Source organism: Roseivirga ehrenbergii (genome assembly GCF_001593005.1).
In the GTDB taxonomy this organism is placed as follows: domain Bacteria; phylum Bacteroidota; class Bacteroidia; order Cytophagales; family Cyclobacteriaceae; genus Roseivirga; species Roseivirga ehrenbergii.
This window is the reverse complement of the sequence record NZ_LQZQ01000049.1, coordinates 346,029-403,699: the sequence shown is the minus strand read 5'-3', so window position 1 is coordinate 403,699 and position 57,671 is coordinate 346,029. Positions and strand designations below refer to the sequence as shown.

At 39.7% G+C, this 57,671-nt stretch carries 49 protein-coding genes (2 of these 49 cut by a window edge); 29 read left to right on the top strand and 20 right to left on the bottom strand.

All coding sequences use genetic code 11. The features are described 5' to 3' along the window. The 8 genes from MB14_RS16155 to MB14_RS16120 all read right to left on the bottom strand — a co-directional run. Positions 1 to 1,066, bottom strand: the 5' portion of a protein-coding gene (locus MB14_RS16155) for a cytochrome ubiquinol oxidase subunit I (RefSeq protein ID WP_062593415.1). 305 nt of this gene lie to the left of the window's left edge; only the first 1,066 of its 1,371 coding nucleotides appear in the window; its start codon is at positions 1,064 to 1,066; its stop codon lies beyond the left edge, outside the window. A 58-nt stretch (positions 1,067 to 1,124) separates the two neighbouring features. Next, the gene (locus MB14_RS16150; protein ID WP_062593413.1) at positions 1,125 to 1,370 is read right to left on the bottom strand and encodes a hypothetical protein; all 246 of its coding nucleotides are present in this window, start codon (positions 1,368 to 1,370) and stop codon (positions 1,125 to 1,127) included. 14 nt (positions 1,371 to 1,384) lie between these two features. Continuing rightward, complete coding sequence (locus MB14_RS16145; protein ID WP_062593411.1) at positions 1,385 to 2,014, bottom strand: Crp/Fnr family transcriptional regulator; 630 nt, start codon at positions 2,012 to 2,014, stop codon at positions 1,385 to 1,387. Between the two features lie 111 nt (positions 2,015 to 2,125). Further along, the gene (locus tag MB14_RS16140) at positions 2,126 to 2,329 is read right to left on the bottom strand and encodes a YgaP family membrane protein (protein ID WP_053221974.1); all 204 of its coding nucleotides are present in this window, start codon (positions 2,327 to 2,329) and stop codon (positions 2,126 to 2,128) included. A gap of 10 nt (positions 2,330 to 2,339) precedes the next feature. Then, on the bottom strand, positions 2,340 to 2,651 hold the full coding sequence (locus MB14_RS16135; RefSeq protein ID WP_062593409.1) for a hypothetical protein: 312 nt from the start codon (positions 2,649 to 2,651) through the stop codon (positions 2,340 to 2,342). A 10-nt stretch (positions 2,652 to 2,661) separates the two neighbouring features. Further along, positions 2,662 to 5,868, bottom strand: a complete 3,207-nt coding sequence (locus MB14_RS16130) for an efflux RND transporter permease subunit (RefSeq protein ID WP_062593407.1) — start codon at positions 5,866 to 5,868, stop codon at positions 2,662 to 2,664. Positions 5,869 to 5,908: 40 nt separating this feature from the next. Beyond that, on the bottom strand, positions 5,909 to 6,982 hold the full coding sequence (locus MB14_RS16125; protein WP_062593405.1) for an efflux RND transporter periplasmic adaptor subunit: 1,074 nt from the start codon (positions 6,980 to 6,982) through the stop codon (positions 5,909 to 5,911). A 3-nt stretch (positions 6,983 to 6,985) separates the two neighbouring features. Then, positions 6,986 to 8,299, bottom strand: coding sequence for a TolC family protein (locus MB14_RS16120; protein WP_062593404.1), 1,314 nt, complete (start codon positions 8,297 to 8,299; stop codon positions 6,986 to 6,988). Positions 8,300 to 8,442: 143 nt separating this feature from the next. Between MB14_RS16120 and MB14_RS19150 the strand changes: the two genes are divergently transcribed. Both MB14_RS19150 and MB14_RS19145 read left to right on the top strand, forming a co-directional pair. Continuing rightward, the gene (locus MB14_RS19150; protein WP_246032565.1) at positions 8,443 to 8,649 is read left to right on the top strand and encodes a hypothetical protein; all 207 of its coding nucleotides are present in this window, start codon (positions 8,443 to 8,445) and stop codon (positions 8,647 to 8,649) included. Between the two features lie 2 nt (positions 8,650 to 8,651). Then, positions 8,652 to 8,909 (top strand): hypothetical protein, encoded by a 258-nt coding sequence (locus MB14_RS19145; RefSeq protein ID WP_246032564.1) that lies wholly within the window; start codon positions 8,652 to 8,654, stop codon positions 8,907 to 8,909. Between the two features lie 411 nt (positions 8,910 to 9,320). Here MB14_RS19145 and MB14_RS16110 read toward each other — a convergent pair whose 3' ends face one another. Next, on the bottom strand, positions 9,321 to 10,430 hold the full coding sequence (locus MB14_RS16110; protein ID WP_084376116.1) for a serine hydrolase domain-containing protein: 1,110 nt from the start codon (positions 10,428 to 10,430) through the stop codon (positions 9,321 to 9,323). A 3-nt stretch (positions 10,431 to 10,433) separates the two neighbouring features. Beyond that, positions 10,434 to 12,008, bottom strand: coding sequence for an N-acyl-D-amino-acid deacylase family protein (locus MB14_RS16105; protein ID WP_062593399.1), 1,575 nt, complete (start codon positions 12,006 to 12,008; stop codon positions 10,434 to 10,436). A 391-nt stretch (positions 12,009 to 12,399) separates the two neighbouring features. Between MB14_RS16105 and MB14_RS16100 the strand changes: the two genes are divergently transcribed. The 16 genes from MB14_RS16100 (at position 12,400) to MB14_RS16025 (ending at position 30,380) form a co-directional block, all read left to right on the top strand. Then, the gene (locus MB14_RS16100) at positions 12,400 to 12,801 is read left to right on the top strand and encodes a response regulator (protein WP_062593397.1); all 402 of its coding nucleotides are present in this window, start codon (positions 12,400 to 12,402) and stop codon (positions 12,799 to 12,801) included. Between the two features lie 376 nt (positions 12,802 to 13,177). Continuing rightward, positions 13,178 to 13,573 carry a response regulator gene (locus MB14_RS16095; protein WP_062593395.1) on the top strand — a complete coding sequence of 132 codons (396 nt, stop codon included), beginning with the start codon at positions 13,178 to 13,180 and terminating at the stop codon, positions 13,571 to 13,573. A gap of 12 nt (positions 13,574 to 13,585) precedes the next feature. Then, on the top strand, positions 13,586 to 15,637 hold the full coding sequence (locus MB14_RS16090; protein WP_084376115.1) for an LruC domain-containing protein: 2,052 nt from the start codon (positions 13,586 to 13,588) through the stop codon (positions 15,635 to 15,637). 234 nt (positions 15,638 to 15,871) lie between these two features. Then, positions 15,872 to 16,762 carry a hypothetical protein gene (locus tag MB14_RS16085; RefSeq protein WP_062593391.1) on the top strand — a complete coding sequence of 297 codons (891 nt, stop codon included), beginning with the start codon at positions 15,872 to 15,874 and terminating at the stop codon, positions 16,760 to 16,762. A gap of 36 nt (positions 16,763 to 16,798) precedes the next feature. Then, on the top strand, positions 16,799 to 17,170 hold the full coding sequence (locus tag MB14_RS16080; protein WP_062593389.1) for a VOC family protein: 372 nt from the start codon (positions 16,799 to 16,801) through the stop codon (positions 17,168 to 17,170). Between the two features lie 228 nt (positions 17,171 to 17,398). Further along, complete coding sequence (locus MB14_RS16075) at positions 17,399 to 18,160, top strand: sugar transferase (protein ID WP_062593387.1); 762 nt, start codon at positions 17,399 to 17,401, stop codon at positions 18,158 to 18,160. Between the two features lie 3 nt (positions 18,161 to 18,163). Then, positions 18,164 to 19,333 (top strand): acyltransferase family protein, encoded by a 1,170-nt coding sequence (locus tag MB14_RS16070; RefSeq protein WP_062593385.1) that lies wholly within the window; start codon positions 18,164 to 18,166, stop codon positions 19,331 to 19,333. A gap of 5 nt (positions 19,334 to 19,338) precedes the next feature. Then, positions 19,339 to 20,040, top strand: coding sequence for a TolC family protein (locus tag MB14_RS16065; protein ID WP_062593383.1), 702 nt, complete (start codon positions 19,339 to 19,341; stop codon positions 20,038 to 20,040). Positions 20,041 to 20,043: 3 nt separating this feature from the next. Beyond that, a complete protein-coding gene (locus MB14_RS16060) occupies positions 20,044 to 22,080 on the top strand; it encodes a GumC family protein (RefSeq protein ID WP_062593381.1) in 2,037 nt (678 codons plus the stop codon). A gap of 69 nt (positions 22,081 to 22,149) precedes the next feature. Beyond that, the gene (locus MB14_RS16055) at positions 22,150 to 23,277 is read left to right on the top strand and encodes a glycosyltransferase (RefSeq protein ID WP_084376114.1); all 1,128 of its coding nucleotides are present in this window, start codon (positions 22,150 to 22,152) and stop codon (positions 23,275 to 23,277) included. A gap of 177 nt (positions 23,278 to 23,454) precedes the next feature. After that, positions 23,455 to 24,897, top strand: a complete 1,443-nt coding sequence (locus MB14_RS16050; protein WP_062593377.1) for an O-antigen ligase family protein — start codon at positions 23,455 to 23,457, stop codon at positions 24,895 to 24,897. A 1-nt stretch (position 24,898) separates the two neighbouring features. Continuing rightward, complete coding sequence (locus MB14_RS16045; RefSeq protein WP_062593375.1) at positions 24,899 to 26,077, top strand: glycosyltransferase family 2 protein; 1,179 nt, start codon at positions 24,899 to 24,901, stop codon at positions 26,075 to 26,077. A gap of 139 nt (positions 26,078 to 26,216) precedes the next feature. Continuing rightward, complete coding sequence (locus MB14_RS16040) at positions 26,217 to 27,383, top strand: glycosyltransferase family 4 protein (protein WP_062593373.1); 1,167 nt, start codon at positions 26,217 to 26,219, stop codon at positions 27,381 to 27,383. Beyond that, positions 27,383 to 28,639 carry an oligosaccharide flippase family protein gene (locus MB14_RS16035; protein WP_062593371.1) on the top strand — a complete coding sequence of 419 codons (1,257 nt, stop codon included), beginning with the start codon at positions 27,383 to 27,385 and terminating at the stop codon, positions 28,637 to 28,639. Before MB14_RS16040 ends, MB14_RS16035 begins: the two co-directional genes overlap by 1 nt. Positions 28,640 to 28,691: 52 nt before the next feature. Next, positions 28,692 to 29,492, top strand: a complete 801-nt coding sequence (locus tag MB14_RS16030; protein ID WP_062593369.1) for an SAM-dependent methyltransferase — start codon at positions 28,692 to 28,694, stop codon at positions 29,490 to 29,492. A gap of 3 nt (positions 29,493 to 29,495) precedes the next feature. Continuing rightward, positions 29,496 to 30,380, top strand: coding sequence for a glycosyltransferase family 2 protein (locus MB14_RS16025; protein WP_062593367.1), 885 nt, complete (start codon positions 29,496 to 29,498; stop codon positions 30,378 to 30,380). Positions 30,381 to 30,391: 11 nt separating this feature from the next. On the opposite strand, the gene MB14_RS16020 is transcribed toward MB14_RS16025, so the two are convergent. Together MB14_RS16020 and MB14_RS16015 are read right to left on the bottom strand one after the other, a co-directional pair. Further along, entirely contained in the window at positions 30,392 to 31,153 is a 762-nt protein-coding gene (locus tag MB14_RS16020; protein WP_062593365.1) for an ATPase, read from the bottom strand. Positions 31,154 to 31,166: 13 nt separating this feature from the next. Continuing rightward, complete coding sequence (locus MB14_RS16015; protein ID WP_062593363.1) at positions 31,167 to 31,394, bottom strand: hypothetical protein; 228 nt, start codon at positions 31,392 to 31,394, stop codon at positions 31,167 to 31,169. A 185-nt stretch (positions 31,395 to 31,579) separates the two neighbouring features. Between MB14_RS16015 and MB14_RS16010 the strand changes: the two genes are divergently transcribed. After that, positions 31,580 to 32,761 (top strand): glycosyltransferase family 2 protein, encoded by a 1,182-nt coding sequence (locus tag MB14_RS16010; protein WP_062593361.1) that lies wholly within the window; start codon positions 31,580 to 31,582, stop codon positions 32,759 to 32,761. Positions 32,762 to 32,765: 4 nt separating this feature from the next. Here MB14_RS16010 and MB14_RS16005 read toward each other — a convergent pair whose 3' ends face one another. From MB14_RS16005 to MB14_RS15995, 3 genes are read right to left on the bottom strand one after another with little or no spacing between them, the layout of a single operon-like run. Next, positions 32,766 to 33,674, bottom strand: a complete 909-nt coding sequence (locus MB14_RS16005; RefSeq protein ID WP_062593359.1) for a hypothetical protein — start codon at positions 33,672 to 33,674, stop codon at positions 32,766 to 32,768. 28 nt (positions 33,675 to 33,702) lie between these two features. Further along, on the bottom strand, positions 33,703 to 34,431 hold the full coding sequence (locus MB14_RS16000; protein WP_062593358.1) for a LytR/AlgR family response regulator transcription factor: 729 nt from the start codon (positions 34,429 to 34,431) through the stop codon (positions 33,703 to 33,705). A gap of 58 nt (positions 34,432 to 34,489) precedes the next feature. Beyond that, positions 34,490 to 37,711 carry a PAS domain S-box protein gene (locus MB14_RS15995; protein WP_062593356.1) on the bottom strand — a complete coding sequence of 1,074 codons (3,222 nt, stop codon included), beginning with the start codon at positions 37,709 to 37,711 and terminating at the stop codon, positions 34,490 to 34,492. Between the two features lie 195 nt (positions 37,712 to 37,906). Between MB14_RS15995 and MB14_RS15990 the strand changes: the two genes are divergently transcribed. Next, on the top strand, positions 37,907 to 39,820 hold the full coding sequence (locus tag MB14_RS15990; RefSeq protein WP_062593354.1) for a M14 family metallopeptidase: 1,914 nt from the start codon (positions 37,907 to 37,909) through the stop codon (positions 39,818 to 39,820). A gap of 186 nt (positions 39,821 to 40,006) precedes the next feature. Here the strand turns inward: MB14_RS15990 and MB14_RS15985 are convergent, their stop codons facing one another. After that, a complete protein-coding gene (locus tag MB14_RS15985) occupies positions 40,007 to 40,483 on the bottom strand; it encodes a DUF456 domain-containing protein (protein ID WP_062593352.1) in 477 nt (158 codons plus the stop codon). Positions 40,484 to 40,534: 51 nt separating this feature from the next. Between MB14_RS15985 and MB14_RS15980 the strand changes: the two genes are divergently transcribed. Together MB14_RS15980 and MB14_RS15975 are read left to right on the top strand one after the other, a co-directional pair. Then, the gene (locus MB14_RS15980) at positions 40,535 to 41,059 is read left to right on the top strand and encodes a HEAT-like fold family protein (RefSeq protein WP_246032563.1); all 525 of its coding nucleotides are present in this window, start codon (positions 40,535 to 40,537) and stop codon (positions 41,057 to 41,059) included. A 514-nt stretch (positions 41,060 to 41,573) separates the two neighbouring features. Then, a complete protein-coding gene (locus tag MB14_RS15975; protein ID WP_062593348.1) occupies positions 41,574 to 42,395 on the top strand; it encodes a hypothetical protein in 822 nt (273 codons plus the stop codon). 342 nt (positions 42,396 to 42,737) lie between these two features. On the opposite strand, the gene MB14_RS15970 is transcribed toward MB14_RS15975, so the two are convergent. Beyond that, entirely contained in the window at positions 42,738 to 45,824 is a 3,087-nt protein-coding gene (locus tag MB14_RS15970; RefSeq protein ID WP_062593346.1) for a hypothetical protein, read from the bottom strand. A gap of 227 nt (positions 45,825 to 46,051) precedes the next feature. Here MB14_RS15970 and MB14_RS15965 point away from each other — a divergent pair, with 227 nt between their 5' ends. The 4 genes from MB14_RS15965 to MB14_RS15955 all read left to right on the top strand — a co-directional run bounded on the left by MB14_RS15965 (position 46,052) and on the right by MB14_RS15955 (position 49,264). Then, positions 46,052 to 46,558 carry a hypothetical protein gene (locus MB14_RS15965; RefSeq protein WP_132643972.1) on the top strand — a complete coding sequence of 169 codons (507 nt, stop codon included), beginning with the start codon at positions 46,052 to 46,054 and terminating at the stop codon, positions 46,556 to 46,558. Between the two features lie 505 nt (positions 46,559 to 47,063). Further along, positions 47,064 to 47,213 carry a hypothetical protein gene (locus MB14_RS18995; protein ID WP_165899455.1) on the top strand — a complete coding sequence of 50 codons (150 nt, stop codon included), beginning with the start codon at positions 47,064 to 47,066 and terminating at the stop codon, positions 47,211 to 47,213. A 303-nt stretch (positions 47,214 to 47,516) separates the two neighbouring features. Continuing rightward, on the top strand, positions 47,517 to 48,620 hold the full coding sequence (locus MB14_RS15960; RefSeq protein WP_062593341.1) for a hypothetical protein: 1,104 nt from the start codon (positions 47,517 to 47,519) through the stop codon (positions 48,618 to 48,620). Between the two features lie 86 nt (positions 48,621 to 48,706). Continuing rightward, a complete protein-coding gene (locus MB14_RS15955) occupies positions 48,707 to 49,264 on the top strand; it encodes a DUF3347 domain-containing protein (RefSeq protein WP_062593339.1) in 558 nt (185 codons plus the stop codon). A gap of 150 nt (positions 49,265 to 49,414) precedes the next feature. Here MB14_RS15955 and MB14_RS15950 read toward each other — a convergent pair whose 3' ends face one another. Continuing rightward, positions 49,415 to 50,047 carry a hypothetical protein gene (locus tag MB14_RS15950; protein WP_062593337.1) on the bottom strand — a complete coding sequence of 211 codons (633 nt, stop codon included), beginning with the start codon at positions 50,045 to 50,047 and terminating at the stop codon, positions 49,415 to 49,417. Between the two features lie 625 nt (positions 50,048 to 50,672). Then, positions 50,673 to 52,559 carry a YfbK domain-containing protein gene (locus MB14_RS15945; protein ID WP_062593335.1) on the bottom strand — a complete coding sequence of 629 codons (1,887 nt, stop codon included), beginning with the start codon at positions 52,557 to 52,559 and terminating at the stop codon, positions 50,673 to 50,675. 95 nt (positions 52,560 to 52,654) lie between these two features. Between MB14_RS15945 and MB14_RS15940 the strand changes: the two genes are divergently transcribed. Next, on the top strand, positions 52,655 to 53,242 hold the full coding sequence (locus MB14_RS15940) for an RNA polymerase sigma factor (protein WP_062593333.1): 588 nt from the start codon (positions 52,655 to 52,657) through the stop codon (positions 53,240 to 53,242). Beyond that, entirely contained in the window at positions 53,226 to 54,515 is a 1,290-nt protein-coding gene (locus MB14_RS15935; RefSeq protein WP_062593331.1) for a TonB family protein, read from the top strand. Before MB14_RS15940 ends, MB14_RS15935 begins: the two co-directional genes overlap by 17 nt. Before the next feature lie 134 nt (positions 54,516 to 54,649). Here the strand turns inward: MB14_RS15935 and MB14_RS15930 are convergent, their stop codons facing one another. Continuing rightward, positions 54,650 to 55,594 carry a hypothetical protein gene (locus MB14_RS15930; RefSeq protein WP_132643970.1) on the bottom strand — a complete coding sequence of 315 codons (945 nt, stop codon included), beginning with the start codon at positions 55,592 to 55,594 and terminating at the stop codon, positions 54,650 to 54,652. Positions 55,595 to 55,774: 180 nt separating this feature from the next. Between MB14_RS15930 and MB14_RS15925 the strand changes: the two genes are divergently transcribed. Then, positions 55,775 to 57,671, top strand: partial view of a WD40/YVTN/BNR-like repeat-containing protein gene (locus MB14_RS15925; RefSeq protein WP_084376113.1) — the 5' portion only. It continues 1,208 nt past the right edge of the window; 1,897 of the gene's 3,105 nt are visible here — the first part of the coding sequence; its start codon is at positions 55,775 to 55,777; the stop codon falls past the right edge of the window.

Below are 57,671 nucleotides of genomic sequence, written 5' to 3'. Positions count from 1 at the left end.
ATCGGTATTTAAACAGTTTGCCCTTCCACCAAAGGTATATAGACAGAATACTAAGCCCAATCAACACCATGCCTATAGCAACCATAATATGATAAAATTGAAAAACAGCATTGACTTGTCCGGGAATTTCATCTTCAGGAAAGTAGTCTAACCCCTTAATTTGCGTAGTAAAATCTTGATGGATAAGGAAAGTGAGAAATTTAGGAATCTTCAACCCCGTCACCTCTTTGTTATCGTGATCTACCCAACCAAAAAGGTACATATCACCCACGGCCAAACTATCATAGTGACCTTCGAAAGCAGCAAGCTTAGCGGGCTGATACTCAGCAACTCCATCTGCTGATCGGTGTCCGGTAAACAATTGGGCAAAAGAGGCTACGATGACCACCACCAAGGCTATTTTGAACGCAGGCTTGGCAATTTCTAAATAGCGCCCTTTAAGAATGTAATATGCGTTAACACTTATCACTAAAAAGGCGCCTGCCAGAAAGGCTCCTATTAAAACATGTGAAAGCCGATCGACAGAGGATGGATTAAAAACCATGGCCCAGAAATCGGTGATTTCCGCTTTTTGGTTCATTCCCTCACCTACAATTTTGAAACCAGCGGGGGTCTGTTGCCAGCTGTTGGCCACCACAATCCAAACGGCAGAAAACATAGAGCCGAATGCTACTCCAATGGTTGATACGAAATGCACCCAAGGTTTTACACGGTTCCAACCAAAAAGGAGAATACCCAAAAAACCAGATTCTAATGCAAAGGCAAAAAGTCCTTCGGCAGCAAGTGCACTCCCAAAAATATCGCCTACATAGCGAGAATAAGTAGCCCAATTGGTGCCAAACTCAAACTCCATTACAATTCCGGTAGCTACGCCTATACCAAAAATCAAAGCAAATATTTTTACCCAGAAGCGGGTCATGGTATGGTAAATCTCCTTTTTCGTGCGGAGATACATTCCTTCCATAATTACAAGAATTACCCCTAAGCCAATACTCAGAGGCGGGTAAATGTAATGGAAAGCAATAGTGAAGGCGAACTGTATTCGGGCGAGTATTTCGGTATCCATAAAGCGATTAGTCTAGTGTGATTCTTCCCTATTTATTTAGCGCCAACACTTTATAATGTCAGCTTTTTTTCAAATACTTTAAAAGCACCACAATGAAATATACCCAAGGGGTACCATGCAAAACCAAATCAAAGTAGTCCATGATCTGCATTCCGTTGGCGCCTCCCATTACCCATTTTATTTTGCCCCAAATATGAGGCTCAGGCGTAAAAGGTGCCAAACCAAGGGTAAGCACTAAAACAATGGCCAATTTTAAATTTCCTTTTCCCTTTACCTCCTCTTCTCTCTGCTCACCCTTTTTCATCAATAAAGCTTGATTTACAATATTTCTATGCAGTTTCTATGCAACTCAATTTTACCATCGGCCTCCAAACCTTTCAGCAACCTAGACACCACTACCCTAGAGGTGTTTAACTCATTGGCAATTTGCTGGTGCGTTTTCTGAATTTTGAAAGTGCCCGTGGCCTGCTGTGTATCTAATAAATATTTTAAAAGCCTTTCATCCATGTTATGAAAAACTACACTATCAATAGTGGTAAGTAATTCGTCAAAACGAGTTTGATAAGAGCTGAAAACGAACTTTCTAAAACTCAAATATTTCACCATCCAAGCATCTAAATAGCTATTCGGAATCATCCAAACAATGGAGTCTTCTTCGGCCATTACATGAAAGCCCGTATTTCGGCCCTCCAAGCAACAGGCAATTGACATTGCGCAAGTCTCACCGCCTTCTAAATAGTAAAGAAACACCTCATTTCGTTGTTCGTCTTGACGCATTACCTTAAGCAATCCCTGCAAAACGATCGGCATTTCGCCTCCTCCTTGGTCTGATCCAAAAATCAGCTCTCCAGCTTTTACCTTTTTGAGCCTTCCTGCAGTTCTAATTTCTTCTGCAAGCCTCTCTTCAAGACCAGAATTGGCCAACATCTTATCTAAAAGTTCATTCATATCGTCATTCAATAAATCAGCTATTTGCTGATTTAAAGATAAGGCGAAAACCCCAAAATCGTGAGGCCTAAGACAAATGAATCAACCTGTTATCAATAAAACTTACTGTTTTTAGCAGCAAGTTTTTGCTGAGTCTCTTAAACCAAACTTCTTCAGAATAATGTCCATCAAACACCAATTCGTAAATGATGATTGAAGCAAATTAGCACCTACGAAAGCCGTAAACCACAACCAATTTTGATTCACATAAATTGATAATAGTATGCTGGCTAAAATGAAAGTACCGGCTATTGCATGTTTTACTCTTGTTACCATTGTATTCTTTTTAAATGTTATTCATTCTTTTAATGTCCATTACTGCCACGTGAATTTTCGACTCTGATTCTTGGCTTTCATTCAGGTTTCTGATCTTTAACATGACCTCATCCACAGTAAGTGTTGGCACAAAGGCATAGAATAAAACAGATTGGCGTTCGCCAATGCTTGAAGCAAACCAATTGGCAGATATGGATTCACCTTCTTGGTCTTTATAACCCGTAACATCCATGTAAGAAAAGGTTTTGACTCCCGCTTTTTTTAGTAGGCTTTTGATGTCTTTTTCAAAAGCTCTTGCCGCTGTGATTATTAATAATTCCATGATCGTATGATTACTGGTTTGATGATTTATTCTCCCACTTTTTGCGTTCGGTCATATAGTAAATAAGCGGAACAACAATGAGCGTAAGCAAAGTGGAAACGATTGCCCCTGCCACCAATGAAATGGCCAAGCCCTGAAATATAGGATCGAAAAGGATGATGGATGCACCAATCACTACCGCACCAGTGGTGAGTAGAATCGGTTTGGTACGTACCGCACCGGCATCCACGATGGCTTGTTTTATAGAAGCTCCTTCGTTTAGTCTGATCTCTATAAAGTCAATCAATAGCACTGAGTTTCTTACCATAATTCCAGCCAAAGCGATCATTCCAATGAAAGATGTAGCAGTAAAGAACGCCCCAAGCATCCAATGGCCTAACACTATACCTACCAAAGAAAGCGGTATAGCAATCATCATTACAATTGGTGTTTTGAAGTTCTGGAACCAGCCTACAATCAGCATATAAATAATCACTATCACGACCAAAAAGGCAGTTCCTAAGTCCCTAAAGACCTCCATGGTAATTTGCCATTCTCCGTCCCATTTTACCGTATAGTCTGATTCATCCTCAGGTTGGCCCATGTACATTTCGTTAACAGAGTAGCCTTTCGGCACAGTCAAGTTTTGAATCTGCTCGGTCATGCCTAAAATGGCGTACGCAGGACTTTCCAAATCTCCAGCCATATCGGCCAACACATACACCACGCGCTTCTGGTCTTTGTGATAAATTGTAGGTTGGAGGGTATCTTTTCTTACCGTGACTAAATCGCCAACGGTAACCAAGTCTCCTTGCTGCCCTTTGATTTTAAGCCCCTGTGTATCTTGCAGACTAGATTTATCTTGATCATCTAAGGCAAGTACAATACCCACTGGGTTATTGGCGTCTTGGTCATAGAAATTCGACACAGGATATTCTTGCATGAGGTAAGTGATACTTCCCACCACTTGTTGAGGGACAACACCATGCATCATGGCTTTTTCGCTGTCCACCACTAGCTTGTATTCTGTCTGTCCTTCCTCCACATTCCAATCCATATCCACCACATCTTGTGTATTCAACAGAAGCTCTCTTACTTGAGCAGCCAGCTTGATTTGTTCGTTATAATCAGGCCCATAAATCTCCGTCACTAAGGTTGAAAGTACTGGTGGGCCTGGCGGCACTTCTACGAGTTTCACATTTGCATTATGCTTGGCGGCTATGGCCTGAATATCGGGTCGAAGCATTTTGGTAATGTCATGACTCGACAAGTCACGATCAGCTTTATGCAACAGATTTACTTGGATGTCGGCCATATTGCTTCCTCCACGTAAATCGTAATGCCTCACCAAACCATTAAAAGTGATGGGTGCCGAGCTACCAATGTAGTTCTGGTAACTGACCACTTCAGGCACACCCGATAAGTATTGTGCAATTTCTTGAGTCACTGCCGCAGTACGCTCCAAGGTGGTTCCTTCAGGCATATCTACTACCACCTGAAACTCATTCTTGTTATCGAAAGGCAGCATTTTGACAACTACCGACTGGTTATAGAACAAGTACATTGAACCCAAGAGTAATACCACCGTGGCACTCAAAAGTGTCCATCTTTTCGCTTTACTCTCCAGAAAAGGAAACTCTATAGATTTATAGGCCCTATAAATGAAAGTCGTTTCGTATGCTTTTTCTTCCTTCTCTTCTCCACTTTCTTTTTCACGAAGAAAATGATAGCCTAAATATGGAGTAATGGTTAAGGCGATGAATAAGGACAGAATCATAGCGATTGATGCTCCAATTGGCATTGGACTCATGTACGGCCCCATCATTCCCGACACAAAGGCCATTGGTAAAATGGCAGCAATTACTGTAAATGTGGCCAAAATAGTAGGATTTCCTACTTCATTGATGGCATAAATAGCCGCTTGTTTAAATGGTAATTTCTTCGACTTAAAGTGCCTGTGCATGTTTTCAGCAATGATAATACTATCATCTACCACAATACCCACCACAAAAACCAAGGCGAAAAGCGTGATTCGGTTAAGTGTATAGCCCAGCATGTAATAACTGAAAAGCGTAAGGGCAAAAGTGAGTGGAACAGACAAAAACACGACCAATCCACCTCTCCAGCCCATGGATAGCATTACCAACACCGTGACGGCTATAATGGCTACGCCCAAGTGCAACAGTAGTTCGCCTACTTTGTGCGAAGCTGTTTCTCCGTAGTTCCTAGTAACCGCTACCTCAACATCGCTAGGAATCAAGTTCTTTTTCAAGCCTTCCACCTGACTAAGGATTTTATCCGCCACTTTCATGGCATCGGCACCTTTCACTTTGGCTACAGAGATAGTAACGGCTGGGTATTCTGAAGGAAATGAAGCATATTCTTCATTGGCCTTACCGTACCCAAATGACACATAATTACTGGAAGATGATGGCCCATCTACAATTTTGGCCACCTGACTTAAATAAACGGGTAAGTTTTTATTCACCCCTACTACCAACCGCTCTACCTCTTCTACAGAAGAAAGGAACTTACCCGTTGTAATCAGAAATTCTTGATCGTTTTGAACAAACTTGCCCGACTGGGAACTGCTGTTGCTGGCCTGAAGGATCTGCATAATCCCCAATGGATCTACTCCATTTTCAGCCATCTTATCTTTGTCCAGTACAACTTTAAGCTGTCTGGTTCTTCCACCAATTACCTTGGTTATGGCCACATCATTTACTTTTTCAATCTCAGTGGTTAGCTCCTCAGCCATTTGTCTAAGTTGAAAATCACTGTAGCTTTCACTCCAAAGCGTGATGCCCAACATTGGCACATCATCAATCGACCTTGTTTTCACCAAAGGCTGATAAACGCCTTCGGGGAACATTCCTTTGTTTTTTTCGAGTTCATCGTAGAGTTTCACATAGGAACGTTCTACATCTTCGCCCACAAAGAACTGAACGATGAGCACCGCTTGGCCATTCATCGACATACTGTGGACGTGCTCCACTCCTTTGATATTGGAGATGATTTTCTCTAAAGGCCTCACTACACGGTTTTCAATTTCCGTAGGATTTGCCCCTGGATAGCCAATCATAATATCGGCCATGGGTACGATTATTTGCGGTTCTTCTTCGCGCGGAATAAGAAACGAACTGTATACACCAATGATCATCAACGCCACCATAAGCAACACCGTCAGCTTAGAGTTGATGAATAGATTGGCTATTTTTCCTGAAATTCCTTCTTGCATTTCTGTCTCGTTAAATGGTTTTCAATCGGACTCAAAAGCCTTAAAATGTAACTTTAGCTCCGTTGTACAGCTTGCCTTCATGGCTTAGTATAAAGCGCTCATTTTCTCCAAGTCCAGAAATCACCTCTACTTTATCGTTGTAGGTTCTTCCCAATCTTAACCACCTTAGAATGGCGATTTTGTCATCCGTCACTACATAAACCCCAGTCAATTGTCCTTTCTGGATCAATGCGCTGGTTGGTATCATAATTTGAGAAGGCTCGGTTTCCGTTGAATTTGTAGCGAACTTCACGTTCACGAACATGCCAGAACGTAGTGCTTTGTCAGCTTCTTTGATGGCAATTTTTACCAAGTATTGACCACCCGTATTTTGTGCCGAAGGACTTAGCTCAATGATATTTCCTTCAAACTCCTTTTCAATCGACTTCACATAAACTATCGCTTTTGTGTCTTCAGTAATGCCCGAGATGTCCGATTCAGAAATAGAAGCGACTACTTGATAGTTTTCAGCATCTTCCAAAGCTATAAGTGGCATACCAGGGTTGGCCATCATACCTTCCTTGATAAATGAGTTGACCACAACACCAGAGAAAGGTGCTTTGATATTGGTATAAGCAAATTGTGCCTCCACTCCTTTTTTCATTTGCTCAGCAGCTTCTACATTGGCTTTAGCTACTTCAAATAGCGTAGTCATGTCGTCTAATTCCTTCTGCGAAGCACTCCCCTTTTCGAATAGTGATTTAAAGCGTTGAAAGTCTGTTTCTGCATTCTTTAAACCACTTTTAGCCTGAATGATTGAGGCTTCCACTTGGGCTTTTTGGGCGATTAAATCAGCATTGCTAATGTTAATGAGTGTTTGTCCTTTGCTTACTTTATCTCCCACTTTTACATGAACCTTAGTAACATTACCCATCATTCGGGTGCTTAGGTTTGCATTTTGACCTGCTTCAATTTTTCCGCTGGCAGCTATATAACCTGCCGCTTCAGAAGCATTTACTTGCGCTACTTTTACAGGCACTGAAGGAAGTTCAGTGATTTCTTTTTGATCCGTTGTGCCACAACCTACCGTTAGGAATGTCGCAAATGTTAGAAGTATATATTGGTATGTTTTCATCGTTTATCTAGTTAAAAACCTTAAGTATTCTTTCGTTAAGTTGTATTCAAATAGGGCTTGTAAGTGCTCAAGTTCCTTCTGAAACATTTGAGTTTCGGCCATCAACAAGTCGGCTGTTTTCTCTAAACCTTCCATAAATCGGTCTTTTCTGATGCGATAGGCTTCGGCTTTCTGCTCAAAAGCTTTTTGTGATAGTTCCACCTTGTTTTCAGCATCCGCCAATTGACGATTGGTTTTGTTCAGTTCGAACTGGGCTTGCTGTGTGTAATTTTCTTTTTCGATTGTGGCTTTATCCACCATGGCTTGGGCTTTCTGAATTTTGCCCACATTCTTGTTTCCATCGAAAATATTCCATGAAATCTGTAAGCCTACCAAATAACCATCAGCACCAAAACCAAAAGCGTTATTGTCGTACATCTGGTAATTGCCAAAAGCATTGATTCTAGGTAATGCGCTCATTTTATTCGATTTGAGCATTTTCTCATGCCCTAAAAGCGCCTTGTTCATGGCTGCCAAATCTTTTCTATCCTGCGATAAAAGGTTGGAAAAGTCTTCGGTTTGTAGACGGCTAGAAATAGTAGATTGCGGCTTGTATACCGTTCCGTCAATGTCAGTTCCTAACAGAGTTGCCAGTCCATCAGAAGCATTTTTAATGTTGCTTTTGGCGTATCTTAACTGATTTTCCACCTCAATTTGTCTGACGGCCACATCCAAAACATCGACCCTCTTTATCAAGCCTTGATCGAAGTAATCGTTTATCAGCTTCAACCCTTGGTCGGCAGTATATTTGGCGAGTTCTAAAACCGACACTGCCTCATAAGCCAATTGCAATTGCATATAAGCTTTAGTGGCTTCCATTTCCATATGTTCTTGAATGCGCGCGGCCTGCAATTCATAGGCTTCAACTTGAATTTGCGCGGCTTGACGCTGATAAACACCATCCAAATTGAGGAGCGGCTGCAATACCTGCACTTCTACCGAATAGTTTTCAATCCTATCTGGGTCATTCAATCGGTTGGGATCGAAATCCGCAGCGGTGAGTCTTTCTTGGTTCAGTTTAGAACCGAAAGCCATGAGCGGATTGTTGGTCATCATGGAGGTTTGTGTAGCTAAAATTGATGGCAGAAACAGTGCTTTCGACTGATTCAGATCTCCCTTTGCCATGGCCGTTTGTTGTTCGGCAATTTTTGATTGAAGATTATTCTGAAGTACGCGTTGTACCAGATCATCTTTCGATATGAGTAGCGTGTCTTGACTTTTGGCCGTAAAAGCCAGCAGGTGACCCGCTATGAGAAGTATTAAAACCTTTTTGTTCATTACGCTTTGTCCTTATTTGGATCAAAGGTAGATGGACGCTGAATGGCAGTTGGTAACGATTGTTACACACTCCTGTGATTATGACGTTGCATTGAAGATTATTTGGAAGTTCTATAACTTGAGGTTTCCAAAGCATAGATTACATGAGAGACGAAAAACATATTGACCCAGCAAGTTTACCACTTTACAGAAAGGGAAAGGAGATATTTGAGCTGGTGATGAAAATCGCTGACTTGATTCCCGATGATGATCCAAGACTTCAGAACACCAAGCAATTTATGATTCAAGATGCAATGATGCTGAGTGTGAAAGTAGCAGGTGCCTCTTCTGGTGGGGGCTTTACGATTTAAAAATGGAAGCCGCAGCGATTATTCGTAAATCGGCAAGAGATTTAATGGTTCAGAATCATGCTTTGGAAATGTTCGATTTTAAGGAGGCGCATTATTTTGATATGGTGCGGGATTTAATCGAAGAATATCGTCTGCTGTTTATCGATTGGGTAGCCGCCTTTGATCCTTGGGATTATGTCATCGACAGATGGGGTTTATTCAACCCGCCAGGCGTTGGCCCACACGACCATGACCCTGATGATGATATTCCAAGGGAATGATGGGTTGGGCACGGGTCACCCCTACGGGGCTTCACCAAATAACTAATTGAATTTTTCTACTACAAACTGTTCGCCCCGATGGAGCTTTTGGCAACTCTGGCCCTAGTTCGTGTTCATTCATTGCCCTTGTTGGTGTTCTTCACCAACAAGTCTATGAGTTTTTATGAATGGAATGAGGCTTCTAACATTAATAAGGATAGTAAATCGTCAATAAATGCTACATACTTTAACCCGATTAGCGAACGTGCATCATAAATCCCGTAGGGATGGCCTGTTGGTAGCAATAAAATATTGATTGCGAATTAAGCACCATCGGTGCGACCTGTTGATATAAAAGCAGCATAGGTTAAAGCCCTTGTTGGTGTTCTTCACCAACATGCTTCTAAAGTTTGTTAAGTATAATACAAACCTTTACTTCCCCTCCACAAACATTTCCATCAGTTCGAACTGTAAACCGTTGTAGTTGAGCGGATCCATATTGCCAGTGATGGCCAAAACGGTTTGGGTTTCATTGTGAATAAGGAAATAAGTAATTCCGCCTACTGAACCTCCACTGTGTCCATAAAATGTATTGCCGCTGTTACGCGCATAGGTAGACCATCCGATTCCGTAATTGGTTGTCTTTCCATCGGCAGTTTTCTGCGAAGTCATAAACTCGTCAAGTACTTCTTGTTTTAAGAATCCAGCTGCCATATGAGCTTGGCCGAAAACGCAGAGGTCTTCTGTGGTCCCAACAAAACCTCCCCCGGCCCATTTGTAGCTATTGTCTACATAAGGTGCAGCCACAACCTTTCCATCTTTGAATTGATAAAACTTGGTGAGGTTGGCGGTTTGGCGATCGGCATATTCTGCAACCGTATTGTCCATTCCCAATTTATCAAACACCTGTTGCTGCATAAATTGTAGAAAATCAGAAGTTTGAAAAGAGAATTCACCCGCATTGGCAGTTTCCATTGCAGCAGAAATCAGGTTCCAACCATAACTTGAATAGGAATAGGTGGTGCCGGGCTTGTTGATTAACGGATCATTCATGAAAATAGCCAAGCCATCCGTAACGGAAGGATAGTTTTTTGCACTCAAAAATTCACTCCCTTTATAATGCCGTATGCCAGCCATATGACCACCCAATTGTCTTAAAGTAATTTCATATTTCTTCTCTGGCCAAACAGGAACGTACTTTTGAATCGGTACATCTAAATCAATTTTCCCCTCCTGATAAAGCAAAGCCAAACCAGCAGCCGTGAGCGTTTTGGAAACGCTTCCTATTCGGAACTTGGTTTTGGAAGGGTCCACAGGCGTTTTATTCTCAAGGTCGGAATAGCCATAACCTTTCGAAAACACCAATTGCCCTTTTTGAGAAATAGAGATGCTTAAACCAGGAACTTGAGTTGCCTCTACAAAAGCCTTGAGCTTTAAATCAGCTTGTTCTTGAAGGCTTTGGGCAGAAACACTTACCCAAAGAAAGAGCGATAGCAGCATCCAAGCTGATTTACGCCATACGGAAGTTTGAAGTCGTTTCATAGATTATTGTTTTTTTCTGAGTACTCGGCCTGCTCTTTCGCTGGTCAGTTCGCCTTGATCGATGGTAAGTTTTCCGTTCACAATCACATAGTCAATCCCTTCTGGATAATGGTGCGGATCTTCGAAGGTGCCTTTGTCGATTACTGTTTTCGGATTGAAAACGGTAATATCGGCTTTCATGCCTTCTTTGATATAACCACGGTCTGTTAAGCCTAGCCTATCGGCAGGCATTGAAGTCATTTTACGTAAAGCAGTTTGCAAATTGATCACGCCCTCTTCCCTAACATAGTAGCCTAAAACTCTCGGGAATGTTCCGTAACCTCTTGGGTGAGGGTGTCCAACTCCGGGCTCTAACAGTGAGCCATCTGAAGCTACCATCACCATAGGATGCTGCATTATTCGTTTTACGTCTTCTTCATTAATGGCGTGGAAAACACAAGAGGCTCCACCGTTCAATTGTGCTTCAATCACCAATTCGGCACCATTTCTAAAAGTGGGTTCTAACCCTCGTTGAATGGCCCAATCCTTTAAAGTCTTTCCATTTAATTCTGGTTTGTATTTAAAAGAAGCAAACTGCACCACATCCAATTGTGCACCTCCTCTATCGAATTCTAAATTGAACATGATTTCTTCAATGATTTTCTCTTTCGTTTTAGGGTCTTCTAGCCTTTTCTTCAAGGCCGAAGTTCCTCCCGCCATTGCCCAAGTAGGGATAAGCACCGAAATACCTGTTGAACTGGCGGTATATGGATATTGGTCTGCCATAATATCCAAACCAATATTTCTAGCCGAATCAATCATTGTCAAGGTTTTTATACTTGCACCCCACATCGGTCGGCCAATGGCTTTGTGGTGCGTAAGAATCACTGGAATATGGGCCTCACGGCTAATCATAATGGCTTCTTGCACGGCATCCAGCAAACCCAAACCCTCTTCTCTTAAATGCGAAGTATAGATACCACCTGCTTCGCCCGCCACTTTTGAGAGTGCAATCACTTCATCAACCTTAGAAAATGACCCCGGCACATATTTAAGCCCAGTAGAAATACCGAAAGCACCATTGTCCATGGCCTCTTGTACTTTAGCTTTCATTTCTTCTAATTCTTCAGCCGTTGGCTCGCGGTTATCTGTTTGCATTACAGCTCTTCTGATAGAGTTATGCCCTACCAAATAAGCGGCATTCACACCCAAATCATAGCCTTCTAAACTATCAAGGTAAACCTTCATAGGCGAAGGCCCTCGACCATCGGGGCCACCCAAAACTGTGGTCACCCCTTGTTTGATGGCGCTTTCCGCAGCGGGCAACCGCATGATGGATTCTACATGGGCATGCATATCTATAAAACCGGGAGAAACTGCCAAACCCGTTGCGTCAATGCGTTTGGTGGCTTTGGCTTTGCTTAAGTCACCAATCTTCACGATTTGATCTCCATTAATACCAATGTCGGTGACTTGCTCTACGTTAGTAGTGCCATCGTAGACAGTTCCATTCTCAATAATGATGTCGTAAGAGACTGATGTACCGCAGGATAGCATAAAACAAAAAATGAGCGCTGCAAAAAGTAGTTTCTTAAACATAGACTTAAAATTGAAGAAGGAAGATAGTCAACTTATATGATAAATACCCAGCTAGAATGTGTTGGGAGGTTGTATAATCAAGCAGTTTAGCTTCAGCCACGTCTTGAAAAACGAAGCATAAACTTTGCGTTCTTTAAGGTCTTTTGCAATTAAAAACACTCTGTTCGCGAGGTGATTATTTAATTAGAACGAGAAAAAAAATAAAAAAAGAAGGGTTAAAGGCTTTAAAAACGTATCATTGCTAAGTACATAGTGCTAATTTTACATAATTAAGCCATAATCAATAGCTTACCCACTGTAAACCAAACACTTATTACTCCCGAACAAAACAATTGTGCTGTATTTCAAATCTGGGATTATTCCCCTCTTTAAATTTGAAAATTACGAACAGATGCAGAACAGCAATATATTTATTACGGTGGATGACGATCCCATCAACCAATTCCTATCTAAAGTAATCATCACAAAAAACGTGGAGAATGCTGAAGTAATCTCCTTTAGTAATGTTCAGGATGCAATGAGTTTCATTACTGATGAAAAATCCAGTTTCCATAAAATCATTTTACTTCTCGATATTAACATGCCTCAGTTTGATGGCTGGGACTTTTTAGATCAATTCGACCACTTTGATATTGAGCTCAAGAAAAAATTTGATATTTATCTACTCTCCTCTTCGACCGATAAGGCCGACTTTAACAAAGCCAAATTTTACTCTTCGGTAGTTGATTTTATTGCAAAGCCGCTGACGAGTACTTCTCTCGATATAGTTTTCAAGCGATTAAAAGCCGCATAAAGCTAAAAAGCGTATTCGGCAAACTACATTCCGTAGAACAGTCATTATTAATTATTAGGTAGATGTAAACGTGTGTGTTTGTGTGGCATTCTACCTTCTGACCTCGTCATAAAAATGACGGGGTTATTTTTTGTTCAAAGTTTAAATAAGCAGTAAAAACCTAAGCTGGGTTTAGGTGATTCTGTATATAAATGACCAAAAAATCACCTTCAACCGACTTTTTCGAGCTTCAAACACCGCCTTAAGTATTTCACCTATTTCTTTATCGTCAGTTTATCTCCCATTATCGAAGAAAAGAGTCCGTTCGTCTTTTCTGCCGAAATAGCGTGTTTTCACCCCCTACTTTTGATTCAAGAAAACGAAAACAATACGCAAAATGGAAACTATATTAATCGTAGAGAGCAACACAATGATGAGATTATTCTTGGCAAATTACCTAGAGAATGATCATAGTGTTAAAGCTGTTAAATCTCCAGCAGATGCTCTAGAGTGGCTAGAAGGAAACGAGGTAGCATTAATATTAGCGGATTATCAAATCAAAAATTCCAAGGAGTATCAGGAGCTAAGTCAATTAAAAAAGCAAGCCGACTTGAATACAACTCCAATGATTATTCTTACCGACAATGACAAGAGCGAGCAAAGAATTCACGCTTTAGAACTTGGCGTTAGCGATTCAATTAGCAAGCCATTCAGCCCTGTAGAACTCAGTTTAAGAGTAAACGTGGCCTTAAAGTCTGGCCAGTTAAGAACTCGATTCCAAAAAGTAGCCTAAACAAAAAGAATCATGAAAAAATTAACTGCACTACTTAGCCTGCTTCTAATGATGGGTTGCGTAAAAGAACCAGATTTTGACCAAGTAATTGAAGAGTCGGTTGAAGTATCAGAATTTGCTGACTTCGATTTTACAACTGTAACATCTACACAAATCAATCTGACTTTTAAGGATGCCCAAGGTACACCTTTAAAAGGTATTAAAATTCAATTGATAGACCCATTAACAGATCAGGTTTTGATTACTGGGTTTACAAATGAAGATGGAGTTTTGAATCAGAAAATAGCTTTGGCGAACCATTTAACTGAGTTGGTAATGGAAGCCCAATACATTGGCATTCCAAATAGCATTTCTATTCCAATCATATCGAATACACTCACATTAAACTACAACGGCTCAATTGACCCCTCACAAGTAATTGATAACACTTTATCTGAAGCCAATACAAGCTCAGTAGGATACGCAGCAGCAGGAACTACATTCAGCAACAGCACGCCTACCATTGTATATATGGGAGGTTATAATTCTGCTGGGGTGCCCAATTATTTAGAATCGGAGCGCGATATTGTTTCCGCATCCATTTTAGAATACATCAATGCATCATTACCAGAAAGTCTGCCCGTGCCAGATTATCACCCAACCTATTTGGCCAACGGAAAGAAAACAACTTTAGACCTTGTAGAAACCGCAGACGTTTGGTTGACTTTTGTACATGAAGGAGCAGGATGGAGAAACGCAATCGGTTTCTACACCTATCCTACCAACACACCTCCCCAATCGTTAAACGATGTACAACAAATCAATGTAGCCTTTCCTAATTTATCATTCGCTGGCAGTGGTGGTGGATTAATTACTGGCGACAAAGTAAATATTGGTCGTTTCGAGCCAGGAATTTCAATTGGTTTGGTATTATTGGCCGATGGTTGGGATGGTAATAAATCGGAAGATTATCACCACGTAGTGTTTGCCGATAAAAACCTAAACCCAGAAACAGACGACAACTTAAAGCAACACAATGTTTTGCTTTGGGACGAAGAGAACGAACTATTTCTACTTGGTTTTGAAGACGTTAGAAGAGACGACATTCCTTTTAAATGTGATCAAGATTTCAACGATGCCATATTATTTGTATCCTCAAACCCGGTAAAGGCCATAAGCACTACCAATGTCAGTCCTATTGATAAACCTGGTGTTTTAGATACTGATGGCGATGGCATTAACGATACTCTTGATGAATATCCTAACGATGGCACTAAAGCCTACGACAGCTACTACCCTTCTTCTACTACCTACGGCACCTTTGCTTTTGAAGACAATTGGCCAAATATGGGCGACTATGACTTTAACGATTTGGTAGTAGACTACCAGTTTAAGCATATCATGAATGCTAATAACAATGTGGTTGAAATGGCACCGAAGTTTGTGGTAAGAGCCGCAGGTGCAGGTTATAGAAACGGTTTTGGTTTCTCAATTGACCTTATAGCAAGTGATATTTTAAACACAGAGGGTAATGTTTTGAACACTGGAATTATTAAAACCAATGCCAATGGAACAGAGGCCAACCAGCGCAAAGCAGTATTTATTGTTTCAGACAATGTACACGACCTGTTCGCGACAAGTGGTTTTATCAATACTCGAAATGAAGAAAGCCATGCTGAGCCATCAATTGTGAGTATGACAATTAAATTCAACAGCCCAAAGGCAATCGAAAACTTGGGTACTGTGCCTTACAACCCCTTTATTATAATATCTCAGAATAGAGGTAGAGAAGCGCACTTACCGGGCTACGCCCCAACAGATTTAGTAGATGAAAGCTTTTTTGGAACAGCTGATGATAACTCTGATCCATCACGAGGCGACTATTATAAGTCGAAAACAAGTTTACCTTGGGGAATTAACTTACCAGAAAGCTTCGTTTACCCTGAAGAAAGTGTTGACATAAGAAAAGGACATTTAAGATTTAGTGATTGGGCTAAGAGCAGCGGCTATAGCTACATGGATTGGTACAGAAGTATAGACGGATATAGAGAAGTTGGAAAACTGTACACAAAGGGTAGTGAATAAGTGTGTGTGAAGTGTTAAGTCCACTACCCAAGCCCCGGCATGAAAGTGTCGGGGTTCTTTTTTTATAACTTAATGAGCTGAAAACCAATTTCACTAGGTTATCCCCAACTTAGAGCCCAAAGACCAACCATTTTATTCCTCTATTTATCATAAATTAATCGCCAAATGTGTTAAGTTTGATTTATATCAACTGTGATAACACATTCATTTTTTCATTTACCAAAGCCAACCATCATGAAGCCATGTTTAAAATTTTTAGCGCTAAGTATCCCTTTCTTCTTTGCTTATTCAATAACAAAAGCCCAAAACACTGAGCTCGAAAAAACAACAGGCTATGTAAACTTTAGTTTGGGCGAAACCACCCTTCCACATGAAAAAACTCAAAGTCTGGCCCTCTTTGGTTGCAACACAAATATTACCATCGACAGTAAATTATGGAACGGGCCAAAAGGTTTCAGTTGGAATAAAGCGAACCAAATACTCTCTGACATACCCGTGGGGCATCAAGTAGACTCAAAAACAAATAAGCCCTATTATGTTGCTAAATATTATATCGCTTCGCCCCCAGTTTTTAAAGCAGGCGGCCAGAATGACCCAAATACCTTATATGACATTGGCATAGTGACTCCTGACAATTTTGTATTGGAAGGAAAAAAGCCCGTTCAGATGGTTTACATGAATTACAACGTGCTTAAACCAATGTATATCAAATATATAGATGTAGAGTTTGATAGTTCATTCGATGGCTTAGGTGTTGATTTTGTACCCTTTATGGTGGAATGTTTTGACTTTCCGTGGAGAGAAGCAAACGGTATTATCGATGCTCAAGGAGCCTCAGGTATTGGCTCATTAACCAAAGACTCAACCAACATAGGCAGGCTTTTTCTCCCCTATTATTACCCAAATGATGCAGAAGGTAAAGTGTCCAACAACTCCAGTGGAAAATACCTAGACTGTGAGGTAACACTGCTGAATGATATTCTTTTTCATTACGAAGTATTCTTTATGGTGAATGGAAAAAAGTACACTACGTTAAACCTGAAAGAGTTTCAAAACGAAAAAATAAGTTTTCATGCCGAATATCGTGAAGAGCTGTCATCAGGTTGCGTTGAGTCTAAGCAATAAAATCCCTATCTTCCTTTTTAAACAAAATTCAGTATTATGAAACTTGGCGCATTTTCCGTTAGCCTTAGTGTGAAAGATCTAAAGGCCTCTAAAGATTTTTACGAAGCTCTAGGCTTTACCGCATTTGCTGGAGATATAGAAAAAAATTACTTGATCATGAAAAATGGTAATGCCTTGGTAGGGCTTTTTCAAGGTATGTTTCCAAATAACATTCTCACTTTTAACCCTGGTTGGGACGAAAACGCACAAAAACTTGAGTCTTTTGATGATGTCCGCGCCATACAAAAGGAATTAAAAAGCAAAGGCATTGAGCTTCAAAGTGCGGCAGACGAAAACAGTTCTGGTCCAGCCAGTTTAGTAATTACAGATCCAGACGGCAATGCAATACTTATCGATCAGCATGTTTAAGGTCTGATCCTTACCTTTTAATTTAAGAACTCTTCTCATCATTTTGTCAACACTTCATTACTGAAGGGCTGTTGAAATAGACTGGGCAGAACAAAAGAAATCAGATAAAACTGCCCAAAACCAACATCTTCTAATTCATTTCATTCAACTGCCAAAACCCTGCAGTCGTCTAAATTGTCCAAGCCGAGGCCTCATTCAGAATAGCTTTGTATCAAAGAAAATAGAGCTATGAGACCTTCATTAAAAGTACCCTTTGTAAAAAGAGCCTTCGACATCACCGTAACCAGCATTCTTATCCTATGCTTGGCTCCCCTATTCCTATTGGTCATGATACTGATTAGGCTGGAATCCAAAGGCCCCATCTTCTACTACTCTTACCGTGTAGGAATGGGCTATAAAATTTTCAAGTTCTATAAGTTCAGGTCAATGCACACCGATGCCGACCAAATGGTGGAGCAGCTAAAGCATTTGAACCAATACGCAAACGATGAAGCGCAAACAATTAAAACAAAACCTCTGACGCGCTCAATCATAGCTTACTCTAACCACGATCATATTTTAGTGAAGGACGATGAATTATTTGAGGAATCGGAATATGAGCAATTCAAAGCATTAGAAGACAAAAAGGCATTTGTGAAGATCAACAACGACCCAAGAATTACGAGAGTGGGCAAGTTTATCAGAAACACAAGTATTGATGAATTACCACAACTGTTTAACATTCTTATTGGCGATATGTCATTGGTAGGCAATCGCCCATTGCCGCTCTATGAAGCAGAAAAATTAACAACAGATAAAACCGTAGGACGCTTTTTGGCACCTGCCGGACTCACGGGCTTATGGCAAGTTACCGAACGCGGAAAAGCGGGGATGAGTGCTGAAAGCCGATGCGATTTAGACATTGAGTATGCGCTGAAACATAACTTTTGGATGGACATGAAGATTCTCTTCAAAACTCCATTAGCAGCTTTACAACATGAAAACGTATAAATCATGAGACGATTTATAGACTTCTGGAACTCCTTATTGCGTAGCCCAAATTCAGGAAATTACATTCCTTTTATAGATGGTTTTAGATTTCTGGCCATAGCTCCAGTTATTTTTCAGCATGCCAACGAAAGACTTTTAAAGTATAGCGCTAGTGCCTCAAATCAATCTGGCTGGGAACAAATGCTTTCCTTTTTGATAAGCAGAGGTACAATTGGTGTGTTTATATTTTTCGCCATAAGCGGATTTGTACTTACCATGCCCTACGCCAAAGGCAACAAAACATTAAGCTACAAAACGTATATATCGAGAAGACTTACCAGAATTGAACCTCCGTTTGTATTTTGGATCAGCTTCTTTGCTCTTATTCTTTTGTTACAGAGTAACTTAGGTGTTGGAAAAGTACTCGTACACTACTTTGCTACATTAACTTATACCCACAGTATTATTTATGGAGAATACTCCATTATCAATCCAGTGGCCTGGTCGCTGGAAGTAGAAATTCAATTTTACCTCATTGCTCCTTTTATTGCATTGCTCTATTTCAATCAGAAAGATGGTTTTGTGAGAAGAAGCTTTCTGATCATCTTCTTAATTGCTTACATCACCTTTCAATACGTATTGGGTTGGAATTTACATCCGCTCAAAGCCACTTTACTGGGCCACTTGCAGCATTTTCTGATTGGCATGTTAGCGGCAGATCTATATGTCAACCGTAAAACGATTGGTCGTATTAAACCTTGGGTTTGGGATGCCCTCGCTCCTGTGCTTTTGTTGGTGATGGCCTTTACCTGGACGGAAGAATATTACAAAACATTAATCTTCAATTCGGCACTTATTCTTTTGCTTATGGCAGGCTTTAATGGCCACTATTTTAACAAGTTTTTGTCCGTAAAATGGATCACCATCATTGGTGGAATGTGTTATACCATTTACCTCATTCACTTGCCATTGCTCGAATTGCTCTATTCAGTTATCGGCTCGTTTGGTTACTCATCCCCTTATTGGTTACAGTTATCGATAAGTCTGATTATCGCCATTCCTATCGTGTTATTTAGCAGCATGATATTCTTCAAAACAATTGAAAAGCCCTTTATGAAACCTGCCGGATTTAAAAATCTAATGGGCAGCATCAAAGGTATTGTTTCGGAGAAAGCGGTTCAAACTCAAAAATAGAAACCATGAAAAAATTATTGCTAGTTATATTATTGATCAGTGCTACGGCACTAAATGCTCAGGAAACTCCCACTGGAATGGACAAGATCAAACCATTGGATTCTCTGATCAGTATGGCCCTTAGAAATGCGCCTTCGGTACATCGCCTTACAACAGGCCAATTACAGAAAGAGGAAGAAATGGCCATGTCGAAAAAAGACTGGTTGCAACATGTAGCATTGACCGCTGGCTATAACTACGGTAATGGAGTTATCTCTGATCAACTATTGACTTCAAGCGATAATCAAAACACTTTCGTTACCCGCCAAAACGCTACTTATAATTTAGGGCTTAGTATCAGATTACCATTTTCGGAACTGGTATCGAGAAAAAATAAAATCAAGTTGAATAAGTATGCGATTGAAGAAATAGAATACCAAAAATCTGACATCAAAAAAGTAATTGCCGAAGAAGTAACCAAGCGTTACAATCAGCTTAGCCTTTCATTCAAAATTATAGAATTACAAACCGAAAAGATGCAAGCCAACGAATCGGCATTGATGCTGACCGAAGGCTATTTCAAAGCCGGAAAAGCAGAGATGGACGCTTACCGAATGGCTTTAGACATTGCTACTACTTCTAAAATAGAACTAGAAAAAACCAAAAGCGATGCTTGGTATACCTTAAAAACCTTAGAGCAATTGGTTGGGTCACCTATAATTCGATAAGCCATGAGTTTCGTTCAAATCGTTCGTTTATTAGTTCGCTTTTCGGCCTACATTGGCCTTACCGCACTGTGCCTGGCCTTTCTTGTATTTTGGTTTACCAAAGATGCAAAGCAAGAATACCAAAGCCATACCTTACTCAATACCGGACTTATTTCTGGGTATAATATTGAAAGTAATAATGGCGAGAGAATCGATTACGCCTACACCAATAACGAAATGGAGAACCTTATTAATTTGGCCACTTCATTCGAAACGCAAAAGGAGCTTTCCGCCAGGTTATTGGCCCATATACTTTTAGAGAGATCGAAAGGGGAAAACCCAATTTTAAAAGGAAATCAGGAAGTACTCGAAACCAGTTTAGAAAATATTGAAGTAGAAATAAGCGGAAGAGACTCTTTAAAATCAGTTCAGCAAAAGATAATTGAACTAAGAGAAGCCGATAAGCAGAATGCCATTTATGAACTCACTTATTCCAAAAATCTATTTTTTGGTCTAGATCAATTAGAAAACATTAAAGTAGTTAGAGAAGGCAATAGCGATATGATCCGTATGGAATACGCTTCTATTGACCCTTACATGAGCCAAATCACCTTGTCATTCCTCACTGATATTTTCATGGAAAGTCAGTTAGATACAAAAGAAGGCCAAACGGAATCGGTAATTCTATTCTTTGAAGAAGCAACCGCCAATACCTTGGCCAAATTAAAGCAAGCAGAAGACGATTTATTGAATTTCAGAGTGAAAAATCAAATCATCAACTACTACGAACAAACCCGCTTTATTTCTGGAAATAAGGAGGAACTAGACAAACAATTTCAAGATCAGTTGAAAATAAAAGCGGGAGCAGAATCGGCCATAAACCGTATTGAGTTAGAAATTGACGACAAAAGTGTATTGCCTGTAATTCAAGAAAGAATTGCCGACAACCAGAAGAAAATAGCAGAATTCACCAATGAGCTTACAGAAATTACCATCACAAACGATAGTCTTTTAGATAGACAAACGCTTGTTAAGAAAAGAGACCTTGAAGCAAAAATAAAAAACCTCAAGGCCGAAATGATTGCATCTACGAAAACGGTTATTGCGGTAACTCAAACCTCTGATGGGGTTCCCACTACCAATCTTTTGACCCAATGGTTGAACAATGTGATTAGTAGAGAGGAATCTTCTGCAAAACTGGAAGTAATGAAAGTACGCCAAAAAGAATACGAAGCTATTTATGATCGCTTTGCGCCTTTAGGTTCTACCCTTACCCGTTTAGAAAGAGAAATTGATGTAGCTGAAAGAGAATATTTAGAAAACTTACGCAGCTACAACCAAGCTAGGCTTGACAAATACAATATGTTAATGTCGAGCAACTTAAAGGTAATCGACAAACCGTTTTACCCTGCTCAGCCAGAAAAATCAAAAACTTCGATGATGGTGATTCTAGCCTTCATGGTAGGGTTGGTCGTTCCATCAAGTGCGGTTATCGGGATGGAATTTATGGATAGTAGCTTGAAGAGTCCTAAAAATACTGCAGAGAAAACTGGGCTAAGAATAGCAGGCCTCATGCCTAAACTGCCCAAAGATGTAGAGAAATCTAATATCGATTTCGATACCATTACCGACCAAGCCATGAACTTATTTGTTCAAGAATTGAGAATAGCAGGCAAAAAGACCACAGGCAAAAAGAATGTAGTAGTCTTCAGCATTCAAAACCAAGAAGGTAAAACTACATTGATTGAAAATGCTCAAAAATTTATTGGAAAGCATTTCGATGAAAATGAATTCAACTGGATTGAATTGCCTTCAATTCTAAACAATCCTTATGGTCATGACAAAGTGAAAAATGGCGACATCCACATTCTAGTTGCTAAAGCAGATAGAAAATGGACCGAAGCCGATCAACATGCACTGAAAGTGTACAAAAAATATGTAGGTCAAAAGCCAGTAGTGTTCCTCAATGGGGTTAGAACAGACATTATGGAAGATGTGATTGGTGAAGTACCAAGGAAAAGAAGCTGGTTAAGAAGAAAAGTGAAAGCCGTTTTGAGCTAAGGCTTAAAATGCACGGGAGAAGAAAGAATTAGAGAAGTTGAATAGCATTCACCTAAAAAGAAATCAGTTATGAAAACAATTATATGTCATAGTTTCCCTGCTTGGGACACCCCCTACATAAAATCCACTATGGAGATTATGACCAGGTTGGCCAAAGATCACAGGGTAATTATGCTCGATTACCACTATACCTGGAAAGATGTGTTGAGAAACAAGTTCATACCTAAAAGCCAGGTATTAGGCAAAAAAAATAGAACTAGAAAAATAGAAACCGAAAATGGTTTGGTTGAAGTTTACAATGCCATGCCGGTAATTCCTGTCAACTGGATTAATAATGCCGCTATTTTCCATTTGGTCATGTTCATTAATGCCTGGTTTATCAGCTTGAGCATCAAGAAGATATTGAAAACGGTAAACAAAGAATACACGGTATTAGTAAATGCCTTCAACCCTATTTATGGTTTCTTTACCAGAAAATATTGGGGAGAGATAGAGCGTACATACTACTGCTACGATGAAATTTCCGGAACCGAATGGGCCAGTAAGTGGGGCGCTGAATACGAATCAAAATATATCGATCAATGTGACAGAATTATCACTACTTCGGAACAGTTAAAACAGAAGTTTATTGGCAAACACGCCAATGTATCATGTGTAAAGAATGGTGTTAACCTCTCCATTTTTAGGTCAGAAAGCTCTGAACTCACCAAAAGTTATAAAGTAGGCTATGTTGGCGCCATCGATCAACGTGTTGATCTAGATTTACTAGTTCAAACCGCCAAGGCTTTACCTAGTCTTAATTTTGAAATGCTCGGCCCAGTGAAGGCGGAACTTCCTGAGAAGTTACCTGAGAACATTGTTTTTCGCGGATCTGTACCTCAAAAAGAACTACCAGAAAGTATTCAACTTTGGGACGCTTGTATTATTCCATTTGTGAAAACCGAGCTTACAAAAGCCATTTATCCGCTAAAAATTAATGAGTACATGGCCATGGGTAAGCCTGTTATTACCACTGATTTCAGTGATTTATCAGATTTCGATCCGTTGATTTACGTTGCAGAAAACACCGAAGACTTCGTTCAGGGTTTGAAAAAGGAAATCCAAGCAAACAACCGTCTCAAAGTGCAAATGAGAAAGCACTTCGCGCAGCAAAACAGCTGGGAAGCACGGGCTAATGAATTTGAAAAACAGATTTAGAATGTCAGTTTTTGATTTCCACAATCAGTTTTCATTAGCCGCATCACTTATTCGCTCACCTAATCAATTAATTCCCTTCATCTCCCCTTTCTGTCAATTATCGAAGCAAAGCTTCCAGTTATCGTAATCTAAAAAATAGCCGAGGGGCAGGCAGTACTTTTATGTTAAGAAAAAAGCATGAAAAGTTACGCCAACATACCTACCAAATACGGAGTCGAGAAATTGAGATCGGGCTTTGGCCTTATCAGTTTACTCGGGCTTATCGTAGTGGGCACTGGGTTAATCCTAGTTTCAGGTATGGTGGGCGCACTTATTTTGCTTGGACTCCCTTTCATCGTAACCCTACTAGCTGTACTCTGGAGCAAACCAAAGCTTGCATTATGGGGCAGCTTAGTAATGGGTTTTATGATTTCTGGCATTAGTCGCTACATCAACGCACCTTGGGGTTTAACCCTCGACATCTTAATGGTTTTGGCTTGGTTGATTATCCTGCTCAACAAGGAAGTTAAAGTGAACTGGAAGTTCCTTAAAAACGACATTGTAATCTTCTCTACCGTTTGGATGCTTTACTTGATTTTCGAAATCGTAAATCCAGCTGGAAACGGAATCGTAGCATGGTTCTATGCCATGAGAGGTCTTGGATTCTACCAAGCGTTGAGCATTCCTTTAATATTCTTGCTTTTCAGAGATCGAAAAGACTTTATGATCTTTTTGAACATACTTATAGTCCTTTCTCTTATTGGAGTAGCCTGGGGTTTTAAGCAGCAAATCATTGGGGTTGATGCCGCTGAATATCGGTGGTTATGGGATGAAGATCACCATGAAGAACACATTCTACACGGGGTTTTAAGAGTATTCTCATTCTACAGCGATGCAGGTCAGTTTGGTGCTTCGCAAGCCATGATGGCGCTATTTACCGGAATTTTGGCTACGGGCCCTTTTAAGTTCCGAACCAAATTATGGTATGGCATCTGTGCTGTATTGTTCTTCTTAGGTTTTGCCATTTCTGGTACAAGAGGCGCCTTAGCCGTGCCCTTATTTGGTGGAATAGCTTACCTCATTGTGAATAAAAACTTTAAAGTATTATTGGCAGGCCTTTCGGCTATTGTACTGGTATTCTGTATTCTAAAATACACCTTCATGTTTCAAGGTGTAGAGCAAGTGCGTAGAATGCGCACCGCCTTAGATCCGAATAACAAATCACTTTCTGTAAGACTCGACAACCAAAAAACCTTTGGCGCCTACTTGGCCAACAAACCATTTGGGGCTGGAATTGGTACAGCAGGTTTTTGGGGTGCAAGGTTCAATCCAGAATCACTAATGGCCAATACCGCAACCGATAGCTGGTATGTAAAAGTTTGGGCCGAAACAGGGATTGTAGGCCTTATGATTCACCTTTCCTTTTTAGGCTTTGTATTGGGGAAAGGCGGCCACTTGGTCATGAATCTAAAAGACAAACAAAGTAAAACCTACGGACTAGGGCTATACGCCTGTATAGTTGGAGTACTCTTTTCCAGCTATGGAAACCAAGTATTTGGCCAAATGCCAACAGGCATGGTAATGAATATGGCCATCCCTTTTCTCTTTTTAATCAAAGAATGGAAACCACAAAAAAACTGATATGGAAACTTTAATCATCATTTTACTCGCAGTATTGATCGCCTATTTTGGTGGGTCTGCCCTTTACCTTTTTGTGTTGGCCTTGGCCTCGAAGGTAAAAACACGTTCTAGTTTTCAATCAGTTGAAAAACGAAATAAGTTTTTGGTGATGGTACCTGCTTATAAAGAAGATGCCGTAATCATAGAAAGTACAAAGCGCAATATGGCTTTGCGTTACCAATATCCTAAGAGGGCTTTTGATTACGTGGTGATTGCCGATGGTTTGAAACTGGAAACAGTAAAAACCCTCAGAAACCTTGGTGCTGATGTGTTGGAAGTGAAGTTTGAAAAAAGCACCAAGGTGAAATCACTTCAAGAAGCCATGAGGGTTTATGGTGAAAACGGAGCGTATAATGCCACCATCATTTTAGATGCTGACAACATAATGGACATGCATTTTTTGACCAAATCTAATCAGTACATCAACCGTGGAATGAAAGCCATACAAGGCAATCGCGCTGCGGCAAATGGTCAAAACACCATTGCATTACTAGATGGCCTTTCAGAATTGGCAAACCAAGAAATGATTTGCAAAGGTGCCAATGTGTTGGGTCTGTCTTCAAAACTTTCTGGCTCAGCCATGGTATTTGATTTCGAGTTGTTCAAAAGCGTAGTTTTTGATTTAACAGCCATCGGTGGTTTTGATAAAGAACTAGAGTTGGCTTTTACAGCAAAGAAGGTCTTCATACATTTTGCAGAAGACTTGGTGATCAAAGATGAAAAAGTGGGTTCATTTCAGCACTTCTCTAAGCAGAGAGGTCGTTGGTTGGAGTCACAGTATACTTTCCTAAGAAAATCGATTAAACCGGCTTTCAGAGCGCTTTTAAAAGGCAACTTCGATTACTTCCACAAAACAATGCAACTGGCCTTACCGCCACGCGCCCTGGCTCCTTTCGTAATGCTAATGCTAGTTCTGCTTTCATTACTTACAGGGAATGTGGTTTTGATTACGCTTGCTACCACCGGAACTGTAGCCAACTTTGGAGCCTATGTAGTTTGTCTTCCTTTTAAAGTGCTTCTAAAAAATGGCTTAAAGCTAGTTGTTGCCCTACCAAAGTTGGTGCTGTCAACACTAAATGCCTTCACTTGGATGAAGAAGTCGCGCACTGAATTTATTCACACACCACATAACGCTGTTTAGTCATGTTTGAAGGAATGCCTTGGCCACTCCTGCTTCCCATAGCAACACTATTTTTAGTTTGGGGAGTCATGAGATCTAAATTAGAATTGGCTGCCGAAGCCAAAAAAGAAAAGAAGAAAAGCCCTAAAAGAAAGAAAAAATGAAGCCTACTAAAATGAACATATTATTGATCTGTAAATCTCTTCCTTGGAGATTCAAGGGCGGAATTCAAACACACACTTGGAACCTCGCTTTGGCCTTAACCGAAAAAGGTCATTCTGTGACTGTGCTTACTGGTGGTGCTTACCGCGAAGGCGAAAAGCACTATGAAATTGACGGTGTAAGCATCATCGAAATTCCATTTTTCCCAGGCAGATACCTAAAGCCAATCTCTAATATAGCCGAAGAATTTAGCTTTAACTGGCAGGCAAAAAACTGGGTAAGGAAAAACCACGGTTGTTTCAATGTGATACACACCCAAGGACGCAGCGGATACTTACTTTATATGATTCCTGCGCTTAAAGGCAGATTAGCCAATACGATACACGGAATTATAAGCAGAGAGAGCAGTAGCGAAAAAGGTTGGAGTTTCAATTCAAAACTACACGCTTGGCTTACACAAAAGATAGAATACAAGCTTTTAAAAGCCGCCCAACTTAAGATTGCAGTAAGCAAAGATGTTTGCAAAGAAATTAGCCTATCAAACCACTTAGAAGGGGTAGAAGTAATACCAAACGGAGTGAAACTTTCTACAGTAGAACCGATCACAAACAAACAAGTTTTGGCAGGTGATAAAACTAAATTTCTTTTTGTAGGCAGACTTCACCCAGTAAAAGGATTGGCTCCAGTGATTGCCGCAATCGCCAAAACTAAATCAAAAATTCAGTTGGATATTGTGGGGAACGGCCCGCAGTACAAAACGCTTAAAGATTTGATCAAAAAACATAAGTTAGAAAGCCAAATCAGACTATTGGGAGAGTATTCCAATGTTCAAATTCATGAAGCAATCCCTTCATATCGCGCTTTGTTACTCCCTTCATCTTACGAAACCCAAGGCATCGTTTTACTAGAAGCCAATGCGCATGGAGTACCCGTAGTAGCCACCGATTTGGCGGCCATTCGTGAGTCGGTGACTCATGGTGAAAATGGGCTGCTTTGCAACATAGAACAGCCAGAATCCTATGTATTTGCTATGGAATACCTTTTAGAAAACCCAGCCGAAGCTGAAAGAATGGGTGCAATCGGCAAAGAAAGAATCTCATCAGTTTTTACTTGGGACAAAGTAGCCGAGCGCACAATTGAATCTTACCAAAAACTTGCAGTATAATGTTAAAATCTCTGAAAAATAGCGCTATGTTCTCGAACAGCATCTATTCTATTGCAGGGCAAGCCTCATTCTTGGTAAGTAATTTCCTGCTCTTTATTGTGCTGTTAAAGGAATTCCCTCAGGAAGCAGTGGGTGTTTGGGCATTGTTCATTACTGTAATATCGATTGTAGACAGTATGCGTCAAGGCCTAATTCAGAACGGACTGACACGTTTGTTAATTCAAAAAGCAGATGAAGAAGCACAACAAGCGGGCTCGGGTTTGACCATCAATTTCTCTGTAATCATTCTAAGTGCTATCCTCCTCTACTTTGGTGCTGGGGTTCTGGCTAATTTATGGGACGCTCCTGCCCTGGTTGAATTGTTCAAACAAAGCTGGAAACCATTAGTGAGTTTAGGCACAATTCAGATGATGAACATTCTCTGTTTCGCTAAAAACAAGTTCAAGCTTTATGCTAGACTAAACCTAATTTACATGGTTACTTTTTTAACCATTATGGTGACGGTTTGGTACACCGGAAACTTAAGTTTTAATGCGATTCTGAATGGTCAATTATTGGCTGTAATTCCACCAGTGTTGTACATGTTATTCAAGCATCCGATTGCCATTGCAATGCCAAAAATGGCAATCATAAAAGAGCTACTTGGTTTCGGAAAATACATTGCAGGAACCAACCTTTTATCCTTGCTTTTTAACAAAGCCGATGTGCTTATGATTGCTTATTTTCTTGACCCAATTTCACTCGCACTTTTCCATTTCGCATCAAGAATTATTCAGTACATAGAGCTTCCATTAACGGCACTTAGCCAAGTCATTTATCCTCGATTAGCAGCAAGTTATCATGCTAACGGTGTCAGTCAACTAAAGAAAGAATATGGCCGCTCAATACTCACGTTATTAGCACTCATAATTCCAGGAGTAATGGTTATAGATATTTTCAATACGTATATTATAAACATTTTATCATCAGCAGATTACCTATCATCATCTCAATTGATAATTATACTATCTATTGGTTGTTTGTTTAAACCTTGGGGTCGTGTATTCGGGCTTACATTGGACGCTATAGGTAAGCCCAAAGTAAACTTTCAGATGCTGGCTTTCAGTCTATTAGTAAATATTGCAATGAATGCCTGGCTAATTCCTCAATATGGTGTTACAGGTGCGGCTATAGCAACTACTAGCAGTATCATTCTTACCATCTTATTAGGTCAAATAAGAATCAAGAAATATGTTGACATTTCGCCTTTATCATAAGTGTTTAATTCATTTAAAATCAAAACATTAATAGCCACAAAATAAACTTATTATGGAACTCACTTTTGGCAACGCACAAATTTATACAAGTGAACGAATGAAGGGTAATCCCCTACTCGCAAAACTGTTCAATAAGGTTTTCGGATACACCAATGTTGGCAATTATGCGCGCTTTACCATATTCAAAAAACTGATCAAAAATATTCCTTTAAAAGGAGATGAAAACATCCTTGATTTAGGCACTAGATTTGGCGAGTACGCCATCAGTTTGGCTACCGCTTTCCCTAACTCAAAGGTGCACGCTTTAGACATAGATCAAAGCAGAATCAATAGCCTAAACGAAGCACTTCACACGTCTGAAATTAAGAACATAAAAACCTATTCCGACTTCCTAGATCGCACCACAATCAAGGAGCTCGACTTCGCCTTTTCGATTGATGTTTTCGAGCACATTGCGCCTGAAAATATGCCTTTCAATACGGTGCATGATCGACTGAAAAAAGGTGGGTATTTTATGGTGAAAATTCCGAATGTAGAACAAAAAACAATTTTGCCAGATCGCTACTTTGCCGATCATGATGAATGGCTAGAAGAAGAACATATAGGACAAGTGTACGACCTCAATGGATTAAAGAAGAAGTTTGAGCAAGAGGGTTTCGAGGTAGTACATGCCTCCTATTCTGATGGCTATTTATCCAGACTGGCTTGGGAACTTGCCTACCTAGGTAAGAAAGCAGGCGTAGTAACTCAATTGTTAAGCTTGCCTTTGGCCAAAGGTTTAATCCATATGGACCGTTGGTTTCATCACGGAAAATGGGGCAATGCGATTCAGGTAATTGGAAAAAAGAAGTAAGTCATGGAAAGCCCACTAGTCAGTATTATTACGGTAAACTACAAGCAAGCGCAAGTTACTTGTGAATTATTGGATTCAATTGCGAAACTGAGCTACCCTAATTTGGAAGTCATTGTGGTAGACAATGCTCAGCCGGATGACGACACGCAGCTTTACCGCCAGCATTTCGAAAAAGTAGTGGTAATCAACAAAACGGAGAACTTAGGTTTTGCAGGAGGGAATAACGAAGGCATTAAGGCCGCTCAGGGCGAATATGTTTTTCTTCTAAACAATGACACAGAAATTAAGGGCGGAACCATTGAGACACTCTTAAATTGCTTTACCAGCCCATCTGTGGGTGCAGTAAGTCCAGTAATCAAATACTTTGACGCGCCAGATACAATTCAGTTCGCAGGTTTTACAGAAATCAACAAACTAACAGGCCGTAACGAACTGATAAAATCACGCCCTCAACCCACAGGAACTGTATTAACCCCCTATTTTCACGGGGCTGCAGTCATGATTCCTCGGTTTGTAATTGAGCAATGTGGCTTAATGCCCGAAGACTATTTTTTGTATTACGAAGAATTAGATTGGTCAAGAATGTTTCGCGAAGCAGGTTTTGAACTGAAGGTGTGTATGGACGCGGAAATTCTTCACAAAGAATCAATATCGACCGGAAAAAACAGTCCATTAAAAGTCTACTACCAAACCCGAAACCGAATCTATTTTATGAAGCGCCAGAAAGGACAGAGAAATACAGCCTTCTTGCTTTTCTTCCTCCTACTCAGTTCACCTAAAAACATTTTGAGTCACTTATTGAAATCAGAGTTTAAGCATTTTAGAGCTTTCACTAAAGGAGTTTGGGATGCATTGATTTTAAGAAAAACAGGGTTTGTGAGGGTTTAAAACTATTTCCCTTATTCTCTCTCTATTTTGTTCAAGTAATATTTCAAGAACCAACCTGGTAAGTTTTCAGACTGCAATTCATCCCACTGCTTCTCACCTTTTACAATTTTAAAGTGCGCAACTTGCCTTGATGCTTGACCATCCCTTGAGTTATCAAAAAAGAAAGCTTGATATGAAACTTGTGCTGCCTCATACATCAACTCGAGAGAACGATAATAGCGACTTTCAATTTTATCTTCTGGTACATCATGTCCTCCCTCTTTTACTCTTACTTCCTTAACACGAAACTTATTAATTTCAGGGTCTTCTGTCGAAACAAAATAGAGATAAACCTTATAACCTTCTTCCGCAGCTTGTTTCATGATATCAATCTTTGAGCTGTGAGAAAAAACCGTTTCAAAGGAAAATTTCCTTTTCGTCTGCAACATTCTTTTACGAAGGTAATCTGCTATTATTTGAGCTAGCCGATCTCCATAGAAATTATTAATTAAGTGAATACAGTTCCCCCTAATTTTAAATGAATTTCTAAACTCGCTTTCGTTAAACCCATCATTTATTAAACCACTATTTATAGCTATTTGAATAAAATCATCTTCGTGAATTTCTAATTCAAAATCCCCAAAACATAGCTTGGTTTTTAAAAGCTCTTGATGGATCAGGTCCGCATTGATGTAAACACCGAAATCAATAGGTAAACCATTGATTTCATGTCTTCTTACGCTATCGATAATAGTACTCTTGCCAGATCCGTTTGGGCCAGCGAAGACACGCATGCGAAGGTTCTGTTTAATCGAGGATGATTTTTTCTGGCTGCTCAACAACTTCTAATCGCTTTATCTGTTCTATTCGACCATCTTGATACTTTTTGACTACCCAATCACCTTCAGCAACCACTACATAGCCAACCAACTCCATTGCTTCTTCAGCCGCATCCTTTAGTGCTTTATTAGTGCGGCTAAAGAGAATTCTTTTAGTCAGGTATTCGGGTTTTTGTTCTTGCTTTTTCTTTTTCATAACTAATATACTAACACCAATATAAGTATTAAATGTTCAATTGACAGCGTTTTTATGTTGTGTAATTACAAAAAGACTACTCACCCTCTCGTTAAGTTACTCATCGCCTAAAGTCTGCAACTCATCGAAATTAACTCATTTCAATTCTGGATTCGGCTACTTTTATCCTACTAAACAAACAGCACATGGAAACGCTATTCTGGATTTCGACCTTTACTATTCTTTACTCATTTGCCGGATACGGTATACTGATAACGTTACTTAATAAGTGGAAGAAAAAGAAAAACACCAATACACCCTTCTCTGAAGAAGACTGGCCTGAGGTTACTCTCCTGATTGCAGCTTATAATGAAGCTGAGATCATAAGACAAAAAATTGCCAATTGTGAAAAAATCGATTACCCTAAAGATAGGCTAAAAGTGCTTTTCGTTACCGATGGCTCAACAGATCAAACCAACGATATTATCAAGCAATACGATAGTGTTTCATTCAGCTTTAGCCCAGAAAGGAAAGGCAAAATAGCCGCAGTAAACCGCATAATGCGATACATTACTTCGCCCATTACCGTGTTTAGTGACGCCAATGTAATGATGAACCCTGGTGGGATAAAGGCATTGGTTCAGCCCTTTGAGTCTAATTTGATGGGCGCAGTTTCGGGCGAAAAAATAGTATTGAGTGAAACCGAAGATAATGCCAGTGCTTCGGGTGAAGGTTTTTATTGGAAGTATGAGTCATTCCTAAAAAAGCAAGATGCTGAATGGAATACTTTAGTGGGCTCAGCTGGTGAGTTATTTGCCATCAGAACTCGATTATTCGTTCCTACAGAAGAAAACACCCTTATAGAAGATTTTGTGATGACCATGCGCATTGCGGCCGATGGCTATAAAGTTGGCTACGAACCTAGTGCCATGGCAACAGAAACTGCCTCGGCAAACATTGCAGAAGAAACTAAAAGGAAAGTGAGAATAAGTGCTGGGGGAATTCAGGCGGTGATCAAACTGGTAAAGCTGTTGAATGTTTTTAAGTACGGGAAACTCACCTTTCAGTATGTATCGCACCGTGCCTTGCGTTGGACTCTTATGCCATTAGCTTTAATTGGGGCTTTTGCCAGTACATTGTGGCTTGCCGACACACATTGGTTCTACAATTTAGCGTTTAGGGCTCAATCCATTTTCTATCTGCTTGCCTTCTTTGGCTATGTAATTAGAGACCAAAAAACTTCATACAAACTGCTCCACATCCCCTATTACTTTACTTATATGCACATTTGCGTAGTAAAAGGTTGGATCAAATACTTTAGAGGAAATCAAAAGGTAACCTGGGATAAATCTGAAAGAGTAGTTTTAGCCACTAATAGGGCAGCTTAATTGTCTATTTAAATCTATCAAACAAACGAACATGCTCTTTGAAGAGAAGGCCATCTCCTTCTATAAAGTCCTTAAAGAAATCGAGTTCAACAATTATGTCTTTAGTCTCTACTTTCCCAAATAGTGCGATTTCGTAGAATAGAAGTATGCGGAAGTTCTTGGGGATTTTAATTCTCAATATATCTAATAGATACTCTCTATGTGAATCGCTTTGACGAAGCTTTAAATGTTTAATAATAACCAAAAAAGTAGGAAGAAAATCACCCCAGTTCAGTTTAACTCTTCTTTTAAAACTAGCATAAGCCGTTAAGTCATCAATATCATTGCGCTGTTCAAAATCCATATGTAAATTCGATAAGCCTATTTTAGAGGCATTTAGACCTTTTACAACGCTATCGTATCCTAACATTTGATTCACTGAAAAAGTCTGAATACTTCTCGATAATAGCTCGAGGAATGAAAAGAAAAGGTTTTCATATTGATTAAGCTTTGAAGTGTCTATTTGATAATCTAGTGCCTCCTTTTGCTTCATCACTTCCAGCCTAGATTGCTTCATTTCTATTCTAGCATAGAGGGTATCAACTTTTGCTTGCTTAAGCTCTAAAGTTTGAGCCAGGAATGAAACGTAAATGAAAAACATCCCTGCTAAAGCCCAAGCGGACGCTAATGTCCCAGATAAAAAATCTCCAAGCTCATTTAGTTTTAATAGCCCATCTGTACTACCTGTTTTGAGTATGCCATAAACAATCAAGAATAAACCAACGACTGTAAATGACCAAGCCAAGCCTGTACCAATTTTGATTTTAAAAGTGATTTTAGAAGTGTCTTTATCTAGCTGCCGTTCACGGCTTGCAACAGTCACGTAGTCTTTGTCGATTTCTCCTTCAAGCTGCTCTGTGTTTTTTGATACCATAAGTTCCCATCTTGGGTAAGAATATCAACTACAACAAGTTCAATCGCTTCATTAAAGCTTCTTTATTGGCTCTGGAAATAGGAATTACCTTATCTTCAATCAATAAGTTCGACTCTTCAATATCTACGATTTTCGATAGGTTGACTACGAAAGACCGATGTACTTTCTGGAAGTTAAAATCGCTCAATCTGTCTTGAACCTTTTTCATGGTACTGTGTACTATATAGCCCTTATTAGCGGTTTTGAACAGCGCATAATCTCCCTTGGCTTCTATATAAAGTATATCCTCTATTTTTACTTTAATCAGCTTAGCGTCTACTTTCAGGAAAATGCTATTGTCTATAATCTTCGACATTCCACTGCTCTTTTCAGCAGATTTAAGCCTTTCGTAAGACCCCATCGCCACTTCAATAGCTGCATTAATATCTTTTACTCCATATGGCTTTACGAGGTAACCAAACGGTCCTCTTTCTCTGGCCCTTGAAACAGTGGTATTATCGGCAAAGGCAGTGGTGAAAATGAAAGGAATGTCAAATTGGTCGTTGATAATTTCGGCCAAATCTACACCGTCAATATCTCCTCCAATTTGAATATCGAGCAGTGCCAATTCTGGCGAATGTTGATTACAAAGTTCAATGGCATCATCGGCATTGTCAGCAACGCCCACAACTTTATGATCTAACATTTCTAGAATATCTTTAAGACTATCCGAAATCATTATATCATCTTCTACAATTAATATCTTTAACTGGCTCATTCCTTAAATAAGATTTGAGTTAAAGATAATAATTATATAGTCTTAAAAAAGACTTGACCTATTGGGCTGGAATAATAACTACAAATTCAGAACCCATATCTTGTTCACTATTAACGGAAATGGTACCTCCGTGCATCTCTACAAATTCTTTTACAATGGAAAGCCCAAGGCCTGTACCTTGAATGTTTTTAACGTTTGTAGCTCTATAAAAAGAAGCAAACAATCCTTTTTGGTCCTTCTTTGGAATTCCAATACCATAATCCTTAAAAGTAATTTTAACCTCATGTGTTTTTTCATACGATAAGGTAACTTTCGGATCTTCTTTGCCTTCTGAATACTTAAAAGCATTTGATATAAGATTGGCCACAATATGATCGAATAAATTGACATCGATGTTGACAGGTTGTACTACACCGATAACAGAAAAGTCAATTGATCGACCATCTTTCCTATTTTCAGTTAACTCAGTTATCGCTTTCTTAACTAGCTCATGAAGGTCGGTAGGTTTTTTATTTAATTCCACACGCCCTGCCTCTATTTTACCCAGCATCAAAATATCGTTCATCAAGAAAGTTACTCTTCCTATTTCTGACTCAATTCTATCGAGGTATTTATTATAACCCTCAAAATGCTCCGGAAATTGATTTTCAAGCTTAAACGCAATCAAATCAGTATTTTGCTTTATGGTGGTGAGTGGCGTTCTAAACTCATGAGAAGTCATTGAAACAAACCTAGATTTAAGTTCATTCAACTCACGCTCTTTATTGAGCGCCTTCTCCATTTCATTTTGCACCTCTTTTTGAATGGTAATATCTCTCACAAAAGCCGTGAATGAATGAATCCCATTTCTAACAATAGGTAGAATAGCCAGCTCAATCGGGAATTCTTCGCCACTTTTACGCATAGCTGTAATTTCAATGCGCTGGTTAAGAACAGGCCCTTCTTTTGTTTTAAAGTAGTTTTTCATCCCCGCATCATGTGCCGAGTGATGCTTAGAAGGAATAATATTATGAGTTAATGGTTTACCAATTACTTCTTCAACCTTCCAACCAAAAATCACTTCCGCTTGCGGATTCCATTCCGTAATTAGGCCTTTTTGGTCAATTGTTATAATACCATCTAGGGCAGAGCTTATAATGGTGCGTAATTTATTCTCACTCTCTCTTAATTCTCGTTCAGCTTTTAACTGTTTTATTTTTGCCTTAGCATTCTTCAGTCGGTTAGATGCTAAATTAGCAAGAGTAGTAAGTGTAGCTAGATGCTCGTCCTTAAAGAAATTTTTCTCTTTGTGTTCTGAATCTATAACCCCAATAACTTTACCATCTGCTATTATAGGCACCGTAATTTCAGAGAGCCTTACTCCATCAATATCTTTGTATCTGCTATCTTTAGAAGTATCACTTACAATTTCTGCCACTCCAGTTTCGGCAACATGCCCAACTATCCCCTCTCCAAGTTTAACCTGAATTGGGTCTACTATTGTTCTATCTTTAGACATGTTGGGCCCATACAGTGCCAATTGCTCTAAACAGCGTTTTTCTTCATTTAGTACATAGACCACACAGTCATTGAAGCCGAACTCATCAATCACATTTTCAGCAATCTCCCAAGCTATTTCTACGATATCTTCTTTTACTAACAACTTAGTAACGAAACCATTAATCGCCTTTAGATAGCTCTCATTTTCAGACAGTTTAGTGTTTCTCAACCTTAACGCTTCACGCTCCTTGGCTAGCTCTTTTTGGTTTTCATCTTGACTAATTATAAAGCCAATATACTTGGCTAGAAGGTCGATAAACTCAAGATCGTAAGCATCAAATGGTTGGGGGCGTGCATTTTCACTTGTAAAATTAACCGTCCCCCGTTTCTTTCCATTTACACTATATGGAGACGCGATATATGTTTCTAAACCAAATTTCTCAAAGGCAGGGTGGTTTGCAAATTCTGATTGACTAAAGTTACTAATGGCAAGTTTTGAGCCTTGAGCATAGGTGATTTGACAATAGGTGTCGCACAGGTCAAAACGAGCTTCTTCACCCAATTCCTCTGTGCTGTTTTCGTTGTAGCTGTACTGAACAAAATACTGATCTCCCTCTATCCTACTTACAATCCCAAAAGGTAAATTCAGATAGTTAGCAGCAATCTTCATCCCTTCATTGATTTGACAGTTAAGGTCTAAACCAATGTTAGAAGTCATTTCATTTAAAAGCTCTAAACCTACCCTATATTTATCTAAGCGACTGCGCGTAAAAATGAGTTCTTCCTCATCTTTCTTTCTGCCCGTTATATCCATATGAATCCCTAAGGATCCAATTCTGTCACCATCAAAATTATAATTAGGAGCTCCACTAATTAAACACCAAATTGGTTTCCCATTCTTGTGTCTTAGTTGTACTTCATAAACACTAGCCACTCCCTCCGCTCTTTTATCATGCTCTCTGTCAATGATCTCCTTTGTCTGTTTCGGCACCAAAATATCAGAAGCAATATTACCAATAAGTTCATCGGCAGTATAGCCAGTAATGCTGCACATGGCCTCGTTTACGTAAAGAATCGTTTCATCTAAATCTACTTCTAAAAGACCAAACTGAAGGTTTTGAATGATACCTCGGTACTTTTCTTCAGATTTCATTAACAGTTGATCAGACACATGTCGGTCGGTAATATCTCTGGCTACCGACATCATTCCTAAAATGCCATATTCATCTTCGAGAATCTGCACATTCTGACCAATCCAAATTACTTCACCATTTGCACAAACAATTGGAAACTCCAAGTAAGTAGTTGTTTCCCCCTTGGCCATTTGATTTTGGTAAAAAAGAACTACCCTTTCCTTGTGATCATCTCTAATTAAATCGGCATATCGCATCCCAATTACTTCCTCCTTGCTATAGCCAACAGCCTTTAATGCTTTGGGGTTTGCATAGGTGAAACAGCCTTGGGTATCTGTTTCATAAATAATGTCATTTGCCGCTTCCACCAACATTTTGTAGCGGTTAATCGACTTTGATCTAGAAGAGTATGATTTTTTATGCTGCAAATCGAAAGAAATATGATATAAACTACCTGAGTACCGAATACTAAGATAATACATTGCATGGTTCATTTCGAATTGTATGTTCTCTTTATTAGATAAATCTGAAGAAATACAATGCCATAACTTTTCTCCAATTTTCTCCCCTTCTACGAGTCCCAATTGGGCATTCCATAGTGAGGGTATAAATTGTTTACTGACTAAAAGTCCGTTACTGGTAGTGGTTATTTGAGGCTGTGTGTTCACTTGGGCTGAGTTGTGCTATACAAATGAATAGAATTAATAGTTGGCACAATGATTCTTTCGATGACTGACAGTATTTTTCGATAACTGACCGAAATCTTCGATAAATGAATTGAGGTATTCACCACCGCTCTAATAATAGCACTCCTATCAATTTGATTTTCTTCCTATCTTCCAATTCAAACAACCATATAGAAAATGAATAGAAAACACATTCTGCTATTTTTATTGCTCTACTCCCCTATACTTGTTGCTCAAGAAGTAAGAGTACTGAATCCTGTAACCTGGCCAGAATCTGATAAAGACACCGCCACCTACACCGTAAAAGGCGAAAGGCACGGTGTTAGTTTTTTTAAACAGTATAGACACCCTGAAGTACAATATGAGCCAATGAAACAGCTCACCTTCGACACCTACCACACCGTAGACGTAATGTATTACTGGTATAAATTATGGGCCGAAAAGTATCCAGACATTGTAGACTTGTATCAGGTAGGCACCAGCTTTGAAGGTCGACCAATTTTACAAATGACCTTGACCAATAAAAAAACTGGCAAGGACACGGATAAACCAGCCGCGTACTTTGAAGGAGGCCGTCATAGCGGAGAAATTACGAGTAGTGAATCCATTCTTTGGCTAACCCGACACTTATTAGAAAACTACGGTAGCGACCCTGCCATTACCAAACTGATCGACACTAAGGCGATTTACCTGAGACCACAAAACAATCCTGATGGTTCGAACCTGTATTTAAACACTGCACAAAGAAATAGATCTACTGTAAGGCCACACGATAACGATAGAGATGGCTTGCTGGATGAAGACGATGAAGAAGATCTGGATGGTGATGGTATTATGTACCAGATTCGGGTTAAAGCCAAAAAAGGAGAAAAAGGCACACACATTATCGATCCAAGAGACCCAAAAGGACGTTTAATGAAGCGTTCGGAAAATGGTGATTACTTTGTTTATAGCGAAGGTATCGACAATGATGGTGACGGCCGTTTTAATGAAGATGGCATTGGAGGATTAGACCTTCATAGAAACTACCCTGAAAACTGGCGACCTGATACAGGTGAAGACGAAACAGGCAGAGGCTATACACAAAACGGAGCAGGTGCTTTCCCCATGTCCGAACCAGAATCGCGCTCTATTGTAATGTGGATGCTCACCCATCCTAATATTTCTGTAGCCAACTCTATGGACACCAGAGTGCCAATGCACTTAAGAGCTCCTTCTACTTCGAAAAGTGAAGAAAGAATGTATCCTGAAGATTTGGACATCTACAAAAAATACGATCAAATTGGAATGGACATCACCGGCTACCCTTGGGCTGGCGATGTATATGAAACTTATGCCACACGCTACAAAGTGAACCCTTCTACTGGCGACCCATTAAAACCTAGTCCGCTATTCGGCCATGGCCCTGATTTTGGGTACTTCTACTATGGAGCAATCTGGTATGGCGATGAGTTATGGAACAATGGTGCCATGAAAGATTATGATAACGATGGCATTTATGACGATTATGATGGACTGCGTTGGGACGATGAAGAAAACGGAGGCCGTGGTTTTAAAGAATGGGAACCCTTTGATCACCCTACCTTGGGCAAAGCTGAAATTGGTGGTTTTCACCCCAAATTCTTTGGTCAAAACGGACCGCCTTGGCAGTTAGAAAACTGGGCAAAGAAGCAAGCATTGTTCAATTTAGCCATGGCCATGGATTTACCACAAATCACATTAAATGATTTAAGTGTAGAAAGCAAAGGCAAAGACACTTATGTGGTGAAGGTGAAATTCACAAATACAGGCCAATTACCCACCGCCCTAAAACAAGCGCAATTGGTGAAAATTGTTCGCGAAGACCGTGTTCAGTTACAATTCGATTCAAAACTAACCAGAGGTGGAGATGAGGCTCAAGTGCAAATCATCAATCCTAGTCTATCTGACAAAATCCAATACATGGACAGAACGCTTCCAGGGCAAAGCCAAGAGGCTACTTTTGAAATTAAGCTGAACAAAATCAAAGGTGCAAAAGCGAAGGTGAAAATCCTTTCCACCCGAGGTGGTTATATAGAAACTGAAGTAACCATCGGTACACTAGAAAAATAATAGCACCAACAATACCCTAATCAACAGCCTGAAAATCAATGTATTTTCAGGCTGTTTTGTTTCCTACCCTCTTCAACTAAAAGATAAAAATTAAACACATTGATAAGTAACAATATTTTTATATTAACATATTTAAATTTATTAATATATTAAAGCTCTAGCTTGACGTACCTGAATAAAAACAGATTAGAATAAATAGATAATGAAGTAATAGGCCATTACAAAACAAGCGATAAGCTTAAGCAGTGTGCCTGCCAAAAAACCAAGAAACGAGCCCAGTGCTGAACGCATGGCTTTATTTGTGTCTTGCCCAGCGCTCATTTCGCCAACAAAAGCACCTATCAATGGACCTAAAATAATTCCAAAAGGAGGAAAAAAGAACATACCTATAATTAAACCTATGGTACTCCCCCACACTCCTTTTTTGGTTCCGCCAAAACGCTTGGTTCCATAAATGGGAACTACATAGTCGAGGACAGTAACAACTACGGTTACTAAAGCTAAAGTCCATAAAGTATCTTCTGGAATATCCGTTCGAGCAGTGAAATGCAGAAATAGTAACCCTAAAAAACTTACGGGTGGCCCGGGTAGAATGGGTAAAAAACAGCCTGCAATCCCCACAAGCACAAAAACGATACCTAAAACAATAAGTAGTATATCCATGGCTAAAAAAGTGATTGATATTTAAAGATGATTATTTTTGGTGTATAAGTCATGATGGACATCCGAAAACAACTTTTAAAGGAACACTCCAAAGAGAATACGAACCTAATCGTTTCATATGTTGCAGAAGAACAGGAACGGTTTGATGCGCTGATGAACTTATTCCTAAACGATGAATATCGTGTAACTCAAAGAGCAGCTTGGGTGGTTGGTGAAATTGGTAGAAAGAAGGTTGATATGCTTAAGCCACATTTGAAAGCCATGGTCTTCAACCTTAAGCAACCCAATTTACATGACTCTATTAAACGCAATACAGTCCGTGTGCTTCAGGAAATCGATATTCCAGAAAACCTTTGGGGTGAAGTAGCCGACATTTGCTTTGGCTATTTGGCCTCAAAAAGCGAAGCCATTGCCATTAAATGTTTTTCTATGACGGTACTTTTGAATATTACTTACAAAGTACCCGAGCTGAAAGGCGAACTTCAAATCCTGATAGAAGACCAAATGCCCTATGGCTCTGCTGGGTTTAAATCTAGAGGAAAACGAACGCTGAACGCGCTTGAGAAAATCCAATAAGAGTGCCCCATTGCTCACCACAAAAGTCAACTCAACAGTCATTGCGAACCTGCCAAAGTTTTTCGTAGTGATAGAGCATACGTGAAGCAATCTCACTGATTATTAACCGCAAAGGGCGCGGAGTTTCACAAAGATTACAAAATGTATACACTTCAAATTCAGCTGCGTACATGTAGCTTATTAAAGAGATTGCTTCTGAATTCTTGCCTAGCGGCTGCTAATTCATCGCAATGACCGTGACCGATGGCTCACCACAAAACTCAAACGTTTATACCACAAAGGCTTATTCAACCGTCATTGCGAACCTGCAAGTGTATATCGAAGTGAAAGAGCATACGTGAAGCAATCTTAAGCAAGGAAAAACTTCCTTATAGTGACCAATATTTGGATGCAATAAAGAAGTTTTGATAAATTACATGAGGTATATGCGCAATCAATGTGACCGAGGCTTAATCTAGGGCATTATACCGAAGTGAGTGTGAATAAACTTTCTCACTAACATTAAAAAACATTTATGATCAATCAAGAAACAAAGACTATAAATATAATAACATCCGAATCAGTTACGGTTCAGGATATGATAAATTCAATTATAGAACTTGACAATCACGTGATTAATGTTTTAGAAGAAACCGCAGTAGATAAATTACATCGGAATAAGGATTCTCGAATACTATTCTTAAAAAATATACATGACATTAATGTAAATACAATTATTCAGTTTTCCTTTCAGACAGAATCACAAAATAAGTTGACCGATAAAGATTGGCTTAAAAAAAGACTGCCTCACTTGTCCAGTTCAATAGATAGTCACTCTGATATTAGTAAATATGCTTTCCATAAGAATAGACATATTTTTAATCAAATATTAGACAATTTAATTCTAAACTATTTTTTTGAGTTTGAAACAAAAGTTAGAAACATAGTTCGTTCCATTAAGAATCTTGAAAACCCTTACTATAACCCCAAAAGTAAAAAGTCAAACCCATATTTAAATGGTAGTGAACCCTTTGGGGCAATAAGAAAAGGGCTTTTTGAAAATCATTTAAATTTAACTAATGAAGATTATGAGGTTATTGGAATTTACTCAGCGATTAGAAACACCATTCATAATTCAGGGTTTTATTTTTCACCAGATTCAAAAAACTCAAATTACACCTATAGAACGATAAACTATGTATTTGAGCATGGAAAACCAATCAGCTTTTTTGCTATGGAAATGAAGTTTAATATGATGAAAGATTTACTAACATTATTTGAGAATATCATTAATCATAACAAGGTTAAGAAGATTGAAAAAGTAAATGATCTTTCTGCTGAAGTCGAGTTTCAATAAACCTCTGTCGCAGGTTCTCCGAACCTGTGACTACTATTAACCTAGGACTCTGTCCTTGAGTTACCTTATTTACTAAGTCTCATAGCAAGCGGATCCTGAAACAAGTTCAGGATGACGGTCAATTTAAGCCTATTCAGAGCAGCATGCTCGACTGGTTTCAGGTTTAAATGGTTAAAACCATCACAAGGTGCCTTTTACACAAATAGCCCACGGTTTAAACCGTGGGCTATGGAGTAACAAGCTGACACCAACCGTTTCAACGGTTTCATTCTTATGCTTTAAAACGAAAAACCCCAAAGCCGCAATGCCTTGGGGTTTATAATTTCTAAGGTACTTGTAAGCTTAAAAGCCGGGTAGTAACTCTATATTAAGCCCATCTACATAAGCTTTATAGGCTGGCCAATCGGTTTTGAAGAAAGCATTGATTTCTCCAATCACTTCATTGGCTTTCTTTTCGGCATTGGCCAAAGCAAAGCGCATGCCCTGCGTTACTGGATCATAACTCCCACCCATTTTACCTCTAATAGTTCCTAAATAACTTGAGAGAACGCTCTTGTCATTTCGTGAACCCTGCGTGCTTTCAGCATAAATCAGTCGATTCAAAGCCGTTAGCTTTTTCTTGATTTCAGCATTCTTGGCTTTTAGAGCTGCATTGTCATCGGCAAAACCATCGATCAAACCAACGCTTTTCGTAGCGGCTTGCAAACGATCAATCGCTTCGGTAACAGGCGCCAAGAAATCATAGTATTCTTGAATGAATTTCTGTTTTGCCTCAATCTCATTCATGTCCCATTCAGGAGTACGCGGGTCTTTCAATACTTTAATTGTTTGGCTGCTTGAAGCATTCCCCTTTGTCATTTTAACAGTATAAGTGCCCGGCAATACATCATAACCACGTGGTGGCGCAGCACCTTCTCTGCTCGGACCTGAACCTGGCTGACGAACACCATCGCCTTCAAAACCCCAGTACATACGGTTCAAACCTTTGTCAGCAGACTGGTAGAGTGTTCTTACCACTTTACCCTGTGCATCAGAGATTTCAACTTTTACACGACCTGCATCTTTAGCATAGTAGCTTATGGCTGCACTAAAAGGCTTATTATCACCCATAAAAAGTCCGTCACCTGTACTTCTATACCCCATATACTGACCAATGATGGCATTGGTAGCATCTGGAATTGGGAAAACGTGAAGGTTTTCTGCCATCAGCTTTTTCATACCCATTTTAGTCGCTTCGCGAAGCGGACGGATATCGTCCAAAATCCATAATGCCCTACCAAAAGTACCGATGATCAAATCATGCTCTCTTGGATGAATTTGAAGATCCATGGTAGGTACAGTTGGGTAACCGTGCGTCCATTTGGCCCAAGTAGCAGAACCGTCCATACTCACGTAAAGTCCACCTTCAGTGCCTAAAAACATCAAGTTGGGCTCAATTGGGTCTTGCACAAACGAAAGCGCAAAACCGAATACAGCATCCTTCTTCACAATACGCTTCCATGATTTTCCGTAATTGGTCGTTTGGTACACATAAGGCTCCCAGTTGTTTCTTCTGTGGTCATCAAAAACCACTACGGCTGTAGCTGGGTCATAAGTACTTGGCTTGATTTGCTGTACCCAAGTGGCATCTGGCAAACCCTCGAACTTTCCTGCGCTGTTCTCCCATTTTCCACCGCCATCTTGCGTCAGTTGAACATTACCGTCATCGGTTCCTACCCAAATCACGCCTTGCTTCAATGGACTCGGCTCAATTACGGTAATCGTAGTATGCATTTCTGCGCCCGTATTGTCATAATTCAAGCCTCCTGTATCAATTTGTCTTTGCTTTTCTGGATTGTTGGTGGTCAAATCAGGAGAAATGATTTCCCAATTTCTACCATTATCGGTAGACTTGAAAAGGTACTGCGCACCGATATAGACTGTCTTTTTATCGATTGGATTGACATTTACACCTGCATTCCAGTTCCAGCGTAACTGTACACCATCCGGGTGCTCCGGTCTAATACCTACCATTTCACCCGTTACTCTATCGTAACGCTGAATGTTAGCGCCCTGACTCAATGAATAACCATAGCGGAAATCAGTAGGGTCTGGCACCACATCGAAGCCATCGCCACCGACTATTCTTTCCCAATAACCATTTCTAATTCCTCCGTTTTTCAACAATTGGCTTGGCCCTAACCATGCGCCATTGTCCTGCATTCCGCCCATTACATTGTATGGGTATTCCATATCGTAATTCACATGGTAGAACTGCCCAATCGGTAAGTTCTCAGAATATTGCCATCGGCCTCCACGGTCGGTGCTTAATACTAAACCACCATCGTTACCTAAAACCAAAAAGTTCGGGTCATCTGGGTGTACATACCAAGCATGGTGATCGACATGGATTATGCCTGAGTTCACAAAGTTTTGGAAGCTTTTGCCACCATCTTCACTGGATGTAACTTGGGTATGCAGTGAGTAAACCCTGTTTTCGTTCTGAGGATCTACATAGATATCGGCATAGTAAAACGGACGGCTACCAATGCCTCTGTCATTCTTGTTCGAAATTCTATACCATCTTTCTCCCCCATCATCTGAGCGGTAAATGGCGTTTTCTTTTGATTCCACCCAAGCGTAAATTCTATCGGGCATAGAAGGCGCAATGGCCAAACCTATTCGGCCTAAATCGCCTTTTGGTAAACCATGCTCCGCAGTTTTTCTTTTCCAAGTTTCACCACCATCGTAGGTAATGTATATACCCGAAGCTGGACCGCCAGAGTTAAAGAAATAAGGCCACCTTCTGTGTTCCCACATGGCCGCTACAATTTTATTAGGATTGGTGGGGTCGATTACCATATCGGCAATACCCGCACCCGGACCTCCGTAAAGTACTTTCTTCCAGTTTTTTCCGCCATCGGTAGATTTAAAAACACCGCGCTCTTCGTGTTCGCCCCAAGGAGAACCAATTGCACCTACCCAAATGGTATTTGGGTCGTTAGGGTGAACAATAAGGCGATGGATATTGCTGGTTTTCTCCAAGCCCATGTGCTCCCATGTGCGGCCAGCATCTAAACTGCGGTACACGCCATAACCAGAATTGAGAGAGTTACGTGGGTTTCCTTCGCCCGTACCTACCCAAATTACGCTAGGGTTGGATGGATCGATGGTCACCACTCCGATAGAGGCTACGTCCTGATCATCGAAAATCGGCTCCCATAAGGTGCCTTGACTGGTAGATTTCCACAAACCACCAGAGGCAGTTCCTGCATAAATAATGTTTTTGTTCGACCGAACTACATCGATTGAAGTGACCCTACCCGACATTCCTGCCGGACCGATAGAACGTGGTTCCATGGATTTGAATAAGGAAAGGTCGGTTTGCGCTGTGGCCGAAGCGGCACAGAGGCATAAGAATAAAAGTGAAAATAGATTTCCGAGCTTCATTGAGAAAGGATTTTGTTATTTATCAATGGCTCAAGGTAAAACTATCTCAAGGTTTTTGTGGGGTGGAATTTTATTAGTGGTTGGTTAATTCTAAAGTTTTACAGAACTTTCAAATGTATATTTGTATAAGCTTGTTTGAAAAAATGATACCCGACTTAGATAAACTACATATCGAGTATAAGAACAGTCGGAATAGGACTAGAAAGCTACTATCAAAGATAAGAGCATTGGAAAAAAAATATTATTTCCTAGAACGAATTACTAGACCAAGAAAAACAACCGATACCAAGAGCGATGATATAGAATTGGAGTATGCCATCATGCATCTTTTTGAAGATCTGAATTTTAAATGTGAAAAGCCGAAGTCAAACGCTGATGTTGATGTAAAGGTAACGTTCGAAGAATTCTATTTTGGAATTGAGGTTAAAAATGGAAACTACGTTGGAGAAAACGAATCATTACAACCTTACAAGCATAAATTGCTAAATAACGATTCCTTCCAACCACTATTAATATACAATAACTCTCTGACAAATCAAACTTGGGATGAACCTAGAAAATTAATTGCTGAAGGAGCCAGATTTGGATTACTATTGACATCAGAACTCAAAAAAGGATATCTAAAATTGAAAAGAAACAAAATCACATTTAATCAATTTCTGAATCAACTAACTATCTGTGGTGAAATAAAATTCTCGAACTCAGCATTAGGTAAGGCTCATAAAAGCGATTAGCCTCAAATGAGGCTTAACCAAGAATGGCAGTAAATGTAGATACACGAGAATGTGTAAACCACTACATAGCAAGCTTTTAGCCTTACCTATTTTTCTTAAATAAAAGCATCTTCATATACCATCATGGCTTGCTAAGCTGGAACTTAACACCGGTAAGAAAAATGGAAATGCGAGTTTTGAGCTTTGCACACTACTATGATGATGTTTGCTTGATATTTCGTCATTTCGAGAAATAAGCGTTACATCAGCAACAGCTTATGACGAAGCAATCTCAAGCATTGTTGAATTGGAAAGGTAGATTGCTTCACGTAAACATCTTCACATCGAAGAACTAAAGCAGGTTCGCAATGACGGCTAAATTAGGCCTTGCCGGTTAGCCTTGCGTATTCTTGTTGTATTCCGCCCCGTTGGGGCTATAAAGGTGTCGCCCCGCTGGGGCTTAATGTACCGTATATGTTTCTCCATGCTACAAATATGTCGCCCCTTTGGGGCTCAGGTTTTGCACATGAATTCAGCTACTCATAGTCCTGAAAGGGCGAAATACCAAAACGAAGGGTGTAACCCATCGGAAATCATGGATGTACCCCTATGGAAGTCCTGTAAGGACGAGATAATTGAAAAAGGACTCAGCGAAGAAGCAATGACGGCTGAATAAAGTCCTGTAGGTTAGTTTAGCCAAATTTTAAAGCTTATCATAAAAGGCCATTATGATGCCTCCACGCTGATTTTTGAAAATTATTTTCAGTTTTTTGATATTTTTTTCTTTCCACGACTACTTTTTAACAAAAATTGGCATACGAGTTGTAAATGGAAAATCAGTTGGAAGTTTAGCGGTATGCTCACTTTTATTTAATGCAATCACAACCCTCTCAGGGAAGTAATTCTTAAAGAAGCATGCAAGCAAACAGAAGGCACAAAAACTCAAATTATCTCAATGTATAAAACTCTAAAACTGAGCATGGCTGTCATAGTGATGGCTGGATTGCTCGCCTGTGAAGAAGACGGAATTAACCCTAACAATGATTCTAGTTCTACACCACCACCTTCTTCTTCTCTGATTAAGGCCAATTTTGAAAACAGTATTGTCAACCTAAAGGAAAATGATGGTTCCTTGACCGTGCGAATTCAATTATCAGCCGAAGCTGAAGAAGATTACACCTTGGTATTAAATTTAGATGACGCCATTGGTCAAGGCAGCTTCTCTACAGAGCCAGCCTTGAAACAAAGTCAAATTGATTTAGAAATCCTTGCTGGCCAAACTGTGGCAGAATTTAAAGTCGTTCCTCAAGACAACGATTTATTATCTGGTCATAGCACCCTTAAGTTTAGAATAATTGATGGAGTTTCTGCGGTTGGCGGAGATTCAGATAACATCGAGATCAATATTCTGGACGATGAGCTTTTTGGCAAAGCGCAATCTTTTGAATCATCGGCTAGTGGCTGGAAAACCAAAAGAACATTCGTGTATGATCAACAAGGTCGTGTGAGCAAAGTGAATTGGACATCTGAGACTCCTGGAGCTAGTGCAGGCACAGACACCTATTATTATGATGCGAATGGTATGATTGAAAGGATCAACTACTACCCTAACCAAGACGAGTATTTTATTAAGCAGAATGGAAGAATAATTCGGTCTGAGAAAATTGAATACGGTGTAAAAAAATCTTACTCAGAATATGATTATGATTTTATGGGCAATGTAGCTGGTAGAGCAGACTATTACCTTCAATCTAATGGTTCATATGAACTTAGCTTAATATTTGTTTACCTATATTTTCAAGACGGTAACTTGTACAAGCAGCTCGCTTATTACCCAGCTCAGAACGGTGATTTGAAATTGACCTCTACTCGTACTTACGACCACTACTTAGACAAGGTAAACCCATTTCCTGTGAATGAAGTAATTCCTACTATCAAAACACAAACAAAGTTACCTGCTTCTTATCGAGTGGAAGAAAACGGTGTAGATCTATTGTATCAATTCGATTACGAGTTTAACACGAATGGCGAAGTGACCAAAAGAACTACCAAAGGTGAATCAACACTATACTTTTACTATTAATTAACCACCAACGGAAAAGTATCAAGAGTAATTCAACCCATCATAAATTTGAAAAGCTCTTGGTACAAACCGTTTCTTATTAAACTATGGTAAATGTAAAAACTCAAAGGCCGAGCATATTATATGCTTTGGCCTTTTTACTCTTTGCTTGCCAGCCAGAAAAGAGTAATCAAACTCAAGACAGCAAACCCTCTGCGGTATATCCTTACTTCAAAGAACCTAAAGTCAGCTTTATTTACGAGCGCTATTTAGATATTAAAGGAGCATTGGTGGCAGGAAATGCTGAAATGGCGCAAAAAAGTGCCGATGTATTTCAACTTTCAATTGGTTCATCTTCAAACCTATCAGACTTAGCAAAAAGCATAAAAAGGGAGCCTGAGATAGATAAACAACGTAAACTGTTTACAAGGTTAAGTATTGAAGTTTTAAAGTTATTAGAAAAACATCCCCCAGTAAATGGGAAGGTTTTTGCCTTTCGATCTATGAGTGACAGCAGCGAAGTTTGGCTGGCCAATGAAGCCCGTGTAAATAGCCCTTACGATGGAAGTATTTCTAACGGAAAGTTGTTCAAGGTTTTGGGTAAAGAAGAGCACGCTAATCTTGTTAAAAAACAGTCTAAGCGACCTAATACAGAGAGGCTATAATCAAATTACCTACTAAGAATTTAAAGCCATATCAGCCCTTTCAGGGCTGATTTTACACTATCTGATATGGAATGGGCTGAGCCCATTCCTTTGTTATTTCGCCCCGTTGGGGTTATAAAAAGCAAGTCTTATAACGGAAAAAGTTTTAAGTCAAAATCCAAGCTGTCTTTTCAATGGTAAGCCCTCAGGTAGAATAAAAAAAGCATCTTCCAATTCCATCCTTTCAATCCTACTTGCAATACTTATGACATTGTATTCGGCATTCTCAACAATCGTTTTTAAAGGTAAAGATTTAGTTTTTTCAACATAAAAACTCCACCCTCCGAATTTGTGACTCTCAAATGACTTGGCGTCTATTGAATATTTTGAGTTAAAATAATAAGTCGTTTTATCCGATTCGGAAATTACTTCAAGTACATCACATTCGATACCTAATACTTCCTCCTTTTTATCTAGAAATTTGAAACTTACCAATGGTCCTTCTTCAAAACTACCATCCACCCAGTACAATGTATCTGAAACAGTCATTTTACTATACAATCTATTTTGACTTGCATCATACAATTGCCATTGAAAGTATTGACCGTTACTCAGCGTTTTATAGTGGTTATTCTTAATATAGTAGTCTTGAGTAGACCCCATTAGCATTCCTATCTGTTCATTACTGACATTTGGCATCTTACTCTCATAAGTCACTTTATAAGTTATCTTGCCCTCAAAATCTTGAGCACACACGGTGCTAAAAGAGACAGCAAGAAGCCCTATGATTAATCTAAATTTCATCTTTATTAATTTAAAAGTTCAGTAAATATCCAGTGATCAAAAATACTAAGTCTATTCATAACTCAATACTCAATTCTTTAAAAAGCCCCAATTCGAAGCGTCATTCCGCAGGAATCCTTTCACGTCCTACAAGTCAAGCCTTTCTGTGTTTCTGAAAAACTCAGAAGTCTCGTAGCCAACGGGATAACTTAGAGTAAGCTAATTACGCTTTAGTTAAGCTTATTACTAATAAGCCAAAGTTATCTCGCCCTTTCAGGGCTGAATTTACTTTATACTGACAAGGAATGGGGTCAGTCCATTCCTTTGTTATTTCGCCCCGTTGGGGCTATAAAGGTGTCGCACCATTTATATTGCCATACCACAAATATTCAGTCCTGTTGAGGCTTGGATTTTGCACATGCATTCAGCTACTCTTAGTCCTGAAAGAACATAATATCAAAACGAAGGGTGAAACCCTTCGAGAAACTCGAATCTACATTCAAGAAAGTCCTGTAAGGACGAGATAAACCAATGCGACTTTCTGTTCATGGCTATAAATAGGAAATTCGGGAAGAATCAAAAAGGCCTGTCAGGTTTTAAAACATGACAGGCCTTTGCTTAGTGAAACCTTTAAGCGATTGAGCTTTTAGAACAACAGTCCAGCCATTTCCACCAGTCTGATAAATTCAGCACGATAGCCTTCTTTGTCTTGACCTTTTGCGCTTTTCGCTAATTCAATGACCGCATTAAAAGTAAGGTCATTTTTGTATTCTGAATTTCGAAGCATCATTCCAAAACCTGCTACTGCAGCCGACCAACGGAAGTTTTCAGAGCTATTACTCAATTTAACAGATTCATTTTTAATCACTTGCTGTAATAAAATACTGGTGTCTCCATCAGGCTTTTTGTATCGTAATTTCACCGTCATTAAATCGGTGGTGTTCCCTGTGGTTTTCTTCACTTCTGTATTTTGGTATTTCAAATCGTCCAAAGGTTTGAACTGGCTGTTCACCCCTACTGGAATGATTTCATATAAAGCAGTAACCGTATGGCCAGCGCCTAATTCGCCTGCATCCTTTTTATCGTTGTTGAAGTCTTCATCATTCAGCTTTCTGTTTTCATAACCAATCAAACGATAAGCTTGTACCGTGGCAGGGTTAAACTCTACTTGAATTTTGACATCTTTAGCAATGGTGAAAAGCGTTCCACCAAACTCGTTCACCAATACTTTCTTGGCTTCTAAAATATTGTCGATGTAGGCATGGTTACCATTTCCTTTGTCGGCCAAAAGTTCCATTTTAGAGTCTTTGTAATTGCCCATTCCGTAACCCAAAACGGTCAAGAAAACACCTTCATTACGCTTTTCTTCAATCAAGTCTTCCATGGCCTTATTGCTCGATGCGCCTACATTAAAGTCGCCATCAGTAGCCAAAATCACGCGGTTATTTCCTTCTTTCAGAAAATTCTGTTTTGCGATTTTGTAAGCCAGTTCAATACCAGCACCGCCAGCCGTTGAACCACCTGCATTCAGTTTGTCTAAAGCTTCAATAATCTTGTTTTTCTCTTTACCCGAAGTAGAAGGCAGCACCTCTCCTGCTGCGCCTGCATAGACCACAATGGCCACATGGTCTTCATCGCGCATTTGATTCACTAAAAGCTTCAATGATTTTTTGAGCAAAGGCAATTTATTATCCGCCCCCATAGAACCCGATACATCAACCAAAAAAACAAGATTGGCAGGAGGTAATTTATCTACTTCAATCTTCTCGCCCTGAATTCCAATATGAACGAGCTTGTGTTGGGTATTCCATGGCGCATCGGATACTTCATGCTGTACCGCAAACGGATGTTTCCCTTTCGGTCCTTCATAGTCATAATTGAAGTAGTTGATCATTTCTTCAATTTTCACAGCATCCTTAGGCGGCATTTTTCCACCATTAATAAACCTACGCACATTGCTATATGAAGCTGCATCAACATCAATTGAGAAGGTGGAAAAAGGATTCTTCCATGGCGTGTTGAAGCCATTTTCTTTTATTTCAGCATAATCTTCCTGACTTAATTCTTTTGGGTACTGGTAAGCAGTAGAAAAATTATTCTCGGGCTGCATGTACATTTGAGAAGAGATATCAATATTTATCTCTTCCTGATCTGCTATACCCTGAATCATTAATTTTCTTGTCTGTTTGGCTTCTGCTTGCCCTATTACGATGACTTCTGCCATTTCCTGTGCATCTACTTTTAGACTAACATTGATTACAGACTGCTTTCCTACTTTTACTTCTTGGGTGATGTAGCCTAGGTATCTAAAAATCAATACCGTTTCGTTATTGGGTACAGTGATGCTGTACTTGCCATTGGCATCCGTAGGAACACCTTGAGTAGTTCCTTTAATCAATACAGAAACTTGAGATAGCGGAAGGTTATTATCGGCACTTTTTACAATGCCCGTAACTTCCTTTTGAAAATCTTTGGCTTGGCTGTTATGGAAAATGCCAGTGAACAGCATCATTACTATTATTAAATTCTTCATCGCTAAAAGGTTTATGTAAAAAATTCTTTAACCTTGAGATGCACGGCTTTTGAAGATTCCATAAAAGCAGAGAAAAAAAATTCATTTATAATCCGTTGTTCTCGAAAAAACGAACTGATATCGCCCAAAAAACTGACCTAGAGCTGATTTTCACTTATAAAGAAAATCAGGACAATAGGTGGCTTGGTGAGCTGTATAAGCGATACATGAGCTTGGTGTATGGGGTTTGTTTAAAGTATTTGAAAGACCGCGATGCTGCTCAAGACATGGTAATGCAGGTTTTTGAAAAATTGCTTTCGCAGCTACAAAATCAAAAAGTAGAAAATTTTAAAAGTTGGCTCTATGTGCTCACTAAAAATGAGTGCTTAATGCTGCTCAGAAAACAGAAGTCGCAAGGGCATTCTGTAGAAAATGGAGAAGCCGTTATGGAAATTGCCTTGGCTGTGCATCATGATACCGAAGCGAATGCATTGGAAAGTGATTTAACCAAATTGGAAGACTGTATTGACAAACTGAATGAGGAACAAAAAGTCTGCGTGCAGTTCTTCTATATTGAAAAGAAGAGTTACCTAGAGGTGGTAGCACTGACAGGTTTTGATTTGAAGAAAGTAAAAAGCTACATTCAGAACGGACGTAGAAATTTAAAAATATGTGTAGAAAATCTTCGTGAACAAGAAGCATAACCATATTAAACAATTGACCCCAGCAGTATTGGAAGCCTATAAAAAAGGGCTCTTAAATGCTGAACAACAACATCAGGTTGAAAAGCTGATGTTGGAAGACCCTTTCTATGCCGATGCACTAGAAGGCTGGGAACAAATTGACGACACGGAGCTAAGTGCGGACTTAGCCAAGCTTCAAAGCCGCCTAGACGAAAGACGGGAAGAAAAGAACAGCATTGGTTTTTGGACAATTACCCGAAGATTGGCAGCCACTTTATTAATTTTAATTACTGCTTCCTTTTTGTTTTTCTGGTTACAGAATAAAGATGAAGCACCTGAAGAATTCACAGCAAAAAAGGAAGTCGAAACTGAGGCCAGGCCAAGCACGGACAGCCTTGAATTGATCAATCCAGACCAGTTAGAAAAACCAAGATTAACCGCTTCGAATACCGATACCAAACCCAAAACAATGACGCTCTCCCCGATTGCCGATGAGGAAGAATTGGCTGAAATGATCATTAAAATTGAGGGAGAAATGGAAAGCATTGATTTAAAAGCCCTTTCAGAAGCGACAGAAAACAAAGCTGCAAAAGCAAAAATGGAAGAGGCTGTTAGAATGGAAACGGCTAAAACGCTGGTCGAAGAAAAAAATGAAGCTCAAATGGCCAGAACGATGGATGTTCAAAGCATGCTGCAAAGCCGAGCGGCAGGGGTTAAGATTGATGGACCGAAAATCTCATTAACAATTGTTGACGCTAGTGACCTCTCACCCCTGCCTCAAGTCTCTGTTTTTATCAAAAATACAACACAGGGAACAGCCACAAATATTCAAGGCAAAGCAGAAATTTCAGTCGACACTTCTGCAACTTACGTGGTTCGCTATTTAGGTTATGTTAGTCAGGAGTTTAAGATAAGTGACCTTCCTAAAATGAATGATACTATTAGAATGCAAGCTGATGCCACGGATCTGGCTGAAATGATTGTCACTAGTCAAGCTCGTGCCAACCAAAAAGCAGTGCCTGTAATGGGAATGTCTGAATACAAGGATTACTTAGAAAAGAGTATCATTTACCCTGAAAATGAGTCGAAAACCAGAGGCACGGTTCGAGTGGAGTTCATCATTCACGCAGACGGCACATTGAGTAATTTCGAAATCAAGAAAAGCTTAGGTACAGCTTTCGATACAGAAGCTATCCGATTAATCAAAGAAGGACCAGCTTGGCAAGCAGCTACGGATGAAAACGGAGCTTCAAAAGCTTCGACTGAAATCATTCAGGTGGTTTTTAAGCCATAAGTATTGGAGACCTACAAAGCGATAACTTTAGGATAAAACCCTCCAAAAGTTCTCATTCATAACTCTGTTGAACTCAATAGCTTCTGATGAGATAAGTGTATCAACTTTTGGAGGGTTAAAGTTGAATATAAGTCTTAAAGAGAATCCCACAGTTTTCTAGGTGGCACTAAAAAAATTGAAAAGCGCAAATAGCTTGAATCCTTAATATCATACTCACTAATGGCCTTCTTTATTCTATCACCGGGGTTTACAGTAAAATAAGTGAGGTTATGAACATAGCCTACATCTACACCCATCCAAAGCCAATCATGAATTTCTTGCTCTACCTTGAGTTTAAAGTAAACATCAGCCCGCTGTAAAGTGATTAAATGCGCTTCATTTTGGAGGGCATCAGTAAGGTTGAATCTCCAATTCACCAACTCGGTTTGGTATATAAAGTGCGTACCCTCTTTCCAATGATACCTCAAATTAATTGAGCTTGGTAAAATGGCTTCAAACAACATTTTTTCTGAAAGCTGCTTTTTATAACTGAAGGTTGGGTAAATATTTAAAAGCCCCAAAGCGTAGTTTACTACACCTCCATAGCCAATAATTGTACTTTCGTTTAATTGCTTGCTGTATTCCCCCATTGCTAAATATCGACTGGAAAAGCGGTTAATGCTCCAAGTATCACTGGCCAGTTCTGTTAATATAATGAGCGAGAATTTCTTCTCTTTAGAAATGTTTCTTTGATACAGAAAGTTTAATCCGGCATTGTTGAGGTGATTGTTATTTAAAAAATCGAATAATTCACCTTGTTGGCCTGTCCCAACACCATAGGATTGTTTATAATACTTAAACTGAAAGCCAAAAAGTGTTTTTTCCTTTAGAATAAGCGGCACCCCTAACCTCACTCTAAGCAAGTTATCTTTAGCTATGCTAGATATGGAGTTATTTTCACCAACAGGCTTCTCATAAGCTTCATAATTAGAAAGATATTCGGAAGTAAACTCAACTACCTTAGGTCGATAAGTAATAATGTCTTGAGCATTTACACCGATAGTTAAGAATAGAAAAAGGAAAGAAAGTAATAGTCGCATTAAAGGCATAAGTCTAATCCAGAACTGACCAGGTTTCCAGATTCATTCAACTCGCAAGTAAGAGAAAAGTTCTGAATAATCATTAACCGACAATCCCTGCTCACCGCTCTTAAAAAATCAATCTTACCGTTTAATTCCTTTGCTTATCTTGATTTCCAAAATCAATCCAAATACTTAACTATGAAACGACTCCTATCTTTATCAGGACTGTTAATCATCTTATTCTCTACCCAAGTTATGGGGCAAATCAAGTCAGAAACCTACGCTGACTTAGACCTCAGACATATCGGTCCGGCCAATATGAGCGGAAGAGTAGTAGATTTAGCCGTACAAGAAAGTGACCCTTATATTTTCTACGTGGCCACCGCTACAGGCGGAATGTGGAAAACCACAAATAATGGCGTCACCTTTACTCCAGTTTTTGAAAATGAAACTACCCACTCAATTGGAGCCATTGCACTGAACCAAAGCAATCCAAACATTATATGGGTTGGAACTGGTGAACGTGCCAACCGTCAAAGTTCTTCATGGGGAGATGGTGTTTACAAATCTACTGACGCAGGTAAAACCTGGACCAATGTAGGCTTAAAGGATTCTCATCATATTGGCAGAATTGCATTGCACCCTACCAACCCAGATATTGCCTATGTAGCAGCAATGGGACATTTATGGGGGCCAAATAACGAAAGAGGTCTTTACAAAACCACTGATGGTGGTAAAAGCTGGGAGCGTATTATTTATGTAAATGACGATACAGGAGTTGTAGATGTGGCAATGGATCCAAGCAACCCTAATATTTTAATCGCAGCCACTTACCAAAGAAGAAGAAGACCTTATGGTTTTGATGGTGGTGGACCAGGAAGTGGATTACACAAATCTACCGATGGTGGTAAAACATGGAAAAAACTAACAAATGGCTTACCTGAAGGTGAATATGGCCGTATTGGTATTTCCATTTATGGAAAAAATTCGAATATCATTTATGCTTCTGTAGAGCAAGGTTTCCAATACAATGCTTCTACAGCTTACAACGAGCGTAGAGCTGGTTTATACCGCTCTGACGACAAAGGTGAAACCTGGAAATTTATGAGTGATTGGAATCCAAGACCAATGTATGCCAGTCAGCCTTATGTAGACCCAAATGACGACAAGCGTATTTATATGCAAAATCAATTCAGTTATTCTACGGATAGCGGAAAAACGTTTACTGCTCCTCGTCAGTCATTGCATGGTGATGATAGAATTGTTTGGGTAAACCCTAACGATTCCCGTCATGTAATCAAAGGTGATGATGGTGGAATTGGTATTTCTTACGACCAAACCAAAACTTGGCTATTTGTTACCAATTTACCAGTGAGTCAGTTTTACAGAATTGCAGTTGATAATGCAGAACCGTATAATATTTATGGCGGATTGCAAGACAATGGTAGCTGGGTAGGCCCTAACGCTACTTATAAAAGTGATGGAATTCTTAATTCAGACTGGAGAAGAACAGGTGGTGGAGATGGTTTCTTAAGTTTACCTCACCACACCCAAGAAGGCGTGATGTATGGTGAATCTCAGTATTTAGGCCTTTTCAAATTAGATTTAAACACTGGTCAAAGAAAATCAATCAGACCGGGCGATCCGAAAGGCGCTATTGGAGCAAGAAGAAACTGGGATTTCTGGGGACCAGGTTTACCTGAGCCAGATTTGGAGAATGCCATGGCTCCAGCCAACTGGGACGGACCATTCTTTCTTTCATACCATAACCCAAACACGATTTATGCTGGGACCAACGTACTTTGGAAAAGCACAGATGGCGGAAATTCTTGGGAATCTTTGGGTGATTTAACCACCAAGGTAAACCGTAGAGATTTAGAAATCATGGGGAGAAGAGCTACAGAAAACACAGCTTCATTAGATGATGGAATTCCGTACTACCCTACCCTTACTGCAGTGGCCGAAGATCGCTTTACGCAAGGCTTGCTTTATGCAGGTACAGATGACGGATTGCTTCAAGTGTCGAGTGACGATGGCCAAACATGGACGGATGTTACTTCAAAACTGAGTGGTTTGCCAAAAGAAACTTGGATCA

What these genes read in the sequence shown, in the direction of transcription:
- MB14_RS16150 (WP_062593413.1), bottom strand. Translation starts at nt 1,370, where the DNA reads ATGAAAAAGGGTGAGCAGAGAGAAGAGGAGGTAAAGGGAAAAGGAAAT.
- MB14_RS16145 (WP_062593411.1), bottom strand. Translation starts at nt 2,014, where the DNA reads ATGAATGAACTTTTAGATAAGATGTTGGCCAATTCTGGTCTTGAAGAG.
- MB14_RS16140 (WP_053221974.1), bottom strand. Translation starts at nt 2,329, where the DNA reads ATGGTAACAAGAGTAAAACATGCAATAGCCGGTACTTTCATTTTAGCC.
- MB14_RS16135 (WP_062593409.1), bottom strand. Translation starts at nt 2,651, where the DNA reads ATGGAATTATTAATAATCACAGCGGCAAGAGCTTTTGAAAAAGACATC.
- MB14_RS16130 (WP_062593407.1), bottom strand. Translation starts at nt 5,868, where the DNA reads ATGCAAGAAGGAATTTCAGGAAAAATAGCCAATCTATTCATCAACTCT.
- MB14_RS16125 (WP_062593405.1), bottom strand. Translation starts at nt 6,982, where the DNA reads ATGAAAACATACCAATATATACTTCTAACATTTGCGACATTCCTAACG.
- MB14_RS16120 (WP_062593404.1), bottom strand. Translation starts at nt 8,299, where the DNA reads ATGAACAAAAAGGTTTTAATACTTCTCATAGCGGGTCACCTGCTGGCT.
- MB14_RS19150 (WP_246032565.1), top strand. Translation starts at nt 8,443, where the DNA reads ATGAGAGACGAAAAACATATTGACCCAGCAAGTTTACCACTTTACAGA.
- MB14_RS19145 (WP_246032564.1), top strand. Translation starts at nt 8,652, where the DNA reads ATGGAAGCCGCAGCGATTATTCGTAAATCGGCAAGAGATTTAATGGTT.
- MB14_RS16110 (WP_084376116.1), bottom strand. Translation starts at nt 10,430, where the DNA reads ATGAAACGACTTCAAACTTCCGTATGGCGTAAATCAGCTTGGATGCTG.
- MB14_RS16105 (WP_062593399.1), bottom strand. Translation starts at nt 12,008, where the DNA reads ATGTTTAAGAAACTACTTTTTGCAGCGCTCATTTTTTGTTTTATGCTA.
- MB14_RS16100 (WP_062593397.1), top strand. Translation starts at nt 12,400, where the DNA reads ATGCAGAACAGCAATATATTTATTACGGTGGATGACGATCCCATCAAC.
- MB14_RS16095 (WP_062593395.1), top strand. Translation starts at nt 13,178, where the DNA reads ATGGAAACTATATTAATCGTAGAGAGCAACACAATGATGAGATTATTC.
- MB14_RS16090 (WP_084376115.1), top strand. Translation starts at nt 13,586, where the DNA reads ATGAAAAAATTAACTGCACTACTTAGCCTGCTTCTAATGATGGGTTGC.
- MB14_RS16085 (WP_062593391.1), top strand. Translation starts at nt 15,872, where the DNA reads ATGAAGCCATGTTTAAAATTTTTAGCGCTAAGTATCCCTTTCTTCTTT.
- MB14_RS16080 (WP_062593389.1), top strand. Translation starts at nt 16,799, where the DNA reads ATGAAACTTGGCGCATTTTCCGTTAGCCTTAGTGTGAAAGATCTAAAG.
- MB14_RS16075 (WP_062593387.1), top strand. Translation starts at nt 17,399, where the DNA reads ATGAGACCTTCATTAAAAGTACCCTTTGTAAAAAGAGCCTTCGACATC.
- MB14_RS16070 (WP_062593385.1), top strand. Translation starts at nt 18,164, where the DNA reads ATGAGACGATTTATAGACTTCTGGAACTCCTTATTGCGTAGCCCAAAT.
- MB14_RS16065 (WP_062593383.1), top strand. Translation starts at nt 19,339, where the DNA reads ATGAAAAAATTATTGCTAGTTATATTATTGATCAGTGCTACGGCACTA.
- MB14_RS16060 (WP_062593381.1), top strand. Translation starts at nt 20,044, where the DNA reads ATGAGTTTCGTTCAAATCGTTCGTTTATTAGTTCGCTTTTCGGCCTAC.
- MB14_RS16055 (WP_084376114.1), top strand. Translation starts at nt 22,150, where the DNA reads ATGAAAACAATTATATGTCATAGTTTCCCTGCTTGGGACACCCCCTAC.
- MB14_RS16050 (WP_062593377.1), top strand. Translation starts at nt 23,455, where the DNA reads ATGAAAAGTTACGCCAACATACCTACCAAATACGGAGTCGAGAAATTG.
- MB14_RS16045 (WP_062593375.1), top strand. Translation starts at nt 24,899, where the DNA reads ATGGAAACTTTAATCATCATTTTACTCGCAGTATTGATCGCCTATTTT.
- MB14_RS16040 (WP_062593373.1), top strand. Translation starts at nt 26,217, where the DNA reads ATGAAGCCTACTAAAATGAACATATTATTGATCTGTAAATCTCTTCCT.
- MB14_RS16035 (WP_062593371.1), top strand. Translation starts at nt 27,383, where the DNA reads ATGTTAAAATCTCTGAAAAATAGCGCTATGTTCTCGAACAGCATCTAT.
- MB14_RS16030 (WP_062593369.1), top strand. Translation starts at nt 28,692, where the DNA reads ATGGAACTCACTTTTGGCAACGCACAAATTTATACAAGTGAACGAATG.
- MB14_RS16025 (WP_062593367.1), top strand. Translation starts at nt 29,496, where the DNA reads ATGGAAAGCCCACTAGTCAGTATTATTACGGTAAACTACAAGCAAGCG.
- MB14_RS16020 (WP_062593365.1), bottom strand. Translation starts at nt 31,153, where the DNA reads ATGCGTGTCTTCGCTGGCCCAAACGGATCTGGCAAGAGTACTATTATC.
- MB14_RS16015 (WP_062593363.1), bottom strand. Translation starts at nt 31,394, where the DNA reads ATGAAAAAGAAAAAGCAAGAACAAAAACCCGAATACCTGACTAAAAGA.
- MB14_RS16010 (WP_062593361.1), top strand. Translation starts at nt 31,580, where the DNA reads ATGGAAACGCTATTCTGGATTTCGACCTTTACTATTCTTTACTCATTT.
- MB14_RS16005 (WP_062593359.1), bottom strand. Translation starts at nt 33,674, where the DNA reads ATGGTATCAAAAAACACAGAGCAGCTTGAAGGAGAAATCGACAAAGAC.
- MB14_RS16000 (WP_062593358.1), bottom strand. Translation starts at nt 34,431, where the DNA reads ATGAGCCAGTTAAAGATATTAATTGTAGAAGATGATATAATGATTTCG.
- MB14_RS15990 (WP_062593354.1), top strand. Translation starts at nt 37,907, where the DNA reads ATGAATAGAAAACACATTCTGCTATTTTTATTGCTCTACTCCCCTATA.
- MB14_RS15985 (WP_062593352.1), bottom strand. Translation starts at nt 40,483, where the DNA reads ATGGATATACTACTTATTGTTTTAGGTATCGTTTTTGTGCTTGTGGGG.
- MB14_RS15980 (WP_246032563.1), top strand. Translation starts at nt 40,535, where the DNA reads ATGATGGACATCCGAAAACAACTTTTAAAGGAACACTCCAAAGAGAAT.
- MB14_RS15975 (WP_062593348.1), top strand. Translation starts at nt 41,574, where the DNA reads ATGATCAATCAAGAAACAAAGACTATAAATATAATAACATCCGAATCA.
- MB14_RS15970 (WP_062593346.1), bottom strand. Translation starts at nt 45,824, where the DNA reads ATGAAGCTCGGAAATCTATTTTCACTTTTATTCTTATGCCTCTGTGCC.
- MB14_RS18995 (WP_165899455.1), top strand. Translation starts at nt 47,064, where the DNA reads ATGAATTCAGCTACTCATAGTCCTGAAAGGGCGAAATACCAAAACGAA.
- MB14_RS15960 (WP_062593341.1), top strand. Translation starts at nt 47,517, where the DNA reads ATGGCTGTCATAGTGATGGCTGGATTGCTCGCCTGTGAAGAAGACGGA.
- MB14_RS15955 (WP_062593339.1), top strand. Translation starts at nt 48,707, where the DNA reads ATGGTAAATGTAAAAACTCAAAGGCCGAGCATATTATATGCTTTGGCC.
- MB14_RS15950 (WP_062593337.1), bottom strand. Translation starts at nt 50,047, where the DNA reads ATGAAATTTAGATTAATCATAGGGCTTCTTGCTGTCTCTTTTAGCACC.
- MB14_RS15945 (WP_062593335.1), bottom strand. Translation starts at nt 52,559, where the DNA reads ATGAAGAATTTAATAATAGTAATGATGCTGTTCACTGGCATTTTCCAT.
- MB14_RS15930 (WP_132643970.1), bottom strand. Translation starts at nt 55,594, where the DNA reads ATGCGACTATTACTTTCTTTCCTTTTTCTATTCTTAACTATCGGTGTA.